Source organism: Domibacillus antri, from assembly GCF_001936625.1.
Taxonomy (GTDB): Bacteria; Bacillota; Bacilli; order Bacillales; family Domibacillaceae; genus Domibacillus; species Domibacillus antri.
Genome location: NZ_MSDU01000011.1, coordinates 1 through 57,671 on the forward strand (window position 1 = coordinate 1; position 57,671 = coordinate 57,671).

The 57,671-nt window shown below is 45.6% G+C and carries 53 protein-coding genes and 2 riboswitches (1 of these 55 running past the window's edge); of the genes, 7 read left to right on the forward strand and 46 right to left on the reverse strand.

What is annotated here, in order from left to right:
- Nucleotides 1-3: 3 nt before the first annotated feature.
- Entirely contained in the window at nucleotides 4-1,365 is a 1,362-nt protein-coding gene (gene rlmD / locus BTO30_RS06720) for a 23S rRNA (uracil(1939)-C(5))-methyltransferase RlmD (RefSeq protein ID WP_245796367.1), read from the reverse strand.
- Nucleotides 1,366-1,562: 197 nt separating this feature from the next.
- Between rlmD and BTO30_RS06725 the strand changes: the two genes are divergently transcribed.
- On the forward strand, nucleotides 1,563-2,333 hold the full coding sequence (locus BTO30_RS06725; RefSeq protein ID WP_075397958.1) for a TSUP family transporter: 771 nt from the start codon (nucleotides 1,563-1,565) through the stop codon (nucleotides 2,331-2,333).
- Here BTO30_RS06725 and BTO30_RS06730 read toward each other — a convergent pair.
- Nucleotides 2,319-2,648 (reverse strand): DUF2085 domain-containing protein, encoded by a 330-nt coding sequence (locus tag BTO30_RS06730; protein WP_245796369.1) that lies wholly within the window; start codon nucleotides 2,646-2,648, stop codon nucleotides 2,319-2,321. The two genes, BTO30_RS06725 and BTO30_RS06730, sit on opposite strands and share 15 nt — an antisense overlap.
- A gap of 398 nt (nucleotides 2,649-3,046) precedes the next feature.
- Between BTO30_RS06730 and BTO30_RS06740 the strand changes: the two genes are divergently transcribed.
- Nucleotides 3,047-3,466: a pyridoxamine 5'-phosphate oxidase family protein gene (locus BTO30_RS06740; RefSeq protein WP_075397961.1), complete on the forward strand. Its 420-nt coding sequence runs from the start codon at nucleotides 3,047-3,049 to the stop codon at nucleotides 3,464-3,466.
- A 195-nt stretch (nucleotides 3,467-3,661) separates the two neighbouring features.
- On the opposite strand, the gene BTO30_RS06745 is transcribed toward BTO30_RS06740, so the two are convergent.
- The 6 genes from BTO30_RS06745 to BTO30_RS06770 form a co-directional block, all read right to left on the reverse strand.
- Nucleotides 3,662-5,398, reverse strand: a complete 1,737-nt coding sequence (locus BTO30_RS06745) for an ABC transporter ATP-binding protein (RefSeq protein WP_083632328.1) — start codon at nucleotides 5,396-5,398, stop codon at nucleotides 3,662-3,664.
- A complete protein-coding gene (locus BTO30_RS06750; RefSeq protein WP_075397963.1) occupies nucleotides 5,379-7,109 on the reverse strand; it encodes an ABC transporter ATP-binding protein in 1,731 nt (576 codons plus the stop codon). Before BTO30_RS06750 ends, BTO30_RS06745 begins: the two co-directional genes overlap by 20 nt.
- A gap of 63 nt (nucleotides 7,110-7,172) precedes the next feature.
- Entirely contained in the window at nucleotides 7,173-8,360 is a 1,188-nt protein-coding gene (locus BTO30_RS06755) for an MFS transporter (protein WP_075397964.1), read from the reverse strand.
- A complete protein-coding gene (locus tag BTO30_RS06760) occupies nucleotides 8,353-8,781 on the reverse strand; it encodes a MarR family winged helix-turn-helix transcriptional regulator (protein ID WP_075397965.1) in 429 nt (142 codons plus the stop codon). Before BTO30_RS06760 ends, BTO30_RS06755 begins: the two co-directional genes overlap by 8 nt.
- A 107-nt stretch (nucleotides 8,782-8,888) precedes the next feature.
- Nucleotides 8,889-9,806 carry a diacylglycerol kinase gene (locus tag BTO30_RS06765; protein WP_075398009.1) on the reverse strand — a complete coding sequence of 306 codons (918 nt, stop codon included), beginning with the start codon at nucleotides 9,804-9,806 and terminating at the stop codon, nucleotides 8,889-8,891.
- A 22-nt stretch (nucleotides 9,807-9,828) separates the two neighbouring features.
- Complete coding sequence (locus BTO30_RS06770) at nucleotides 9,829-10,392, reverse strand: thioredoxin family protein (protein WP_075397966.1); 564 nt, start codon at nucleotides 10,390-10,392, stop codon at nucleotides 9,829-9,831.
- A gap of 167 nt (nucleotides 10,393-10,559) precedes the next feature.
- Here BTO30_RS06770 and argC point away from each other — a divergent pair, with 167 nt between their 5' ends.
- The 3 genes from argC to BTO30_RS06785 are packed head-to-tail and all read left to right on the forward strand — an operon-like array spanning nucleotide 10,560 to nucleotide 13,519.
- Entirely contained in the window at nucleotides 10,560-11,597 is a 1,038-nt protein-coding gene (gene argC / locus BTO30_RS06775; RefSeq protein WP_075397967.1) for an N-acetyl-gamma-glutamyl-phosphate reductase, read from the forward strand.
- Between the two features lie 12 nt (nucleotides 11,598-11,609).
- Nucleotides 11,610-12,377, forward strand: a complete 768-nt coding sequence (gene argB, locus BTO30_RS06780) for an acetylglutamate kinase (protein ID WP_075397968.1) — start codon at nucleotides 11,610-11,612, stop codon at nucleotides 12,375-12,377.
- Complete coding sequence (locus BTO30_RS06785) at nucleotides 12,374-13,519, forward strand: acetylornithine transaminase (protein ID WP_075397969.1); 1,146 nt, start codon at nucleotides 12,374-12,376, stop codon at nucleotides 13,517-13,519. The genes argB and BTO30_RS06785 overlap by 4 nt, the downstream gene beginning before the upstream one ends.
- 285 nt (nucleotides 13,520-13,804) lie before the next feature.
- Here BTO30_RS06785 and BTO30_RS06790 read toward each other — a convergent pair whose 3' ends face one another.
- The 36 genes from BTO30_RS06790 to BTO30_RS06965 form a co-directional block, all read right to left on the reverse strand.
- Nucleotides 13,805-14,566, reverse strand: a complete 762-nt coding sequence (locus BTO30_RS06790) for an alpha/beta hydrolase (RefSeq protein ID WP_075397970.1) — start codon at nucleotides 14,564-14,566, stop codon at nucleotides 13,805-13,807.
- Between the two features lie 137 nt (nucleotides 14,567-14,703).
- Nucleotides 14,704-15,126 (reverse strand): coiled-coil domain-containing protein, encoded by a 423-nt coding sequence (locus BTO30_RS06795; RefSeq protein ID WP_075397971.1) that lies wholly within the window; start codon nucleotides 15,124-15,126, stop codon nucleotides 14,704-14,706.
- A gap of 153 nt (nucleotides 15,127-15,279) precedes the next feature.
- Nucleotides 15,280-16,707 (reverse strand): Asp-tRNA(Asn)/Glu-tRNA(Gln) amidotransferase subunit GatB, encoded by a 1,428-nt coding sequence (gene gatB / locus BTO30_RS06800; protein WP_075397972.1) that lies wholly within the window; start codon nucleotides 16,705-16,707, stop codon nucleotides 15,280-15,282.
- 14 nt (nucleotides 16,708-16,721) lie between these two features.
- The gene (gatA, locus tag BTO30_RS06805; RefSeq protein WP_075397973.1) at nucleotides 16,722-18,167 is read right to left on the reverse strand and encodes an Asp-tRNA(Asn)/Glu-tRNA(Gln) amidotransferase subunit GatA; all 1,446 of its coding nucleotides are present in this window, start codon (nucleotides 18,165-18,167) and stop codon (nucleotides 16,722-16,724) included.
- Nucleotides 18,168-18,179: 12 nt separating this feature from the next.
- The gene (gene gatC / locus BTO30_RS06810) at nucleotides 18,180-18,470 is read right to left on the reverse strand and encodes an Asp-tRNA(Asn)/Glu-tRNA(Gln) amidotransferase subunit GatC (protein WP_075397974.1); all 291 of its coding nucleotides are present in this window, start codon (nucleotides 18,468-18,470) and stop codon (nucleotides 18,180-18,182) included.
- Between the two features lie 182 nt (nucleotides 18,471-18,652).
- Nucleotides 18,653-19,942: an isocitrate lyase gene (aceA, locus tag BTO30_RS06815; RefSeq protein WP_075397975.1), complete on the reverse strand. Its 1,290-nt coding sequence runs from the start codon at nucleotides 19,940-19,942 to the stop codon at nucleotides 18,653-18,655.
- Between the two features lie 149 nt (nucleotides 19,943-20,091).
- Entirely contained in the window at nucleotides 20,092-20,901 is an 810-nt protein-coding gene (gene zupT, locus BTO30_RS06820) for a zinc transporter ZupT (protein WP_075397976.1), read from the reverse strand.
- Nucleotides 20,902-21,021: 120 nt separating this feature from the next.
- Complete coding sequence (locus BTO30_RS06825) at nucleotides 21,022-22,191, reverse strand: CamS family sex pheromone protein (RefSeq protein ID WP_245796365.1); 1,170 nt, start codon at nucleotides 22,189-22,191, stop codon at nucleotides 21,022-21,024.
- Between the two features lie 13 nt (nucleotides 22,192-22,204).
- The gene (gene ligA / locus BTO30_RS06830) at nucleotides 22,205-24,214 is read right to left on the reverse strand and encodes an NAD-dependent DNA ligase LigA (RefSeq protein WP_075397978.1); all 2,010 of its coding nucleotides are present in this window, start codon (nucleotides 24,212-24,214) and stop codon (nucleotides 22,205-22,207) included.
- A 17-nt stretch (nucleotides 24,215-24,231) separates the two neighbouring features.
- Entirely contained in the window at nucleotides 24,232-26,421 is a 2,190-nt protein-coding gene (pcrA, locus tag BTO30_RS06835; RefSeq protein ID WP_075397979.1) for a DNA helicase PcrA, read from the reverse strand.
- Between the two features lie 32 nt (nucleotides 26,422-26,453).
- Entirely contained in the window at nucleotides 26,454-27,152 is a 699-nt protein-coding gene (gene pcrB, locus BTO30_RS06840; protein ID WP_075397980.1) for a heptaprenylglyceryl phosphate synthase, read from the reverse strand.
- Between the two features lie 268 nt (nucleotides 27,153-27,420).
- Nucleotides 27,421-27,723, reverse strand: coding sequence for a YerC/YecD family TrpR-related protein (locus BTO30_RS06845; protein ID WP_075397981.1), 303 nt, complete (start codon nucleotides 27,721-27,723; stop codon nucleotides 27,421-27,423).
- Nucleotides 27,724-27,725: 2 nt separating this feature from the next.
- Nucleotides 27,726-28,700 carry a DUF3048 domain-containing protein gene (locus BTO30_RS06850; RefSeq protein WP_075397982.1) on the reverse strand — a complete coding sequence of 325 codons (975 nt, stop codon included), beginning with the start codon at nucleotides 28,698-28,700 and terminating at the stop codon, nucleotides 27,726-27,728.
- A gap of 35 nt (nucleotides 28,701-28,735) precedes the next feature.
- Nucleotides 28,736-30,472, reverse strand: a complete 1,737-nt coding sequence (locus BTO30_RS06855) for an adenine deaminase C-terminal domain-containing protein (protein ID WP_075398010.1) — start codon at nucleotides 30,470-30,472, stop codon at nucleotides 28,736-28,738.
- A gap of 233 nt (nucleotides 30,473-30,705) precedes the next feature.
- On the reverse strand, nucleotides 30,706-31,974 hold the full coding sequence (gene purD, locus BTO30_RS06860) for a phosphoribosylamine--glycine ligase (RefSeq protein ID WP_075397983.1): 1,269 nt from the start codon (nucleotides 31,972-31,974) through the stop codon (nucleotides 30,706-30,708).
- Nucleotides 31,975-31,990: 16 nt separating this feature from the next.
- Nucleotides 31,991-33,526 carry a bifunctional phosphoribosylaminoimidazolecarboxamide formyltransferase/IMP cyclohydrolase gene (purH, locus tag BTO30_RS06865; RefSeq protein ID WP_075397984.1) on the reverse strand — a complete coding sequence of 512 codons (1,536 nt, stop codon included), beginning with the start codon at nucleotides 33,524-33,526 and terminating at the stop codon, nucleotides 31,991-31,993.
- Nucleotides 33,526-34,110, reverse strand: coding sequence for a phosphoribosylglycinamide formyltransferase (gene purN, locus BTO30_RS06870; protein ID WP_075397985.1), 585 nt, complete (start codon nucleotides 34,108-34,110; stop codon nucleotides 33,526-33,528). Before purN ends, purH begins: the two co-directional genes overlap by 1 nt.
- The gene (gene purM / locus BTO30_RS06875) at nucleotides 34,107-35,132 is read right to left on the reverse strand and encodes a phosphoribosylformylglycinamidine cyclo-ligase (protein ID WP_075397986.1); all 1,026 of its coding nucleotides are present in this window, start codon (nucleotides 35,130-35,132) and stop codon (nucleotides 34,107-34,109) included. Before purM ends, purN begins: the two co-directional genes overlap by 4 nt.
- Nucleotides 35,133-35,150: 18 nt before the next feature.
- Nucleotides 35,151-36,584 (reverse strand): amidophosphoribosyltransferase, encoded by a 1,434-nt coding sequence (gene purF, locus BTO30_RS06880; RefSeq protein WP_075397987.1) that lies wholly within the window; start codon nucleotides 36,582-36,584, stop codon nucleotides 35,151-35,153.
- Nucleotides 36,560-38,788: a phosphoribosylformylglycinamidine synthase subunit PurL gene (gene purL, locus BTO30_RS06885; RefSeq protein ID WP_075397988.1), complete on the reverse strand. Its 2,229-nt coding sequence runs from the start codon at nucleotides 38,786-38,788 to the stop codon at nucleotides 36,560-36,562. The genes purF and purL overlap by 25 nt, the downstream gene beginning before the upstream one ends.
- Nucleotides 38,772-39,455 carry a phosphoribosylformylglycinamidine synthase subunit PurQ gene (gene purQ, locus BTO30_RS06890; protein WP_075397989.1) on the reverse strand — a complete coding sequence of 228 codons (684 nt, stop codon included), beginning with the start codon at nucleotides 39,453-39,455 and terminating at the stop codon, nucleotides 38,772-38,774. Before purQ ends, purL begins: the two co-directional genes overlap by 17 nt.
- Nucleotides 39,452-39,706, reverse strand: a complete 255-nt coding sequence (purS, locus tag BTO30_RS06895) for a phosphoribosylformylglycinamidine synthase subunit PurS (protein ID WP_018395498.1) — start codon at nucleotides 39,704-39,706, stop codon at nucleotides 39,452-39,454. The genes purQ and purS overlap by 4 nt, the downstream gene beginning before the upstream one ends.
- A complete protein-coding gene (gene purC / locus BTO30_RS06900) occupies nucleotides 39,706-40,419 on the reverse strand; it encodes a phosphoribosylaminoimidazolesuccinocarboxamide synthase (RefSeq protein WP_075397990.1) in 714 nt (237 codons plus the stop codon). The genes purS and purC overlap by 1 nt, the downstream gene beginning before the upstream one ends.
- Before the next feature lie 32 nt (nucleotides 40,420-40,451).
- Nucleotides 40,452-41,747: an adenylosuccinate lyase gene (gene purB, locus BTO30_RS06905; protein ID WP_075397991.1), complete on the reverse strand. Its 1,296-nt coding sequence runs from the start codon at nucleotides 41,745-41,747 to the stop codon at nucleotides 40,452-40,454.
- A gap of 27 nt (nucleotides 41,748-41,774) precedes the next feature.
- Nucleotides 41,775-42,902 (reverse strand): 5-(carboxyamino)imidazole ribonucleotide synthase, encoded by a 1,128-nt coding sequence (gene purK, locus BTO30_RS06910; protein ID WP_075397992.1) that lies wholly within the window; start codon nucleotides 42,900-42,902, stop codon nucleotides 41,775-41,777.
- The gene (gene purE / locus BTO30_RS06915) at nucleotides 42,895-43,383 is read right to left on the reverse strand and encodes a 5-(carboxyamino)imidazole ribonucleotide mutase (protein WP_075397993.1); all 489 of its coding nucleotides are present in this window, start codon (nucleotides 43,381-43,383) and stop codon (nucleotides 42,895-42,897) included. The genes purK and purE overlap by 8 nt, the downstream gene beginning before the upstream one ends.
- A gap of 94 nt (nucleotides 43,384-43,477) precedes the next feature.
- A riboswitch (purine riboswitch) is annotated at nucleotides 43,478-43,577 on the reverse strand.
- A 76-nt stretch (nucleotides 43,578-43,653) separates the two neighbouring features.
- On the reverse strand, nucleotides 43,654-43,848 hold the full coding sequence (locus tag BTO30_RS06920) for an NETI motif-containing protein (protein ID WP_075397994.1): 195 nt from the start codon (nucleotides 43,846-43,848) through the stop codon (nucleotides 43,654-43,656).
- Nucleotides 43,845-44,387 (reverse strand): DUF2179 domain-containing protein, encoded by a 543-nt coding sequence (locus BTO30_RS06925; protein ID WP_075397995.1) that lies wholly within the window; start codon nucleotides 44,385-44,387, stop codon nucleotides 43,845-43,847. Before BTO30_RS06925 ends, BTO30_RS06920 begins: the two co-directional genes overlap by 4 nt.
- Before the next feature lie 89 nt (nucleotides 44,388-44,476).
- On the reverse strand, nucleotides 44,477-46,540 hold the full coding sequence (ptsG, locus tag BTO30_RS06930) for a glucose-specific PTS transporter subunit IIBC (protein ID WP_075397996.1): 2,064 nt from the start codon (nucleotides 46,538-46,540) through the stop codon (nucleotides 44,477-44,479).
- A 182-nt stretch (nucleotides 46,541-46,722) separates the two neighbouring features.
- A complete protein-coding gene (glcT, locus tag BTO30_RS06935) occupies nucleotides 46,723-47,565 on the reverse strand; it encodes a glucose PTS transporter transcription antiterminator GlcT (protein WP_075397997.1) in 843 nt (280 codons plus the stop codon).
- Nucleotides 47,566-47,653: 88 nt separating this feature from the next.
- Complete coding sequence (locus BTO30_RS06940; protein ID WP_075397998.1) at nucleotides 47,654-48,991, reverse strand: NCS2 family permease; 1,338 nt, start codon at nucleotides 48,989-48,991, stop codon at nucleotides 47,654-47,656.
- A 99-nt stretch (nucleotides 48,992-49,090) separates the two neighbouring features.
- A riboswitch (purine riboswitch) is annotated at nucleotides 49,091-49,192 on the reverse strand.
- Between the two features lie 88 nt (nucleotides 49,193-49,280).
- Nucleotides 49,281-50,834 (reverse strand): glutamine-hydrolyzing GMP synthase, encoded by a 1,554-nt coding sequence (guaA, locus tag BTO30_RS06945; protein ID WP_075397999.1) that lies wholly within the window; start codon nucleotides 50,832-50,834, stop codon nucleotides 49,281-49,283.
- A gap of 171 nt (nucleotides 50,835-51,005) precedes the next feature.
- Complete coding sequence (gene nadE / locus BTO30_RS06950) at nucleotides 51,006-51,833, reverse strand: ammonia-dependent NAD(+) synthetase (RefSeq protein ID WP_075398011.1); 828 nt, start codon at nucleotides 51,831-51,833, stop codon at nucleotides 51,006-51,008.
- Between the two features lie 147 nt (nucleotides 51,834-51,980).
- Nucleotides 51,981-52,295: a hypothetical protein gene (locus BTO30_RS06955; RefSeq protein ID WP_075398000.1), complete on the reverse strand. Its 315-nt coding sequence runs from the start codon at nucleotides 52,293-52,295 to the stop codon at nucleotides 51,981-51,983.
- Between the two features lie 83 nt (nucleotides 52,296-52,378).
- A complete protein-coding gene (locus BTO30_RS06960) occupies nucleotides 52,379-52,681 on the reverse strand; it encodes a hypothetical protein (RefSeq protein WP_143331923.1) in 303 nt (100 codons plus the stop codon).
- Nucleotides 52,682-52,715: 34 nt separating this feature from the next.
- Nucleotides 52,716-53,042 (reverse strand): hypothetical protein, encoded by a 327-nt coding sequence (locus BTO30_RS06965; protein WP_075398002.1) that lies wholly within the window; start codon nucleotides 53,040-53,042, stop codon nucleotides 52,716-52,718.
- A gap of 303 nt (nucleotides 53,043-53,345) precedes the next feature.
- Between BTO30_RS06965 and BTO30_RS06970 the strand changes: the two genes are divergently transcribed.
- On the forward strand, nucleotides 53,346-53,792 hold the full coding sequence (locus tag BTO30_RS06970) for an OsmC family protein (protein ID WP_342743385.1): 447 nt from the start codon (nucleotides 53,346-53,348) through the stop codon (nucleotides 53,790-53,792).
- Between the two features lie 191 nt (nucleotides 53,793-53,983).
- Nucleotides 53,984-54,775: a DUF2935 domain-containing protein gene (locus BTO30_RS06975; RefSeq protein ID WP_075398003.1), complete on the forward strand. Its 792-nt coding sequence runs from the start codon at nucleotides 53,984-53,986 to the stop codon at nucleotides 54,773-54,775.
- Nucleotides 54,776-54,962: 187 nt separating this feature from the next.
- On the opposite strand, the gene gcvPB is transcribed toward BTO30_RS06975, so the two are convergent.
- Together gcvPB and gcvPA are read right to left on the reverse strand one after the other, a co-directional pair.
- The gene (gene gcvPB / locus BTO30_RS06980) at nucleotides 54,963-56,438 is read right to left on the reverse strand and encodes an aminomethyl-transferring glycine dehydrogenase subunit GcvPB (protein ID WP_075398004.1); all 1,476 of its coding nucleotides are present in this window, start codon (nucleotides 56,436-56,438) and stop codon (nucleotides 54,963-54,965) included.
- Nucleotides 56,431-57,671, reverse strand: the 3' portion of a protein-coding gene (gene gcvPA / locus BTO30_RS06985; RefSeq protein ID WP_075398005.1) for an aminomethyl-transferring glycine dehydrogenase subunit GcvPA. 112 nt of this gene lie beyond the right edge of the window; the window shows 1,241 of its 1,353 coding nt (coding positions 113-1,353); its start codon lies off the right edge, out of view; it ends in the stop codon at nucleotides 56,431-56,433. The genes gcvPB and gcvPA overlap by 8 nt, the downstream gene beginning before the upstream one ends.

Below are 57,671 nucleotides of genomic sequence, written 5' to 3' on the forward strand. Positions count from 1 at the left end.
GGTTTATTTTGGGGTTACATATGTCAACGTTAACACTGCCACAGCCTCTACATGCACTGTCTGCGGAAACATATCGACTGGCTGCACTTCACATGTGGTGTACCCGCCGTCTTCGAGTGTTCGCAAGTCACGGGCAAGTGTGCCGGGGTTGCAGGAAACATAAACGACTTTTTTCGGCTTCATGTCCAAGATCGTTTGTAGCAATGCTTCGTCGCAGCCTTTGCGCGGCGGATCGACGACGATGACGTCCGGACGGATGCCTTGCTTATGCCATGCGGGAATGACTTCTTCCGCTTTGCCTGCTTCGAAATGAGCGTTTGTGATGCCGTTCAGCTCCGCATTTTTCTTTGCGTCTTCAATAGCCTGCGGGACGATTTCAACGCCGTATACTTTCTTGGCTTTTTTCGCAAGAAACAGGGAAATGCTTCCGATGCCGCAATACGCATCAATGACGGTTTCATTGCCGGACAATTCCGCATAGTCAAGTGCTTTTCCATACATCACTTCTGTCTGCACCGGATTGACCTGATAAAACGAGCGGGCGGAAATCGCAAATTTCACATCGCCGATCGTATCGTAAATCACGTCTTCTCCCCATAATGTCCGCGTTTGATTCCCGAAAATGACATTCGTTTTATCGGGGTTTACATTTTGCACAATTGATGTGATGCCTGGCACCGCGTCCTGAATCCCTTTAATAATCGCTTCTTTGTTCGGCAACTCGGCTGTTCTTGTAATCAATACCGCCATTTTTTCACCGGTCTGCCAGCCGATCCGCGCCATAACGTGACGAAGTACGCCTTTGTGCCGTTTTTCATCATACGGCATCACACCATTCGCGGCGCAAATATCTTTCACTTTTTGAATGATGTCATCGCTCTCTTCGTGCTGGATCAAGCACTCGTTCATATCAATGATGTCGTGGCTCCGTTTTTTGTAAAAACCGGCGACAATGCGTCCGCCGGAGAGTCCGACCGGCACCTGCGCTTTGTTCCGGTAGCGCCACGGCTCTTCCATGCCGAGAACCGGATGAACCGGCACGTCCGGCAGCTTTGCAATCCGGTCCATTACGTTGCGCACCTGATTATATTTCATTTTCAGCTGGCCTTCGTACGTCATGTGCTGAAGCTGGCAGCCGCCGCATTCCTCATATACCGGGCACGGCGGGTCCTGACGTTCGGGCACTGTCTTATTTAATCGGATCAGTTTCGCAAATCCGTAGCCTTTATTCAATTTCGTTACTTCAATTTCGCCCGTTTCATCCGGCAGCGCTCCTTCGACAAACAGCGGATAGCCGTCCACTTTCGCCACCGCTTTTCCTTCATGCGTTAAATCGGTAAACGTGACGTTTAAAACATCCTTCATTTTTACCGGAGCTTGAATCTTTGCCACAATTACATCTCCTCTTTCTAAATTAAAAAGTTCATCGTATTCTTTGGAAACCCGCGTTTCCATCTTATTTTCTTTCCCGAGCCGATTAACAAGTATACCATAATATGTTTACACGGTGGAAAATAATAGTTAACATTTAAGTAATAACTATTATGAAGAAGGTGTCTATCATGGAAGAATTAAATGGCTTGCTGCTTTTGTATTTAGTCTTTTTCGGCTTTTTAGCTGCTTTTATTGATTCCGTAGTCGGCGGCGGCGGATTAATTTCCATTCCGGCACTGATGTCGGCCGGCCTTCCACCTTCTGCCGCCATCGCTACCAATAAGCTGGCCAGCTCAATGGGATCACTGACGAGTACAATCGCCTTTATCCGCGCGGGAAAAGTAGATTTTCGACTGACCGGCAAATTATTTCCGCTCGTTTTTTTCGGATCGCTGCTCGGTGCCATCACCGTTTATTTTGTATCGTCTGAAATCTTAAAGCCTCTCGTTCTTGTGCTGCTCGTTGTGGTCTTAGTCTATACGATTTTCAAAAAAGACTGGGGCAGCAAATCGACCTACAAACAGCTTCAATGGAAAAACGCCGCATTGTTTGCAGCAGCCATCTTTATAATCGGCTTTTATGACGGCTTTTTAGGTCCGGGCACCGGATCGTTTATTTTATTTGCGTTTTTACTTATTGGTTTTGATTTCATTCAGTCTGCCGGCAACGCCAAATTCCTGAACTTCGGCAGTAATATCGCTTCGATGATCATGTTTTTATTTCTCGATATGATTCACATTGGATACGGACTGACAATGGGCGCTGCCATGATTCTCGGCGCAATCGCTGGCTCCAGATTCGCGATCAGACACGGCGCTGCTTACGTCCGGCTTCTTTTTATTATCGTGACCATTGTACTCATCGGAAAAAATATATACGATTACTTAAAAGCAATGTAAGATCAGTTCCGCTCCTGTATTGGCAACACGAACAGTAAATTGCGCAAGTCCAAATCCTGCTAAAAAGCCCGTGATGATTCGAAGCGGGTTACTGCTTACACGCAGCTGCTTCTTTTTTGTAAATCCATCCAGTAACATTGGAATATTTAATGCCACTCCTGCTAATAATGACGGGATAAATGATAGAATTGGCGAAAAAAATGCCATTGGTACAGCAGAAAATAAGCCGATAAGTAAAAACATGCATCGATAGCAGAACGGAAACTGTTTGCCGAAAACAACAAGTGAACGCTCCCGGCGGCGGTGGCATGGCATGAATTGCAACGTCAAGAAATCTTTCATGATGAACAGTCCGGACCGCAGTTGCAGTCTCCATCTCGATCACAGTCGAATGTTTTTCTATTAATGGCTGGGGTCGGACAGTCCACGTATAAACAATCTGTACAATTGTCTTCTTTCCCTTGTTTTCGCCTTTTGTTGTACCAGTAAATCGTATAGACAAATAACATTACTCCGAAAAGAAACCAGATAATCAAGATGATCTGTTCGTTTTCTGTAGGGTTTGATGTTAAGCCGATAACACTTCCTATGATGCAAATTAGCGCTGCAAAAAAACTAATAAAAATCATCTCTTACCACCTTTTTGGTTCATCATATCATGTTTAAAAAATCCATTAAAAGGAATAGTAAGTAGCACAAGGAGATGAATCATAATGAGTCAACTTAAAGATGAGATTTTAACGATATTGAAAGAAAACCGGGTTGGAACGATGGCGACAGTTCACGACAATAAGCCGCGTTCACGATATATGACCTTTTTTAACGATGATTTGACACTTTACACTGTAACGAGCAAAGACACACATAAAACGGAAGACATCGAACAAAATCCATATACACATATTTTGCTTGGATATGAAGGAGATGGCGTCGGCGATACGTACGTGGAAATCGAAGGGAAAATCAGCGAATCTGATGATGGAAGCTTGCGGGAAAAAGTATGGAATGAGCATCTCGAGCCATGGTTTGACGGCCCGCAGGATCCAAAGATGCTCATTTTGCAAATTACCCCGGAGCAAATTCGGTTAATGAATAAAACAAATAAACCGCCGCAAACGCTGGAACTTTCATAAATAAGAGGGAGATGCAGCAAAAGTTCATTGAGACATCTCCCTCTTATTTCGTTGGCCGGATTTTCGATTTTGGGCCGGAATACTTGCAGCAAAAGCCGGATTTTTAATAATCCGGCCTTTAAACGGATATATCGGCCTAAATGGTGCATAATCCGGCTTTCGCGCGGCACTTCCGGGACAACTTTTTCCATTAAATCACTCCGCTATTTCCACACCGACCACTTCCGTATATGTGCCAATGGCTTCAATTTTCCCATCGCGCAAAGCAATCACCTGATCGGCCCGGCTGATAGTGTTCAGACGATGGGCAATCACAAAGCTTGTACGGCCTTCCATCAACCGGCCGAGCGCTTCCTGAATGTGCAGTTCGGTAATCGTATCAATGCTGCTCGTCGCCTCGTCTAAAACTAATATAACCGGATCTGCTAAAATAGCACGGGCAATCGCGATCAACTGCCGCTGTCCCTGACTGATGCCAGAACCGTCCTGACTCAATTTTGCCGCATATCCAGCCGGCATTTTCATAATAAAAGAATGGGCATTGGCAAGCCGGGCCGCTTCAATCACTTCCTCATCTGTTGCTTCAAGGCGTCCATAGCGAATGTTTTCCATGACGGTCTCTTCAAACAGCACGGTATCCTGCAGGACAAATCCCATCTGCCTTCTCAGACTTGCACCTGAAATCTCACGGCTGTCGACGCCGTCAAATAAAATCGCTCCACTGTCCGGCTCATAAAAACGTGCCAGTAAATTCATAATCGTTGTTTTCCCCGATCCGGTCGGTCCGATCAGCGCGATCATATCCCCTTTTGATACACTAAATGAAACACCGGAAAGCGTCTCTTTTCCTTTTTCATACGAGAACGAAACGCTTTGAAAAGCAACTTCCCCCAAAAGATCATGGTGCGTACCTGACTGACCATCGACCGATTCATCCGTATCCATAATATCAAATACACGCTCTGCCCCCGCTACAGCGGACAAAAGGGTATTATACTGGTTCGCTAGGTCGTTCAGCGGCCTTGTAAACTGGCGGGCGTATTCCGTGAAAATAACAATCGTCCCAACCGATGCATGGCCGTTCAGTGCAAGAACACCTCCGGCAAGGGCGATCATCGCAAAACTCGTGTTGTTCAGCACGTTCATCAATTTGGGAATGAAACCGGAATAGGCTTGCGCCAAGTACCCCGCTTCTCTTAACCGTTCATTTTTCTCCATAAATTCGCCGATCATTTCGTCTTCACGGGAAAACATTTTCACGATATGACGGCTCGAAATCGCTTCTTCAATGAAGCCATTTAAATCGCCAAGATGGCGCTGCTGCTCTTTAAATTTTGGTCCCGTCCTGCTTGTGATCCATTTCATTCCTCCGAACATAAGCGGAATAATTAACAATGTGACCAACGTTAAAATCGGACTTAAATACAGCATGACTGCAATGGACCCGATAAGCGTCAGCACTCCTGACGCAACTTGAATAATCGTGCTGTTCAGTGTACTGCTGATGTTGTCAATATCATTCGTCACGCGGCTCATCAGTTCTCCGTGCCGCCGCTTATCAAAAAAGGCGACCGGCAGTCTGTGAAAATGGCGGAACAGGTCATCACGCAGCTCATAGACCGTTTTCTGTGCAATGTCGGCCATCCAGTAGTTTTGCAAAAACATAACGGCTGAATAACTCACATAAACGAGCGCAAGGCCGCCGAGCAGCCATAAAAGACCTCGTCCATCTCCGGTCGATATATAGTCATCAATAGCAATACCCGTCAGTAACGGCCCTGCCAGCGCTAAAACCGAACTGAGCGCAACCATAACAAGTGTTAGGATCAGCTTTCCTTTTCGTTTCAACAAATAAGCGGCGATTCGTTTCAATGTTCCGGACATATTGGCAATTTTCGGCTTCGGTTTCGGATTAGCGCCGTGTCTGTTCATACGTCTCTTCCTTTCTTCCCTGCGACTCCATGAGGTGTTGATATAATCCATTTTCAGCAGCCAGCTGCTCATGTGTGCCCGAAGCCGCCACTTTCCCGTCTTCAATCATAAAAATGTGATCCGCCAGCTCCGCCGTTATAATTTTTTGTGTGACAATAAAAACGGTGCATTTTTCTGCTGTAATCGCATCAATTAAAGCCGCTTCTGTTTTCACATCAAGTGCGCTCGTACTATCATCCAGCAGCAAAATATCCGGCTTGCGAATAAGTGCCCGCGCGATGGACAATCGCTGTTTTTGTCCACCCGATAACGTGACACCCTTCTGACCAATCACTGTTTTGTATCCTTCTGGAAGCGACGTGATTGTATCGTGAATCTGCGCTTTCCGTGCTGCTTCCACCACTTCCTCCTCCGTCGCCTCCTTTTTGCCCCAGCGAATATTTTCTAAAATGGAGCCGGTAAAGAGATGAGACTCCTGCGGCACAAAACCAATTTTACGCCGGAGCGAATCCATGTCCATTCCGCTGATTTCACGCCCGCCAATGGACAAAACACCGGAATCCGGTTCATATAACCGCGGAATAAGTGACAACAGCGCCGACTTTCCCGCCCCTGTCTCACCAAGAATAGCCGCTATTTCACCACGCTTCACGGTCATTGACAGCCTGTTTAAAACAGGTGCCGTGCCGCCCGGATACGTGAATGTGACATTTTCAAAGACAATATCCCCATTTTCCGGATATGTTTCCGTCATCGGCTTCAGCTTTTCCTCTTCCATCTGCAGTACTTCATCAATCCGCCCGGCTGACGCTTTTCCGCGTGCAAATGCAATCGTAATGAAGGTGAGAATCGACAAGGAGATAATGATTCGGGCCGCATAGTTAATAATCGCAACAATTTCGCCGGTTGTCGCATTTCCACTTTGCATTTCAACAAACCCGAACCATAGAATGAAGAGAAGGCTTCCATTCATAACCAGCAGCAAAATAGGGACAATGCTTTCAAAGGTGCGGATCACCCGAATCGTTTCATCCATTAGTGCCATTCCTGCTTGTTGAAACCGTGCTTTTTCATGATCGTGCCGGACAAATGCTTTAATTAAACGGATGCCGGTTAAATTTTCGCGCATGACACTATTGACTTTGTCGAGTTTCTTTTGCACTTGCTGAAACATGCCTGCCCCCCGCCTCATCATGAACAGCATAAACACCGTCATGATCGGCACCGTGACAAGTAAAACAAGCGACAAGCCGAAATGAACGTAAACGGCCATTGCTGTTCCAAAAATAATCAAAAGCGGTGCGCGCATCATAATCCGCAAGCTCATAAAAACGGCATTTTGCAGCTGCGTCACGTCGTTGGTCATACGGGTAATAAGTGTAGACGTGTCAAAATGGCCGTATTGGGCAAAAGAAAAAGACTGTACTTTTTCAATTAATTTTTTCCGTATATCGAACCCGTAGTTTTGGCCGATCCGGGCCGCAATAAACGAGTTTGTGATGCCGGCCGCAAATGCAAAAAGCGAAAGGGCGATCATCACTGCTCCACATCGGATAACCGCGTCAAGGTCCCCCGCCACGATTCCGTCATCAATCATTTTCGCCATCAAAATAGGCAGGATCAATTCGACCGCAAGCTCCAGCAGCATGAGCCCCCACGCTGCCGCCATTTTCAACCGATACGGCTTTAATAATGAAAGCACTCCATTCATTTGTATTCCTTCTTCCAGTTTTTCTTATTTACAGTGTAGCAAATAAAGAAAAAGTTCGCCTGTCTAAAGAGGCGAACTTTCCGGTTGTTTTCCAGTTTTCTGTACAAAATAATAAACAATGATACCAGCCAGGACATATACAGCACACACAGCGTACAATGTCTTAAAGCCAAGCCCTGCTGCCGCAGCACCGACTACAAACGAACCAAATCCAATCCCGAAATCGAAAAGGGATAAAAACGTAGCGGTCGCCAATGCTTTTTTCTCCGGACGCGCTCTCGAAATTGCAATGGTCTGAAAGCCGGGAAAGAGCGTGCCCCATCCGAGTCCGATGACGCCAGCCGCGATTAAATAAAGCGCGGCTCCTCCTGCCTCGCTGAGAACAAGCAAGCCGGCTGCAAAAAGCGCAATCGATGGATAGATGATGACATTCGCCCCGTATTGATCAAACCAGCGCCCCGTAAATGGACGTGACAGCACGATGACAATGGCATATACGACGAAAAAATAGCCGGCGGCTGATCCCAGATGCAGCTCTTCTGCATAAACGGAAACGAACGATAAAATCGCTGAATACACAATCGCAAAAAAGAGCCCCGTTAACGCAATCGGGAGGGCCGATTTTTCAATTAAATGACCGGGGCTTACATTCAATTTGAATCGTTCACCTGATGGCGGCTGAATGACTTCGTCTTTTTTCAAAGAAAGGCCGATCAATAAGGAAACGGCTGCGATCATGATACAGACGAGAAATCCTGTTTTGATGCCCCATTCGTTCATGATCGCCAGACCGGCAAATGGTCCGATGGCCATGGCGAGATTCATCGACATAACATAGTAACCCATTCCTTCTCCGCGGCGTGAATTCAGGATTATATTCGCGACGACTGCACCTGCCGCGGTTGTCGCCATACCAAATCCAATGCCGTGAAAAAAGCGAAGAATGAGCAATGCAGCCAGCCCGTTCATAAACGGATACAATGTGGAGGCCGCAAGAAAAAGAACAAGTGAAGCAATAAGTACTCTTTTTTGTCCGAAATGTTCGACCCACTGTCCGGAAACAAATCGAATAAGAATCGCTGAAATTAAAAAGACCGTTGTCGCCAGTCCCGCTTCTGTTTCTGAACCGTTCAGTTCATTTAAAACATACACCGGCAGTGTAACGAGTAAAAAATAAAACGTCATAAATAAGAAAAAATTCGTTAAGGCAATTCCAATAAAATCTTTTGTCCATAAAGCTGGTTTACTCATGTGAAACTCCTTTCAATGTGACAAGCCATGATGCAAGCATGGTCTTCATCACCATGCGCTGTTCATCCGGCACGCCGGCAAGCAGCCGTTCATTCATTGAAAGCACTGCCTGCTCCCATTCCGGATATGCTTTTTTTGCTTTTTCGGTCAATTCGATCATTTTTACACGTTTATCAGCGCCCGGCTTCTGCTGCACGTAGTCTTGCTTCATGAGCCGCTGAATCGTCCGTGTCATCGGCGGGGCTTCCACCGCCAAATATTCACATAAATCGGACTGTGGCATGCTTCCTTTTTCCTTTAAAACAAATAAAACAGCCCATTGTGCGCTGTAAAGTCCGAACGACTGAAGTGTTTGGTTCGTCTGTTTCGTCAGTTCACGAGACAATTGGTAAATGGTATGAAACAGCTCATGCGTCGCCATAAATGCCTCCTATTAGTTACTTAGGTAACTATTCTATCATACTTTTCGAAATACGAAAGACTTTTCCGCATCAAAAAAGCTGCCTCGTCATCCGAGACAGCTCCCCGTTAATAAATCCGGTCCTGCGGGCGCAGTTTTTCAATTGGTGCAAAAACATCCAGATGGCGGTATAAATTTTCAAAGTCCGCCGGGATCTCTCCGCCAAGCTCACCGTCCAGATTGATAAGCATTTGATGATTGGAAGACACTTTAATCCGCTTTGCTTTTGTATAAATAACGTGCGGATCGTTTAAATGCTCGCCCCGCAGCGCCAGTCCGGCAATGCGGATAAATTCAGCCAGATTTGTTTTTTTCAAAATGATGAGCGTAAACAATCCGTCATTGACGGATGAATCAGGTGCAAGCTTTTCAAAGCCCCCGACAGAATTCGTCAGACCGATTAAAAAAAGAAGGGACTCTCCTTCAAATAAATGACCATCATACTCAATCGTCACATCGGTTGGTTTAATGGACGGCAGCATTTCAATGCCTTTTAAATAATAGGCAAGCTGGCCAAGCATCGTTTTCAGTTTGCTTGGCACTTCATATGTCAGCTCCGTCAAGCGGCCCCCGCCTGCGATATTGATAAAATAACGGTCATTCATCCGGCCGACATCAACCGGGATCGTCTCTCCTGCTGTAATCACGTCGACTGCTCCCTGTATATCGCGGGGGATGTGCAGCGCACGCGCAAAATCATTCGTCGTCCCCATCGGAATAACGCCAAATTTCGGGCGGTGTGCATGGCCCGCCAGACCGTTCACCACTTCATTTAACGTGCCGTCGCCTCCAGCCGCAATCACCACATCAAACCCGCGTTCTACGGCGATTCGTGCTGCATTGGTTGCATCACCCTCACCGGTTGTCGCATGTGCGGACGTTTCATAGCCGGCCCGCTCCAATTTTTCCAGCGCTTCCGGCAAATGTTTGCGGAAAAGCTCGCGGCCCGATGTTGGATTGTAAATAATTCGTGCTCTTTTCGTCATCATTATCCCAGTCTTTCTTCTATTAATATAATCGTTCCGCAATCGTTGTTTTCAAACTGCGGTACACTTCCTGCCAAAGCGTCTCATCTGTCCGGTACGTTTCTGTCAGCCTGGTAATCATCTCACGGCTTTTTTCATCAAAGTCAGCGTGATCACGCGGCGGCAAAGACGAACGATAATTTGTGACCATTTCCTGTACTGCCGGCGCACGCGGTCCCCAAACAGCCTGCTCTTCGCCTTCTTCATTCATGAAAATAAAAATGGGAATCGCTCGTGAAGTACCGTTTGTTAAGTATTGATCCATCAATTCCAGATTGTCATCACGGTGAAGCAGACGAACGTCCATATCCGCCGCTTTTGCGAGCGTGAGCAAAAGCGGCACATTCATCATCGCGTCGCTGCACCAGTCTTCCGTAATAACCATGACACGCCAATTCGCTTCCCTCAATTTATTCACAAGTGAAACTTCTTCGCCCGACAAGTGAAACGTTTTCAACACATGAAGCAAGTTTTCTTTATGATCCGTCATCTTTTCTATATATTGATCAGGCGTCAGCCCTTTTTCATACCATTCATGCAACTCCATCTTTTTTCCTCCGTCGCGGATTTTCTAAACATTCCCTGTCTCCATTATGCACAAAAACAACACATTTGACAAAATCGGTTGATTTAAAGAGGAAGCAATTTTATAATGAAAAGACATACTTAAATAATTATAAATAAATATAAATAAAAATACAAAGGAGTTTTTATATGAAAGCATCCGTTATCGGTGCTTCCGGATACGGCGGCATTGAACTTATACGTCTTTTATCCAATCACCCTGACTTTGAATTGCACGCTGTCTATTCTTCCAGTAAAGACGGTGTTCCGGTCACAGAAGAATATCCGCACCTTGCAGAAATTTGTCCGCTCCCGCTCACAAAAATTGATGCGGAAGAGATCAAAAGTACATCCGATGTTGTTTTTTTAGCAGTCCCATCCGGCGCTGCCGCTTCACTTGCGCCGCAACTCGCTGGCGGACATGCGAAAGTCGTCGATTTATCCGGGGATCTTCGTTTAAAAGAAACAGAGGATTACAAAAAATGGTACAAAAAAGAACCGGCAGATAAAGCCTTTGTTTCAGATGCTGTATACGGATTGACCGAATGGAACCGCGAAAATGTGAAGACGGCGAAAGTGCTGTCCAATCCGGGGTGCTATCCGACAGCCGCTCTTTTAGGCCTTGCTCCGGCAGTGAAAAATAAGATCATTGATGTAAAAAATATTATTATTGATGCAAAATCCGGTGTATCCGGTGCCGGCCGCGGTCTATCACCGATTGTTCACTTTGCGGAAATGAATGATAACTTCCGTATTTATAAAGTAAACGAACATCAGCACATTCCAGAGATTGAACAGCAATTAACGTGGTGGAATGATGAAACGGCACCCATTACTTTTTCGACACACCTTCTTCCTGTATCACGCGGAATCATGGCGACGATGTATGCGCCGCTGGCAAAAGAGATGACAACAGATGATGTCCATGCTCTATACACCGAAACGTATAAAAACGATCCATTCGTCCGTGTTCGTCCATCAAAACAGTTCCCCGGCATTAAAGAAGTCGCCGGCTCGAACTATTGTGATATTTCGGTTGATGTCGATACTCGCACAAACCGCCTCGTGATTGTGTCCGTGATCGATAACCTCGTTAAAGGTGCGGCGGGACAAGCCATTCAAAATGCGAATATTATGTTTGGATTTGACGAAACATCGGGACTCAAAGGCTTCCCGATGTACCCATAAGGAGTTGTTGATATGAAAACAGTAGTCGTAAAATGCGGCGGAAGCGTGCTGAAAGAGCTGTCGGAAAGCTTTTTTGACAGCATGAAAGCATTGCTCGCAGATGGATATAAGATCGTCTTTGTTCACGGCGGCGGTCCGGAAATTAACGCCATGCTGGAAAAAATGAACGTGCAAAGCGAGTTTAAAAACGGATTGCGTGTGACCTCAAAGGAAGTGCTGGAAGCGGCGGAGCTTGTCTTATCCGGCAGCATGAACCGGAAGCTCGTCCGCCTTCTTGAAGCGCATGGCATTGCGGCTATCGGCCTTCAGTCAAGCGATCAAGGCATTCTCGAAGCAGATTTTATCAACGAGGAAGAACTCGGTTATGTCGGCGATGTCACATCTGTGAATAAATCCGTTTTGGAAACGATTTTACAAACAGGCCTACTTCCCGTTTTAACCCCGATTGCCAAAGGGCCGAACGGAACCGTATTAAATGTTAATGCCGATCATGCGGCAGGCGCGGCAGCTTATTCACTTGCGGCTGACCATTTACTAATGGTGACGGATGTTGATGGCGTACTAAACGATGGAAAACTTGTTACGGTTTTAACCGGTGCGGAGACAGAGAGGTTAATTGAAACAGGCGTCATTAGCGGCGGCATGATTCCAAAAGTGAACACCGCCCTAAAAGCTCTTGAAAGCTGCGGACATGTACACATTGTATCCGGTAAAAAGCCTTTTTATGAAGACGGCAAGTGGTACGGAACGCAATTTAATAAAGAGGAGGCAGCAAAGTGAGTCATTTATTCCCTACATACGCGCGCTGGGATGTAACGCCGGTGAAAGCGAAAGGTGCGTATCTTACGGCAAAAGACGGTAAAGAATACCTTGATTTCACATCGGGCATCAGCGTGTGCAACCTCGGACACGCGCCGGGAAACGTAAAAAAAGCGGTTGAAGACCAGCTCGAAAAATTTTGGCATACATCTAATTTATTCCAAATCGAATTACAGGAAGAAGTGGCCAAACAGCTGACAGATGCATCAGGTCTCGATCTTGTCTTTTTTGGAAACAGCGGCGCTGAAGCCAATGAAGCGGCGATTAAACTGGCACGTAAATCAACAGGCCGCACAAAAGTCATTACATTTATCGATTCCTTCCACGGCCGCACATTTGCGACAATGGCAGCCACCGGGCAGGACAAAATTAAAACAGGCTTTGGCCCAATGCTTGAAACGTTCGAATATGTAAAATTGAACGATCTGGATGGATTGAAAGCAGCGCTCGATGAAAATACGGCTGCGGTGATGTTTGAAGTCATTCAAGGTGAAGGCGGCATCAATGAAGGCAGTGCGGACTTTTTGAAGGAAGTTGAACAATTAGCACACGATAATGGCTCTCTTGTTATTATTGATGAAATCCAGACAGGGATCGGCCGGACAGGCAAACCATTTGCCTTCCAGCATATCGGACTTGATCCGGATATTATTTCTGTTGCAAAAGGGATTGCCAACGGCTTCCCGCTCGGTGCGATTGTCGGAAAAGCGGCTTTATCAGAAGCCTTTTCAGCCGGTTCACACGGCTCGACATTCGGTGGAAATCCAGTTGCGCTGGCAGCGGCAAAAGAAACATTAAATACGATTTTCGATGAAGCATTCCTTGCAGCTGTCACCGCAAAAGGTGAAAAATTGCACACTTTGTTATCAGAAGCTCTTGACGGCATTGATTCTGTAAAGCAGTTAAAAGGAAAAGGCTTAATGACCGGGATCGAGCTGACAGAAGAAGCCGGACCATTTGTCACAAAAGCACGTGAACACGACCTGCTCATTTTAACAGCCGGCACACACGTCATCCGCCTGCTTCCTCCTTTAAATGTTACAGATGATGAACTGGAAAAAGCCGTTCAAATTATTGCGGCTGTATTAAAAGAAAAAGCATAATCACATAAAAACCGCCTGAAAACTCTTTTTCATGGCGGTTTTTGTTTTATTCAATTCTTACTATTTAACATTTACAATTCCTGTCCACAAGTATGGAGGAAAGCCGGATTGTGAGCCGTTTAGGCAGATTCATCGAGATGAAAGCCGGATTCGGAGTCGTGAAGGCCGAATTAACGGGAATTCGGACCGGATTACTGGAAATAATCCTAATATCAGGAAACACAGCCATACAAATAAAAAGGGGGGCTTGTCTTATTTAAATTTTTAAGACATCCCCTTTTCACGTTAAACGGCTGCTTTTGAACGAATTTGATCCAGGACGAAATCAGCCGCTGCGCTGACAATGGTGTGCTGATCGTGGTCCATTGTAGCCACATGATACGAGTTCGGCAATGTCACCATTTGTTTATGCCGTGATGAAATAGACTGATAAATGAACGATGTATTTTCAGGCGGCACAACATGATCAACGGCTGATTTGATGCATAAAGCCGGCACATGAATACGATGTAAAAGGGCCGGTACCTGCTTCATCAGCTTTTGCAGCTCCCGAATGGATTGAACCGGTGCTTTTTCATACGTAATTTCATAAACATGTTCTTTTTTAATATCCGGCGCGCCTTCTTCAATGAAACGCGGTGCCGGATCGTTTTGCAAATATTCGAGTGATTGAAGCGTCAATGCAGCATTGATCGTGATAATGCCTTCAATATTGGGATGCTCAGCGGCAAATTTCAGCGTCAATGTACCGCCCATTGACTGACCCATTAAGAAAATACGCTTGTTTCGTTTTTTCAGAAAACGATAAGCGCGCGAGTAGCTTTCATACCAGTCTTCATGCGTGCAGCGTTCCATATCTTCCGGATGAGTCCCGTGCCCTTTTAAGCGCGGCGCAATAACAGAAAAACCTCGTGCATGCAGCGCTTCTGCCACGTCGCGGACACTTTGCGGCGTACCGATAAATCCGTGTGAAAGCACGATTCCAATATCGTTTCCTTCAAGATAAAATGACTCCGCTCCCGGCATAACTGCATACTCTTCTCTCATGATCATATCCTCCATCTTTGTTTAATTCCGATTATTTTTATAGGTTATATTCAATTTAATATATCTTTTCCGATAAGTCAAGTTGGAATTAACCATAAAAAAGGACTGCCTGATAATCTGGCAGCTTCATTTTTTATTTATGCCCATTTTAATTTCGCTTCGTGCTCCATCGTCCGGATGGACAAAAGATCGATCATTTTTTGCTGATGAAGAAGCTGCTCGTTATGCTGCTGGCGTGATTCTTTCAATTCCGCCAAATCCTCCTGCAACACCATCACTTTTTCATCAATTTCTCCCGCAAGCTCACGTGTTTCCATAATCGCCTGCTGCATCGCCGGGATTAATTCTGTCTGCTTTTCTATCGCTGTTACCCGTCGGTTCAGATTAGCGACGTCTTCTTTTAACACTGCTACATCCTGTTTCAACTCTGCTACATCCTGTTTAAGGCCAGTAACTTCCTGTTTAAGGCCAGTAACTTCCTGTTTGAGCCCGGTAATGTCCTGCTGCATTCCATCCATTTTTGACAAAATTTCACGAAGCAGTCTTTCCTGCACGTCCATTTTTTCACGTCCTTTGTGGATACTCAACATCATTATAACATGGTTTCCAGAGGAAAATAGCAATCAAATGTTCTATACTCATTATAGAACATTTATTCTACAAATACAACCAAAAAGGACTGCTTCATTTCTGAAACAGCCCCTATTCTTATCTTATCGTTTTTGAATTTCTTCCAAAAGCAGCTTGTTGATTGCCTGCGGATTTGCCTGACCTTTTGATGCTTTCATAATCTGGCCGACGAGGAAGCCGATTGCTTTTTTCTTGCCATCTTTAAAATCTGCGATCGACTGCGGATTCGCATCGAGTGCATCATTGACGAACTTTAAAAGAGCCGATTCATCCGAAATTTGGACAAGTCCTTTTTCTTTCACAATCGCTTCGGCATCACCGCCGTTTTCAATAATTTCTTTGAATACGGTTTTCGCGATTTTCGAAGAGATTATCCCTTTTCCGAGAAGGGAAATCATTCCAGCTAAATTTTCAGGCGTCAACTTTGTCTCAGAAAGCTCTTTGCCTTCTGCGTTTAAATAAGCTGGCACTTCCCCCATTAACCAGTTCGATGCTTGTTTTGCTCCAGCGCCTGCTGCGACAGTCGCTTCGAAAAAGTCTGCAATTTCTTTTGACATGGTTAAAATTTTCGCATCATGCGCGGGCAGTCCAAGCTCTTCCATGTAGCGTTTTTTCCGGGCATCCGGAAGCTCTGGAATGGATGCGCGCACGCGCTCTTTCCATTCGTCATCAATAATAACAGAAAGAAGATCCGGTTCCGGGAAGTAGCGGTAATCATCCGATCCTTCTTTCACACGCATCAATAACGTTTTGCCTGTTGCTTCATCAAAGCGGCGGGTTTCCTGATCAATTGTTCCGCCGGAAGACAAAATTTCCGCCTGTCGTTTTTCTTCATACTCAAGCCCTTTGCGGACAAAATTAAATGAGTTTAAATTTTTCAACTCTGTTTTCGTACCGAATTCTTTCTGTCCGTATGGCCGGAGGGAAATGTTCGCGTCACAGCGAAGCGAGCCTTCTTCCATTTTGCAGTCCGATACTTCTGTGTATTGAATAATTGCTTTTAATTTTTCCAAAAATGCATACGCTTCTTCCGGCGTGCGAATGTCCGGTTCAGACACGATCTCCACAAGCGGTGTACCTTGGCGGTTATAGTCGCATAATGAATGTTTGCCAGCGTGCGTCAATTTCCCGGCATCCTCTTCTAAATGAAGACGGGTGATACCGATTCGTTTCGTTTCGCCGTTCACTTCAATTTCAACCCAGCCGTGCTCTCCGACCGGCTTGTCGTACTGAGAAATTTGGTACGCTTTCGGGTTGTCCGGATAAAAATAGTTTTTCCGGTCCCACTTTGTTTCTTCAGCGATTTCACAGTTGATCGCCATCGCCGCTTTCATGGCAAATTCAACGGCTTTTTCATTCATTACCGGCAGCACACCCGGGTAACCGAGATCGATGACGGTTGTATTTGTATTCGGTTCTGCACCAAAATGCGCCGGTGCGGATGAAAAGATTTTTGAATTTGTTTTTAATTCAACATGGACTTCAAGTCCGATGACTGTTTCGAATTCCACCTGTATGCCCTCCTTTACAGCGCTGGTTTTTCTTTATGAAAATCGGTTGCCTGCTCGTACGCATGTGCAACACGGTAAACGGTTTTCTCATCAAAATGACGGCCGATAATTTGCAGGCCAAGCGGCATTCCGCCGGAGAATCCACATGGTACAGAAATACCCGGCACGCCCGCTAAATTGACCGGAATTGTCAAAATATCGTTTGCGTACATTGTCAGTGGGTCGTCAATAATTTCACCGATTTTAAATGCAGGCGTCGGCGTAGTCGGTCCGATGATGACGTCATAGCTTTCAAAAACATCTTCAAAATCTTTTTTTATGAGTGTACGCACTTGCTGCGCTTTTTTGTAATACGCATCATAATAGCCGGAGCTTAGCGCAAATGTACCAAGCATAATACGGCGTTTTACTTCGTCGCCAAAGCCTTCAGCGCGTGTTTTTTTGTATAGGTCGATTAAATTCTCCGCATTTTCCGCACGGTAGCCGTAACGGATGCCGTCAAAACGCGCAAGGTTCGATGACGCTTCTGATGATGCTAGAAGGTAGTAAGTCGCAACGCCATATTTGGAATGCGGCAATGACACTTCTTCCCATGTCGCTCCAAGTCCTTCGAGTACTTTAAGCGCAGCTAAAACAGACTGCTTGACTTCTTCCGAAACTCCTTCTCCGAGGTATTCTTTCGGTACGGCGATGCGAAGACCTTTCACATCACCTGTTAAGTTCGCCGCAAACGTTTCGCCCGGCACGTTTGCAGACGTTGAATCGTACGGGTCCACACCGACAATCGCTTCAAGCAAGTGCGCGTTATCTTCTACATTGCGCGTAATCGGACCGATCTGGTCAAGTGATGAGGCAAACGCGATCAAGCCGAAGCGCGATACGCGGCCGTAAGTTGGCTTCATGCCGACAACACCGCAGAATGATGCAGGCTGACGAATCGAGCCGCCTGTATCGGAACCGAGTGAGAATGGCACCTCTCCCGCTGCAACGGATGCGGCAGAACCGCCAGATGATCCGCCTGGTACATGGTCTAAATTCCATGGATTGCGTGTTTTTTGGAAACTTGAGTTTTCTGTTGAAGACCCCATCGCAAATTCATCCATGTTTAATTTGCCGACAGTGATGGTTCCGGCTTCGCGCAGTTTATTAACAACTGTTGCATCGTAAATCGGGTCGAAATTGTGAAGAATCCTGCTGGCCGCTGTTGTGCGGATTCCCTTTGTCACAATGTTGTCTTTCACGCCGATCGGTACACCGTTTAAAATACCGGTTTTGCCTGATTCCTGTAATTCCTCTGCCTGTTTGCGGGCGTTTTCTTCATCAAGTGCTAAAAATGCTTTCACATCGCCGTCCACTGCTGCGATTCGTTTAAATGATTCGTCAACAAGGTCCGGGATTGTGATTTCTTTTTTATGTAACATGGACTGAATCTCGCTCAGTTTATGATCAAATAATGACACACTCTCTCCTCCTTACTCAATAATAGACGGTACACGGATTTGTCCGTCCTGATGGTCTGGTGCATTTTTCAATACTTCTTCCCGGTCTAATCCCGGTGCCGATTTGTCCTCGCGCAGCACATTTTTCATATCTAATACGTGTGAAGTCGGTTTCACGTTTGATGTATCAAGTTCATTCAGCTGCTCGGCAAATGTAATAATCGCATCGAGCTGTTCTGTAAATTTATGCACTTCTTCATCCGTGACAGCAAGACGTGCCAAATGGGCAACATGCCGTACTTGCTCTTCAGAAATTCGTGTCAATGGAATCCACCTCCGTAAAAATTTTGGCATTCTTTTAATTGCACAAAGTTTATTTTACCACGATTTACGCCTTCGTGAACAATAAGAAACAATAAGAAAGACCGTCCTCAAAAATGAAGACGGTCTCAAGCATCTATTTTACATCCCCCAATGTAATACAGACCCCTTTGTTCGTATGAAAATCAGTTTGTTTGGAACTGTGCTTCTTCAGTTGATCCTTTTAACGCTGTCGTAGAAGAGTCACCGCCTGTCACAACCATTGAAACAGCATCAAAGTAGCCAGTACCTACTTCACGCTGATGGCGCGTTGCAGTGTAGCCATCTTTTTCAGCCGCAAATTCTGCCTGCTGCAATTCGGAATATGCACCCATACCGCGGTCTTTGTATCCGTTTGCAAGCTGGAACATGCTGTAATTCAACGTATGGAAGCCGGCAAGTGTAACAAATTGGAATTTGTAACCCATCTTTCCAAGTTCCACTTGGTATTTCTCGATTGTTTCATCATCGAGTTTTGCTTTCCAGTTAAACGATGGCGAGCAGTTGTAAGCAAGTAATTTGCCCGGGAATTTTTCATGAATCGCATCTGCAAAACGCTGTGCGTCTTCCAAATTCGGCTCAGATGTTTCGCACCAGATCATATCCGCATACGGAGCATACGCCAGACCGCGTGCAATCGCCTGGTCAAGACCCGCTTTTGTCCGGAAAAAGCCCTCTGACGTGCGTTCACCTGTAATGAACGGGGCATCAGTCGGATCGATATCGCTTGTAATCAAGTCTGCTGCATCCGCATCTGTACGTGCAATTAGGACTGTTGGTGTTCCCATAACATCTGCTGCAAGACGCGCTGCAATCAAATTGCGAACGGCTGTCTGTGTCGGAAGCAATACTTTCCCGCCAAGATGTCCGCATTTTTTCTCAGAAGACAGCTGATCTTCAAAGTGAACGCCGGAAGCACCGGCTTCAATCATGCCTTTCATCAATTCGAATACATTCAGCTGTCCCCCAAATCCAGCTTCTGCATCCGCAACGATCGGTGCGAAATAATCGATGGAATCGTCGCCTTCCATATGGGCAATCTGATCCGCACGCTGAAGCGCCTGATTAATACGCTTAACAACGTTCGGTACGCTGTTTGCCGGATATAAGCTTTGGTCCGGATACATGTTGCCGGAAAGGTTTGCATCGGCTGCTACTTGCCAGCCGCTCAAATAAATCGCTTTCAATCCTGCTTTGACTTGCTGAACGGCCTGGTTTCCGGTCAAGGCGCCGAGTGCGTTAATGAAATCTTCTGTGTTAACGAAGTTCCACAATTTTTCAGCACCACGTTTTGCGAGTGTGTGTTCAATGTCAATGGAACCGCGAAGCTTGATTACTTCTTCTGCTGTATAAGGACGCTTGATCCCTTTCCACCGTGATTCATTTGCCCACTCCTGCTTCAGTTGCTGTACCCGTTGTTGTGTTGTATTCCCCATTTTAAACATCCCCCTTGTTATAAAACAGATTGTTTTCTACAATTTGTATTATATAACAGAAAGAAATGTTTGCCAACCCCTTTTTTCAAAAAAAATCTAAATATAAAAAAAACACCAAAAACCATCACGGTTTTTGATGCAAAATCCGATTAAATTAACAACAATAAACTAAGTGCCATGATGATCATTCCTGAGACGACTCCGTAAATCGCGAGATGCGTCTGATCATATTTTTGTGCTGCCGGCAGCAATTCATCAAGTGAAATGAACACCATAATTCCGGCTACACCGGCGAAGATCATTCCAAACATGGTATCTGTCATATACGGCATTAAGATGAGCCAGGCAACGAGAGCTCCGACCGGTTCAGAAAGTCCCGACAAAAAGGACCATTTAAACGCTTTTTTCCGGTCGCCTGTTGCAAAGTAAAGTGGAACAGCCACCGCAATGCCTTCTGGTATATTATGAATCGCCACTGCAATCGCAATCGCAATGCCGAGACTAGGGTCTTGTATCGCGGAAGCAAATGTGGCAATCCCTTCCGGAAAGTTATGAATGGCAATCGCAAGTGCGGTGAAAATTCCCATCTTTTTTAAACGGGCATATTCATCATGTGATGGTTTCCCGTGAAATTCTTCCACTGTTTTAATTTCATGTGGATTTCCGGATGAGGGAATAAATTTATCGATAAGCGCAATAATCGCCATCCCGGCAAAAAAACCAATCACCGTCAGCCAATAGCCGGTTGAATCACCGTGTTCGCTGACGAGCGAATCCTTCGCTTTCACAAAAATTTCAATCATCGATACATAAATCATCACACCGGCTGAAAATCCGAGTGACCAAGCGAGAAATTTCGTATTTGTCCGCGATGTAAAAAATGCAAGTGCGCTGCCAATGCCCGTCGCCAATCCGGCAAACAATGTTAAGCCCAGTGCCAGCAAGACATTTCCGTCCATGCACACCATCCTTTGTGATTTTTTTATTATTGTATGCTATCTTTTGCCCAAATGCAACTTTTTTTGTTGAGGTAAATAAAAAGGCCGATTTGATGTTCATCATCAAATCGGACCATTCTTTTATTCATAAATGTGAACGTACGGTTCTTCAGCATTAGCTTCTTTTACAATGAGCGCTTCCGGTCCGCCTGTTGATGTAATCGATACTTCAATCGGCACATACGCAGGGAAATGGTCCATCACAAGACCCGTTACAAACTGCGTAAAACCGATGGCTTCCGCTTTTCCGTAAAACTGAATAGGTATTTCAATTTTCAAACTGGATAACTCGCCGCCGCTGTATAACGCCCGGCCGATTACACCATTAAAATTATTAAAATACTCTTCAACGTCCTGCTTGAAGTTTAAGAAATAGGTGGCGTCTTCCCGGTGTGCTTCTTCTGCTGCAACCGATGGGAAGAGGACATATTCTTCATCAATATTTTTCCAGTCATTCACTTCTTTATCACCCGCATCAAGATGTGTGTAGGCAATAAAGTTCCCCGCTACAACCGCATTTTGCGGTGCCTGTTGAAATAAAGCAATGGTAATAGGTACGTTTTTGGTTTTATCCATTGCCCGGAGACGCGACGCAACCTGTGCTGCAATTTTTTTACCTTCTTCTTCAATCTTTTCATCTGGAATCGTAAATTCATACTGCGCGCCGTATTGCTCCCGCTGATAATAGTGAACCGAATTAAGGGCAAGTCCAATGACAACACCGTCGAGCTGTAAGGAGTTGTCGTCTTTTTTTGTTAAGTAATTATGCTCCATGATATGGGCAAGGTAAATCGGCGATCGCTCATTTCGTTCATCAATAGAACCTTCACCATTATCAACCGGATTCAGCCCAAGATTTTCTTCTTCTGTCATTTCACTTTCTTTCAGCTGTGCATCTGTATATTTGCGGCGCAGCCATGAACGGACTACGTCTTCTTCAAGCACCTGTCCTTCTTGAAAAAAATGATTGTCAGGTGAAAAATGTTCCTGGGCAATTCTCATTAGTCCTGTTTCAAATTCAATGATGTCATAACGTGTATTCAAATTAGACACGACCATGCCGCGTGCTTTTCCCGGTTCAAATGGAACAATTGTCCGGTAAAAGTTTTCAGAAATTTGATAGCTTGGAATAATCGCAGTCTGCTCTTCGCCGTTCTCATGCGTAACTTCATCATCATTTTGCAAAGCAGGTGCACAGCCTGTCATGAGCAGCGCAACAGATGCCGCCATCAGAAACCATTTTTTCTTCAAAAAAAGCCACCTCTTATTTTGTAAGTTCATCCATTAGTCGTTGTTCATCCCATACTTCCACACCGAATTTCTCTGCTTTTTCAAGCTTGGAACCGGCTTCGGCACCAGCGATGACAAGGTCCGTTTTTTTACTGACACTTCCGGTCACATTCCCGCCGAGCGCTTCAATCCGCTCTTTTGCTTCATTCCGCGTCAGCTGTTCCAATTTACCGGTCAGCACAATGGTTTTGCCCGCAAACGGGGAATCGCCTGCTGCCGTCTGTGCACGAACAGGTCCATCATACGTCATATTCACGCCTGCTGCCTTCAGTTTACCGATCAGTTCCAACACTTCCGGCTGTTCGAAATATTGAACAACGGCATCAGCCATTTTACTGCCAATTTCATGAATCGCTGTCAGCTCTTGTGCGGACGCTTCTTTTAAACGGTCCATTGTCCCAAATTCCATTGCAAGTGTCTTCGCGGCTTTGGCACCGACGTGACGAATGCCAAGACCGAATAACAGCCGCTCAAGTGAATTTTGTTTCGATGATTCAATCGCGGCCAATAAATTATCGGCTGATTTCTCCCCCATCCGCTCCAGCTGAATTAAGTCTTCTTTTTGGAGCGAATATAAATCGGCAACATCTTTAATTAGTTTTTCACGGTACAGCTGGGCCACCACTTTTTCGCCAAGCCCGTCAATATTCATCGCATTGCGTGAGACAAAATGGTTCATTCCTTCGCGAATTTGTGCCGGGCATTGCGGATTCAGGCAGCGAAGCGCGACTTCTTCTTCCAGACGGACAAGCTCACTGCTGCATTCCGGACATTCAGACGGCATATGAAATTCCACTTCTTCTCCTGTCCGGCGGTCCGTCAAGACGCTGACGACTTCCGGAATGATATCGCCTGCTTTTTTAACGACAACCATATCTCCGATCCGAATGTCCTTTTCGCGGATTAAATCTTCATTATGAAGTGATGCGCGTCCCACTGTCGTACCGGCTACACGAACCGGCTGCAGCACGGCAGTCGGCGTCACGACACCTGTTCTGCCGACACTTAAAACAATGTCCAAAAGTTTTGTGACCACTTCTTCAGCCGGAAATTTATAGGCCGTCGCCCATCGCGGACTTTTCGCCGTAAAGCCAAGCTCATCCTGCTGGCTGAGGGAATCCACTTTAATCACAATGCCATCTATTTCATACGGCAGCATTGCCCGCTTTTCCGATTGATCATGAACATACAGAATCACAGCTTCAATCGTTTGGCACACGCGCCGCTCCTTATTCGTTTTAAACCCGAGCGAATCAAGTAAATCGAGCCCTTCGCTATGCGATTCTACACCGATCGATTCCGGATTCGCAATGCCGTACAAGAAAATATCAAGATTGCGGGATGCCGCAATGCGCGGGTCAAGCTGGCGCAGCGACCCGGCGGCCGCATTACGCGGATTCGCAAATGGCTCTTCACCGCGCTCATCCCGGATGGCATTCAGTGCAATAAACGACTGCTTCGGCATAAATGCTTCACCGCGCACTTCCATCGTAAGGGGCTTTTTCAGCCGGAGTGGGATTGAGTGAATCGTTTTTAAATTGGCGGTAATGTCTTCACCTGTTGTTCCGTCGCCGCGTGTCGCCCCCTGGACAAATAACCCATTTTCATATTTTAGTGATACGGCAAGGCCATCAATTTTCAATTCACATACATAGGTATAAGCATCACTGCCGATCAGCTGGCGGACACGACGGTCAAAATCGCGCAGTCCCGCTTCGTCAAATGCATTTCCGAGACTTAACATCGGGACATCATGCCGCACCTTTTGAAATGCATCCAGTACCGCGCCGCCCACTCGCTGCGTCGGTGAATCCGGTGTCTGAAGCTGCGGAAATGCCGCTTCAATATCTGAAAGCTCTTTTAAAAGCCGGTCATATTCCGAGTCCGGAACAGACGGCTGATCGATCACATAATACTCATAACTGTACTTATTTAAAATATCGTGCAGCTCTTGCACCCGTTGTTCCGCAGCGGTTAACTCCATCTTTGTCGTCCTTTCTGTCAGGCTTTTTCAATTGGCGCAAATTGTGCTAATAGTCGTTTTATGCCGGTTGGGCTTGGAAAGGCAATATCAAGTTCTGTGCTGTCCCCGCTTCCTTTTACCGCGACAACTGTGCCTGTGCCCCATTTTTTATGTGCCGCTTTATCGCCGACTTTCCAATTCAGCTGTGCCGCCGCATTTGTTTGCGAACGTACAACAGGACGGCTCTTCTGTCCGAACGAATTCGGCTTTTTCGTCTGGCGGCTGGCATTTTCCGATTCAAGCAGATCTTCAGGAATTTCACTGATAAAACGGGACACCGGATTCATATTCGTTCTGCCGTATAAAGTGCGCATTTCCGCATTTGTAAGATACAGTTCATTCTCTGCCCGCGTAATCCCTACATAGGCAAGACGACGCTCTTCTTCCATTTCCTCATCATCCATAAGGGATCGGCTGTGCGGGAAGACCCCTTCTTCCATTCCAATCAAAAAGACAACCGGAAATTCAAGGCCTTTCGCGGAATGAAGCGTCATCAGTACGACGGATTCAGCCGGCTTTTCTTCTTTTCCAAGCTGGTCAATGTCCGCGACAAGAGCGAGATCGGTCAAAAAGGCGATCAATGTTTTATCTTCACTCGATTCTTCAAACGCTTTTGTAACAGATAAAAATTCTTCAATGTTTTCAATTCTCGTCTGTGATTCAATCGTTTTTTCCGCTGCCAGTATGTCGACATAGCCAGTCCGGTCAATGACCTCTTCGACCAATTCAGAAACCGATAAATATTCCTGCTGCTGTGTATAAATATTAATGATGTTACGGAAATCAGCCGCCGCATTCGCCGCTTTTCCGCTTAATCCGATAAAATCAACTTCTGCCAATGCATTAAACATCGAGATATCATGTTCCTGTGCATAGCGGGCAATTTTATCAAGTGAAGTGGACCCAAGACCGCGCTTCGGTACATTAATGACGCGCGCCAGGCTGATATCATCATCCGGGTTCGCAATCAGACGCAAATACGCCAGCAAGTCTTTAATCTCTTTCCGGTCGTAGAACTTAATCCCGCCGACGATCGTATAGTCAATGTTTGACTTCATGAGCGTTTCCTCAATAAGACGGGACTGCGCATTCGTCCGGTACAACACGGCAAACTCGGACATTTTTCGTCCTGCAGCTGATAATTCTTTTATTTTCCCCGCAACAAACTCCGCTTCCGTCCGCTCGCTGTCCGCACGGAAATACGCTATTTTCTTGCCGTCCGCATTTTCGGTCCAAAGCTTTTTCGGCTTTCTGTTTGAGTTGTTTTCAATCACTTCATTGGCTGCCTGCAAAATTCGTTTCGTTGACCGGTAATTTTGTTCAAGGAAGATCGCTTTTGCATGCGGATAGTCTTTTTCAAACGATAAAATATTGGCGATATCCGCCCCGCGCCATCGATAAATGGATTGGTCACTATCACCGACGACGCACAAATTCTGAAATCGGCTTGCCAGTAATTTTACGAGGGTGTACTGGGATTTATTTGTATCCTGATACTCATCCACATGAATGTATTGAAACTTGCGCTGATAAAATTCCAGCACTTCCGGCACCCGTTCAAATAACCGGATGGTCAGCATGATCAAATCGTCAAAATCGAGCGCCTGGTTTTTTTTCAAACGCTTTTCATATTCCGTATACACGTCAGATGTCACTTTATCCTGATAACCGCCCTGACGCTTCGCAAATGTTTCCGCATCTACGAGAACGTTTTTCGACGAACTGATGGCCCCAAGCAATGCACGCGGATCAAATTTTTTCGGGTCAATGTTGAGGTCTTTTAATATACTTTTTAATACAGACAGCTGATCGGCTGTATCTAAAATCGTAAAATTGCGGCTGTAGCCGATCCGGTCAATATCCCGGCGCAAAATACGCACACACATCGAGTGGAACGTCGACATCCAAATCTCTTCCGCCGCACCGCCGAGCAGTGCGCCGATCCGGTCTTTCATTTCGCGCGCGGCCTTATTGGTAAACGTCAGCGCAAGAATATTATATGGATTTACTTCTTTTTCAACAATTAAATACGCAATCCTATGCGTCAGGACGCGCGTCTTACCGGAACCGGCACCCGCCATAATTAAAAGCGGTCCTTCTGTCGTTTTGACCGCTTCCTGCTGCTCAGGATTGAGGCCGTTTAATAATCGATCTGTTAAAAATTGCATACTGCCACCGCCTTAGGAACGTTTGTTCTTTATTATACACGATTTTTGACCGCCGCAACGGTTTTTAACCCTTCTTCCGGAAAATCATAAATAGCATTGCCCACGACAATCACGTCCGCATAGTCTCCCATTTCTTTTGCCTGTTCGGCTGTGCGGATACCGCCGCCATATATAAATACCGTATTTGTGTTCCGCAAAATGTCCGCCGCTTTTTGAGCAGCAGCAACATCTCCATATGCGCCGCTGTATTCAAGATAAAAAACAGGCAGTTTGAACAAGTGGCCTGCCATACGGGCATACGCGGCAATGTCTTCCGCATCCGGCGCTTTACGAACTTGCGTTAATTTGGCTGCTTTGCAATCGGGATTCGCAATACAGTAGCCCTCGATAATCAATTCATCCGGGTTCATCAGTTCCCCGTATTCTTTCATCGCTTCAAAATGAAGCCCGGTAATCCAGTTTGAATCCGTACTGTTCAATACAGTCGGAATAAAATATAAGTCAAAGCCCGGCGTCACCATTTCTACAGTAGACACTTCCAGCACACAAGGCACTGGATAACGGCGTATACGAACCATTAAATCAAGCACATTTTCAAGTGTCACACCATCGGATCCACCGACCACAACCGCATCAGTTCCCGATTCGCACACACGCTCCAGCAGCTCATCATCTATTTCTTTATTCGGGTCCAATTTAAACACATGCCGCCATTCACAAACATCATACATGCGTAGAAACCTCCAATCATTCAGTTACAACTCCCTATTATAACATGAAAAACGAAGTTCGCCTTCTAAGGGAAACAAGGAGCTATTTTCGTGACAAAACCCTATTTTGCGCAGCTATTTTCTTCTTTATGTGGCAATTCCCCATTGAGCGTGGCCATTCACTTTCTTCCGTGACCATTTCCCTTTAAGCGTGGCCATCTGCTTTCTTCCTGTGACAAAAAACCATTTTTCCCCACGAAAAAGCCGTCTCGTAATTTGAGACGGCTTTTCATCCTTCTTCTTTTTCATAAACGCGTTTTAGCACAAACTCATATCCATCGTTCCCATAATTCAAACAGCGCTTCACACGAGAAATGGTTGCCGTAGAAGCACCGGTTTCCGTTTCAATTTTATGATAGGTCTTTCCTTCCTGCAGCATGCGTGCCACTTCTAAACGCTGCGCAAGTGACTGAATTTCGTTAACCGTGCATAAATCGTCAAAAAAACGATAACATTCTTCCATATCCCGGAGTGAAAGAACCGCTTGAAACAATTGGTCCAGCTCTTTTCCCCGCAGTTTATCTATCTGCATGATCAGCTTCCATTCCCTTCACCCTCATTTTCTACATCGACCGCTTTATTCAGCCCTCTTGAAGCAGGTACAACGTGAATCCACGTTCTTCCCGGTGCCAATGCAGCACTTTTCTCTGTGTAAGGGATAATCCGGCCGTTTCGGTTTTGCCATTTTACCATATTCATAACGCCCTTTTGAATTAAAAAAGCATCGCCGCCGGACGTCAAGTTAATATCGAGCCGTCCTTTTGCGTCCACAACACGGTGATCCGCTTCAACGACAAAAATATTATCAACTGTCATATCAGCACCATCGATTGAACGAATATACGATTCGCCGTTATACTCATACACCGCGTCAAATGACTCGTTTTTCGATGAACGGACAACGACGTTTGAAGCAGGATCTCCATTCACGGATTTTGCTTCCTCCTTCGTCAAAAAAGACAATTTGGAAGGGGAAGAACCCACATCATATTCATTTTTTTCCGCTGTTTCCATTACTTCATCAAAATATACATATGAATTATGGGGCGCTTGTCTCGCAGAATCGCGCTTAAAAAGATCCCCTTCGTGCTGAATGCCGTTCAGGTGATCCACTTCGCCGCTAAAAAGCATTTCTTTCGCTTCGGGACTGTAGCCATGTGCTAAAAACAGCGCATCATATCCAGACGCGAGCTCGACAAAATAGTCACGCGCACTGCGGACAGGACCTGCCAATTCCGGATATTCACTTTGATATATAGCAAGAAACCGGGTAATGTTCCCCTCTGTCAGCACTTCATACACAATATCCGCTTCTTCCAGCGCCGTTTGTGGTCGGGCGGCCGGGTGGTTGCTGATCACAACGGCCACCGCACGCTGATCCAAATCGGCCGCTTCCATGCCCGTTAACGGACTTAATACGTTTTGTTCACTCTTATCGACGGGCTGAGAACTCGCACAGCCGCCAAGGAATAAGGCTGCAATTGTGATTGCCATCCAATTATTTTTCATATCGACTCTCCGAAAACTGTTTTCACTTTACTATTTTAACGCATTATCGTCGGAAAGAGTACCGTTTTCTTCATGACATCATACATACCCTGCGAAGTAATGCGGATGTACGGAAGATGCGTCGACGTTAAAAAGAGCAGAGAATAAATCGGATCATCAAATGGATAGCCTCTTTCGGCCAGCAATTCTTTTAATTTCAGTTCCTGTTCAATCACCGTCTCAAACGGCTGATCGGACATAATGCCGGACAGCGGGAGTGGAATCTCATGGACAATTTGACCTTTTTCGGCAAGTACAATTCCGCCGCCAAGTTCCTTCATTCGTTCAAATGCGCGTTTCATCTCTTCTTTAGAAGATCCGATCAACACAATATCTTCAGTGCTTGAAAAGGAAGATGCAAATCCTTCCACTTTATTGGCAAAACCTTTAATGGTCGTATTCACTCGCCACTTCCCTTCATAGTCCAGCAGCACCAGGTAGTTTTGATCTTCATTCATATAAAAATGTTCGCCCGCAACATCTTTAATGACATTGCATGGCTTTGTAATGACGTTGTTCACCATTTCAATTCCAAACGGCATCGAAAACTGCAAATCATCTTCATTTAATTCCCAGTCAAAGCTCATTTTTTTATGACCAAAGCGCTGCCACTGTACATTTGGAAATGGAGATGTATCCAGTCCGCTTTTTTTGATCCAGATTCCGTTGGATAAAACTGCTTCCGGATTCGGATGAAATTCATTGGTTAATATATTCAGACTTGCCAGTCTCCCTGGTGCAATCATGCCATGCAAATGCTCCATCCGGTAATAACGCGCCGCATTGTAAGAAGCCATATGATACGCATCAATCGGCGGCACACCGTGATCAATGGCAATCTTAATCAATTTATCTGTAAGGCCATCCGCACAAAATGATGGAGACGGTCCATCGGTTGTAAACATCATCATATCGTATTGATCGAGATCCAATTCTTTCATTTCTGTCAGCAGTTTTTCCAAATCCGGACGAATGGATGAATGGCGAAGTGTCACCATCATGCCGTTCATAAGGCGTTTTAAAACATCTTCTCCGCTCATCGACTCATGATCTCCGTCCGCACCGAAAAGGGTCATTTTTGTCAGCGTTTTTTCGGAAGCACCCGGGAAATGACCTTCAATCCGCTTTTTCATCGCTCTTGTTTCCTGCATCCAGTACAACATCATGTCATCGCCGTCTAACAGTTTCGGCCACCCTGTCAGCTCGCCGCCTTGAATAACATTTTCATGCTCCAGCCAAGAGTTAATGGTGCCGTTCGCAAAAATATCACCTTCATTATCCAATTCCGTCTGCGCATCATACCGGCACCACCAATACATCGACACCGGCTGCCGGTTCAGTTCTTCCATTAAAGAAAACGCTTTCTTTTTTTCAAGCGCCAGCAGCTGCATTAAGTTATCATTGACGAGTGTTGTTGTTCCACGCTTTGCGGCATATTCCGCGAACGTCTTCGGATTGTACAGCAAAAAAGGATGTACATGCGGTTCAATATAACCCGGCACAACCGTTTTGCCCGTACAATCATAAATTTCATCGGCTGAAGCGGGCATCGCATCACCAATGTACACAATTCGGTCTTCATACATCCAAATGTTTCCTGTTAACCAGCGCTTCATAGCCGAGTGTAAGTAACGGGCATTTTGAAGCACTAGTGTCGGTGCCTTTTTATGATCAATGACTGCGACCTGTTCGCGCAGCTGTTTATTTTTCCATCTATGCTTTAAATCCGGCATCGCAATCATTCCCTTCAAAATGATATCGCTTTCAAATTGTGAGGTTGCCATCATCTTACCATATTTCGCGTAGTAACGCACTAAAGAATAAACGAATTTGTGAAAAAAGTCCGAACTTTTGGCAAGAAACTTGCATATATCTGTTTTTTAGGAAAAATTAGGGCTCTTTCAAACCATTTCAGTTCCATTTTACGCAGAAAAAATCCCGCCATAAAACGGCGGGATTGTCATTCTTATAAACCTGCTTTTGAAATGGCACGGCTGCCAATATCATGGCGGTAGAAGAAGTTTTCTGTATCGATATTCTTGATTTTTTCATATGCTTTTTTCTGTGCTTCTGTCGGATTGGAGCCACTGCCTGTTACAAGCAGGACACGGCCTCCGTTTGCACGAATGACACCGTCTCCTTCCGCATATGTGCCGGCATGAATAACGGAACCGGAATCGATCTTGTCGAGACCTTTTAGTTCATTCCCTTTTTCATATGCTTCAGGATAGCCTTTTGCGGCTAATACAACGCCTAAAACCGATTCCTCTTTCCATGTCAGGTCCGGATCTTTATTATCCAGTACATCAAGCATGACTTGGACAAGATCATTTTCGAGGCGAGGCAGGACAACCTGCGTTTCTGGATCACCGAAACGCGCGTTAAATTCGATTGTTTTCGGGCCTTCTTCAGTCAGCATAAGTCCGGCAAAAATAATGCCTGTAAACGGACGGCCTTCTGCCACCATCCCTTTGGCAATCGGGCGGATGATTTCCTCAACTGATTGATCATTCACCGCCTGCGAAATATGCGGTACTGGTGAGTATGCTCCCATGCCGCCTGTGTTCGGGCCTTCATCGTTATCGAATGCGCGCTTATGATCCTGTGCCGCTTCCATCGGATAAACGTTTTCACCGTGTACAAAAGCCATAAGTGAATATTCTTCACCCTGCAAATATTGTTCTACAACAACGCGTGCAGATGCATCTCCGAACTTTTTATCAAGCATCATATCATCCAGAGCAGCAAGCGCATCTTCCAGCGTCATGGCAACGGTCACACCTTTACCGGCAGCTAAACCGTCCGCTTTTAATACGATTGGCGCGCCTTCTTTTTCAATATAAACCTTCGCCGATTCATAGTCTTCAAACGATTGATAACGGGCTGTTGGAATGTTATACTTTTCCATCATCATTTTAGAGAAAGACTTGCTTCCTTCCAAAATGGCCGCATTTTGATTAGGGCCGAATACTTTCAATCCCTCTTTGATCAAATAATCGGTAATCCCTGCAGACAGCGGATTTTCCGGTCCTACAATCACAAGACCGACTTGCTGTTCTTTTGCAAAAGACGCCATGTCTTCAAAATTCATTTCATCAATTTCGACAATGTGGGCATCACGGCTGATTCCGGCATTTCCCGGTGCGCAAAATACATTTTCAACGAGCGGGCTTTCCGCCACTTTTTTGCAAATGGCATGTTCTCTGCCACCGCGTCCAACTACAAGTATATTCATGTGGATAGACCCCCTATTAATGTTTAAAATGTCTGATGCCTGTCAAGACCATCGCAATGCCGTATTCGTCCGCTTTTTTAATAGAATCTTCATCTTTAATGGAGCCGCCTGGCTGAATAATCGCCGTAATCCCGGCTTTGGCTGCCGCTTCGACTGTATCATCCATCGGGAAGAACGCATCTGATGCAAGAGCTGCACCTTTCGCTTTTTCTCCCGCCTGTTCAAGGGCGATTTTCGCGGCACCGACGCGGTTCATTTGTCCAGCTCCTACGCCAAGTGTCATTTTATCGTCTGTTACCACAATGGCATTTGACTTCACGTGTTTGACGACTTTCCAGCCAAGTTTGAGAGCTGTCCACTCTTCTTCCGTCGGCTCGCGTTTCGTCGCGACTTTTATCTCTGCATCTGCAAGAGACAATTCGTCAAGATCCTGTGCAAGAAGACCGCCTTCAACAGACGTTAATACTTTCTCGCCTTTTTTGCCGTTCGCAAAATCGAGTGTCAACAAACGGATATTTTTCTTTTTCGAAAGGATTTCAATTGCTTCTTCATCAAATGAAGGAGCTACGATAATTTCAAGGAAAATTTCATGCAATTTTTCGGCAAGCTCTTTGGAAACAGGGCGATTCAATGCCACAATACCGCCGAAAATAGACGTAGGGTCGGCTGCATACGCACGCGCATACGCTTCTTCAATCGTCGCACCTGCCCCAACGCCGCACGGATTCATATGTTTTACAGCAACCGCTGCCGGCTCGTCAAATTCTTTTACGATTTGAAGCGCTGCATCTGTGTCGCGAATGTTGTTGTATGACAGTTCTTTGCCGTGAAGCTGCTCTGCACGGGCAACAGAGAAAGAAGAACCAAGCGGCTGTGAATAAAACGCCGCTTTTTGATGCGGGTTTTCACCGTAACGAAGCGATTGCTTTAATTCATATGTGACGGTTAATTTTTCCGGGTTTTCTTCTCCGGAAAGATCCGTCATAAAGCCCGCGATCATCGCATCATACGCTGCTGTGTGGCGAAACACTTTTGCTGCGAGCTTGCGGCGTGTTTCAAGTGTCGTTTTGCCTTCGCCTTTCAGCTCGGATAGCACTTGATCATAATCGCTTGAATCGACGATAACCGTTACATATTCGTGGTTTTTCGCTGACGCGCGAAGCATCGCCGGGCCGCCGATGTCGATGTTTTCAATGGCATCTTCTGTTGTCACGTCCGGTTTTGCGATTGTTTGCTGAAATGGGTACAGATTGACGCAGACGATATCAATCGGCTGGATGTTATGCTCTTCCAGCTGCTTTTGATGATCCGGCTCGCCGTGTTTTGCAAGCAGACCGCCATGAATGTAAGGATTAAGTGTTTTTACACGACCTTCCAATATTTCAGGAAAACCTGTTACATCTGTTACACCTTTTACCGGTACCCCTGCTTCTGCAAGCATTTTTTTCGTTCCGCCTGTTGAGACGATTTCGTAGCCAAGCGCTGCGATCTCTCTCGCAAATTCAGTCACGCCGCTTTTGTCTGATACGCTGATTAATGCGCGTTTAGTCATCAGTTCTGTTCCTCCCTGTTTCCGTTCAAAAGATTTTTTATGACGTTCGGGTAAAGAGTGTGCTCTATTTTTTGAATGGCTGTTTGAACATCATCCCGTGTCATGCCGGAATGAATCCGCACGCATTCCTGGTCAATAATCGGACCTGTGTCCATCCCTTCATCGACAAAATGGACGGTAACGCCCGAAATTTTCACACCCGCTTCAAAGGCCTGTCCAATGGCATCTTTTCCTGGAAATGCCGGCAGTAAAGACGGATGAATGTTCACAATCCGATTGCGGTATGCGTTGAGTAGTGTCGGACCGATCAGCCGCATATAACCGGCCAGAAACACATACTCCGCCCCCGCAGCGCGGAGACGGGACACGATGTCTGTTTCAAATGCTTCTTTTGATTCGTATTCTTTCGGCTTAAAAGCGAATGTGGGAATGCCCAGCTTTTCAGCGCGTTCCAGCACGTAGGCATCCGGTTTATCGCAGACGAGTAAGACGATTTCAGCGGGCACTGTACCCGCTTCAACCGCCTCCGCAATTGCCTGCACGTTGCTGCCGCTTCCGGAAGCAAATAAGGCAATTTTCGTCATTGAACTGTAACTCCTTCGCCTTTCACAACACGTCCGATTGTATAGGCTGTCTCGCCTGCTTTTTCAAGCGATGCTTTCACGTTTGCTTCTTCTTCCTGCGGTACGATTAATACGAAACCGATGCCCATGTTAAAGATATTGTACATTTCCTGACGATCAAGCTCGCCGTACGTTTCAAGAACATTAAAAATGTCCGGTACCGGCCATGAACCTGCTTCAATTGCCGCCCCAAGTCCATCCGGCAGTGCGCGTGGAATATTTTCAACGAAACCGCCGCCCGTAATATGGGCCATCCCGTTCACTTTCGCTTCTTTCAATACGGAAAGAACAGGTTTGACGTAAATACGAGTCGGTTCAATTAATGCTTCACCAAGCGGAACAGACAAGCCGTCCACTTTTGCATCAACGGACAAGTTATGTTTTTCAAAGAAAATTTTACGTACGAGTGAATAGCCGTTGCTGTGAATGCCGCTTGATGCAAGACCGATCAAAACATCGCCTTCTTTTACATCATCGCCTGTTACAACGGCACTCTTTTCAGCCGCACCAACGGTAAAGCCGGCCATATCGTATTCTTCTTCGTCATAAAGACCCGGCATTTCCGCAGTTTCTCCGCCGATGAGGGCACAGCCGGCCTGCTCGCAGCCGTCTGCCACTCCTTTGACAATCTGCTCGATTTTTTCCGGTACCGCTTTGCCGCACGCGATGTAATCAAGGAAGAAAAGCGGTTCGGCGCCTTGTACCACAACATCGTTCACGCACATTGCCACGCAGTCCACGCCGATTGTGTCATGTTTATCCATCATGAAAGCAAGCTTCAATTTTGTGCCGACGCCATCCGTTCCCGAAACGAGAACCGGCTCTTTTAAGTTTAAAGAGGACAGGTCAAACATGCCGCCAAAACTGCCAAGCGCCCCCATGACACCGGCCCGTTTCGTGCGTTCTACATGTTTTTTCATCCGTTCAACCGCTTCGTAGCCAGCTTCAATATTTACACCGGCTGCTTCATACGACTTTGCCATTGTTTCTCCTCCTTAAAATTAGCACATAATTTCTTTATCATGTGGATGCTGTGTATCCGGGAAAATTTCCGTCGGGTAATTTCCTGTAAAGCAGGCCATGCACTGACCGCATTCACCGAGTACATTTTTACGGTGACCGATCGCTTCAATCGTGCCTTCCACGCTTAAATAGGTTAATGAATCGGCGCCGATCAATTTGCGCAATTCTTCATTTGTATGATGCGCTGCAATCAGTTCCCCTTTTTCAGACGTATCAATTCCATAAAAGCATGGATGCTTAATCGCCGGAGAACTAATGACAACGTGGACTTCTTTCGCTCCTGCTTCTTTCAGCATGGTCACGATCCGTCTGCTTGTTGTGCCTCGTACAATCGAGTCATCTACCATAACCACTTTTTTTCCTTCAATCACACCTCGTACAGGGGATAGTTTCATTTTTACCCCTTGTTCACGAAGCGACTGAGACGGCTGAATAAACGTTCGGCCGACGTAGCGGTTTTTAATTAATCCTAATTCGTATGGAATGCCTGTTGCTTCTGCAAAACCGATCGCAGCGGAAATACTTGAATCCGGCACACCCGTTACGACGTCCGCATCGAGTACGGCTTGATCGACTTCTTTCGCAAGCATTTTGCCGAGACGCTTGCGGGCGCTGTGAACATTAATGCCATGAATGTCACTGTCCGGACGGGAAAAATAGACGTATTCCATCGTACACATTGCATCGCTGACAGAAGCCGCAAATTGCTCTGAATGAAGACCGTCTTCCTTAATCGTGATCAGTTCGCCCGGCTCAACATCGCGTAAAAATTCTGCGCCGATAATGTCAAACGCGCACGTTTCAGATGCAACGACATAGGCATTGCCGAGTTTGCCGATCGACAGCGGACGAAGCCCTTGCGGATCAAGCGCCACATGCATTTCTTTTTCCGTCATAACAAGAAATGCATAGGCACCTTTTAACATCGACAGCGCTGTTTTTAAGCGGTCTTTCATGGAGCCGTAGCTGCTGCGGCGAATTAAATGCGCAAGCACTTCTGTGTCAGAAGTCGTCTGAAAAATACTTCCCTGCGCTTCCAGTTCATGTTTCAACGAAGTTGCATTTACAAGGTTGCCGTTATGCGCAAGCGCGAGGCTGCCTGTTTGAAAGTGAAAAAGGAGCGGCTGTACGTTCTGGTAACCGCCGCCTCCTGCTGTCTGGTAACGCACGTGGCCAATCGCTGCTGATCCTGTCAGTCCATTGATAATATCCTGGTTGAAAATTTCTGTGACAAGACCTTCGCCTTTATGACCGCGGAGGCGCTCTCCGTCACTCATGACGACGCCTGCTCCTTCCTGTCCGCGGTGCTGTAAGCTTTGAAGGCCATAGTACGTGATTTGTGATGCATTTTCGTGACCGAAGACACCGAAAACGCCGCACTCTTCATTTAAGCCTCTGAGTTCAGCAAGCATGGAATAGCTCCTTTCCAGGCATCCTCCAGTTCGTTGACCGGTGCCTGTACCACTTCTTCTCCGTTAACTTGAATAGATACAACTGGTTCTGCTGTCACTTCACCGATTTGTTTAGCATCCTGTACAGCTGCTTCAAATGCTTCTTTATTTTCTGCTTTCACTGTTACGATAAAGCGGGACTGTGTTTCCGCAAATAGAGCCACTGTTGCTTCACCTTCAAGTGATACGTCAGCGCCTAGTCCTGTACCGAATAATTTTTCAACAAGCGCAACCGCAAAGCCGCCTTCTGAAATATCATGCGCCGACTGAACAACACCATTTTGAATCGCTGCAAGCAGCGCATCTTGACGTGCTTTTTCCACTGTTAAATCAATGGCAGGTGATTTTCCGAAAATCTCGCCGCCATTCGTCATTTTTTGCAATTCGCTTCCGCCAAATTCATTTTCGGCCTCGCCAATCACATAGACAAGATCGCCTGCCTGTTTAGCAGCCTGCGTTGTAATATGTGCGATATCTTCGATTAGACCGACCATACCGATAATTGGTGTCGGGTAAATGGCTGTGCCATTTGTTTCATTGTATAAAGAGACGTTGCCGCCGATAACCGGTGACTGAAGCGCAAGACATGCTTCACTGATGCCGTCAGCTGATTCTTCCAGCTGCCAGAACACACCCGGATTTTCAGGGCTTCCGTAGTTTAAGCCGTCTGTAATGGCAAGAGGGCGTGCACCCGAGCAAATAATGTTACGAGCTGCTTCTGCCACCGCAATTTTACCGCCCGTTTTCGGGTCAAGGTAAATGTAGCGGGAGTTACAGTCTGTTGTCATCGCAAGTGCTTTATTCGTGCCGCGCAGGCGGATAACCGCTGCGTCAGAACCCGGTGCGACAACTGTGTTTGTTCTTACTTGATAGTCGTATTGGTCGTATACCCATTCTTTGCTTGAAATCGTCGGCTGCTGCAGCAATTTCACGAGTGTTTCTTTATAGTCTGCAACCTCTGGCGCTTTTGGCTCCATTGCCTGGAAGTCACGGAAATATTGAGGTTCTGCGGATGGTTTATGGTAAACCGGTGCATCTTCAGCAAGAGCGTCAACCGGCACTTCTGCCGCCACTTCGCCTTTATGAAGAAGACGGAGCATTTTGTCATCTGTTACCACGCCGACAGATGCCGCTTCAAGACCGTACTTGGCAAATAAGTCTTCAATTTCTTTTTCGCGTCCTTTTTTCACAACAATCAGCATACGTTCCTGTGATTCAGACAACATCATTTCATACGGTGTCATCCCTGTTTCACGCTGTGGAATTAAATCAAGGTTCATTTCCATACCGGAACCGGATTTAGATGCCATTTCAGCAGATGAACTTGTCAGACCCGCTGCACCCATATCTTGAATGCCGATAAGGGCATCATTATGAATAAGCTCAAGGCATGCTTCAAGAAGGAGTTTTTCCATGAACGGATCGCCTACTTGCACAGCCGGGCGTTTTTCTTCAGAACTTTCGCTTAGTTCTTCCGATGCGAATGTGGCACCGTGAATGCCGTCGCGTCCTGTTTTTGCGCCCACATACATAACGGTGTTGCCAACGCCTTTTGCCTGTCCTTTTTGAATGTCTTTATGGTCAATTAAACCGACACACATTGCGTTTACAAGCGGGTTGCCGTCATATGATGGATCAAATTGAATTTCCCCGCCGACTGTCGGAATACCGATGCAGTTTCCATAACCGGCAATACCGGCAACAACTTCTTCAAACAAATATTTCACACGGGATGTTTCCAGCTCACCGAAACGAAGCGAGTTTAAAATCGCCACCGGACGCGCACCCATGGAGAAAACGTCACGGATGATACCGCCGACGCCCGTCGCAGCGCCTTGATACGGCTCAATGGCAGATGGATGGTTATGGCTCTCAATTTTAAATACAACCGCCTGTCCATCACCAATATCGACAATGCCGGCGCCTTCGCCCGGTCCCTGCAAAACGTGCTCGCCCTCTGTCGGGAATTTACGAAGAACAGGTTTTGAGTTTTTATAACTGCAGTGCTCTGACCACATAACGGAGAAAAGACCAGTTTCCGCATAGTTTGGCAGGCGTCCGAGAATTTCCTCTACTTTGCCGAATTCTTCGTCCGTCAAACCCATTGTACGGTAAAGCTTTTCTTCTTTAATTTGCTGTGGATTTGGTTCAAGCGTTAACGACATGAGAGTCCCTCCAGTGTTTCACAATTGATTGGAAAAGTTTAAGTCCGTCTGCGCTGCCTAAAAGATCATCAACAGCCCGCTCCGGATGCGGCATCATGCCAAGTACATTGCCTTTTTCGTTTGTAATACCGGCAATATCAGAAAGACTTCCATTTACATCGCTCGCATATGTGAAGGCGATTTGATTGTTTTCTTTTAATTTTGCAAGTGTTTCATCATCGCAGTAATAGTTGCCTTCACCGTGTGCAACTGGAATGCTGATTTTCTCGCCTTTTTCGTATAGAGACGTAAACATTGTTTCATTATTTTCAACCGTCAATTCCACTGTACGGCAAATGAATTTCAGGTTTTTGTTGCGAAGCATGGCGCCTGGAAGCAGACCGGACTCAAGAAGGATTTGGAAGCCATTGCAGACACCAAGAACCGGCTTGCCTGCTTCCGCTGCTTTTTTAACAGCCGCCATTACATTCGACATGTGAGCGATCGCGCCTGAACGGAGATAGTCGCCATATGAGAAGCCGCCTGGAAGCAAAATCCCGTCATATTGGTCAAGGTTGTCGACGTCGTGCCAAACTAGATCAACTTGTTCGCCGAGTTCGTCTTTTACTGCATGGTACATGTCCACATCACAGTTGGACCCTGGAAATACGATGACTGCAAATTTCACTGTTTCGCACTCTCCTCGATTTCATATCGGTAATCTTCAATAACCGGGTTAGACAAAAGCTTTTCACACACTTCTTTCACAGTACCCTCTACGTCCGTTACTGTATCGTCAAATTGAAGCTCCATGTATTTGCCGATGCGCACATCTTCTACACCGTTGTAGCCAAGGCTTGATAATGACTGCTGAACAGCTTTCCCCTGTGGATCAAGTACGCTTTCGCGAAGTGTGACGTAAACTTTAACTTTATACATTATAGAGTTCCTCCCAATCGGTTATAAATTTCCGTATATGCTTCTGTTAACCCGCCAAGGTCGCGGCGGAAAAGATCTTTATCCAGCTTGCGGTTCGTGCCTTTTTCCCAAAGACGGCAAGTATCCGGAGAAATCTCATCCGCCAGTAAAATATGGCCGTTTTTATCTTTGCCAAGCTCGATTTTAAAGTCAATTAAGTCAATTCCCATATCCGTAAAAAGAGGGATAAGAACTTCATTGACACGGAGCGCTTCTTTTTTCAGAAATTGCAGTTCCTCCGGTGTCGCGATGTCCAGGATTTTAATATGGTCTTCTGTTAAAAGCGGATCGCCAAGCTCATCGTTCTTATAGTAAAACTCAACGACCGGCTCTTTAAACGGCGTACCTTCTTCAAACCCGAGACGCTTCGCAATGCTGCCTGCCGCTACATTTCGGACAACGACTTCAAGCGGAATAATGGTCACGTGTTTGACAAGCTGCTCGTTTTCAGAAATTTGCTCAACGAAGTGTGACTCGATGCCTTTTTCCGCAAGTTTCTTAAAAAGAAGACCTGTAATTAAGTTATTTAAACGGCCTTTCCCATCAATTTCCGCTTTCTTTTCACCGTTGAAGGCTGTTGCGGAGTTTTTATATTCAATCCAGACGATATCTTCCTGGTCCGTAGCATAAATGCGTTTTGCTTTTCCTTCATAAAGCTGTTTGCCTTTGTTCATGTCCGGTTCCTCCCGATATTTAGGAATAAGCCTTACTTCAGACCAATGCGGTCAAAAATCGTGTCAACGTGCTTCAAATGATAGTTGTAATCAAAGCAGTCGGCAATTTCTTCCGGCGTTAATTTTGATGTAATCGTTTCGTCTGCTTCCACAAGTGAACGGAATTGCACTTGCTTGTCCCACGCTTCCATCGCACGCGGCTGTACCGTATCATATGCTGCTTCACGTGCCATTCCTTTATCGATTAAAGCAAGAAGAACGCGCTGTGAGTAAATTAAGCCAAGTGTGCGGTCCATGTTGCGCTTCATGTTGTCCGGGAAGACCGTCAAGTTTTTCACAATGTTGCCGAAACGGTTCAACATGTAGTTAAGTGCAATTGTCGCATCCGGCAAAATGACACGCTCTGCGGATGAATGGGAAATATCGCGTTCGTGCCAAAGTGAAACATTTTCATACGCCGTTACCATGTGGCCACGGATTACACGAGCAAGACCCACCATGTTTTCCGATCCGATCGGGTTGCGTTTATGAGGCATAGCCGACGATCCTTTTTGGCCTTTTGCGAAAAATTCTTCCACTTCGCGCGTTTCTGACTTTTGCAATCCGCGCACTTCCGTCGCAAACTTTTCAATGGATGCCGCAACGAGTGCAAGTGTGGCCATGTAATGAGCATGACGGTCACGCTGCAATGTCTGTGTAGATACAGGAGCCGGCTTCGTGCCAAGTTTTCCGCAAACATATTCTTCAACGAATGGGTCGATGTTCGCATATGTGCCGACAGCGCCTGAAATTTTTCCATACTGAACGCCTTCAGCCGCGTCATTGAAACGCTTAAGATTACGCTTCATTTCTTCATACCAGAGCGCCATTTTCAAACCGAATGTTGTCGGTTCCGCGTGAACGCCATGTGTACGCCCCATCATGACCGTATGCTTATGCTCAATCGCTTTATTACGGAGGATTTCGATAAAGTTCTCAATATCTTTGCGCAAAATGTCATTCGCCTGCTTTAACAAGTAAGACAACGCTGTGTCAACAACATCTGTTGATGTTAAGCCGTAATGAACCCATTTTCGCTCTTCACCAAGTGTTTCGGATACGGCACGTGTAAATGCCACAACGTCATGGCGTGTTTCGAGTTCGATTTCATTAATGCGGTCAATGTCAAAACTTGCATTTTCGCGTAGTTTTTTCACATCTTCTTTCGGAATTTCGCCAAGCTCTGACCATGCCTCACAGGCTAGAATTTCTACTTCAAGCCATGCTTTAAATTTGTTCTCTTCTGTCCAGATGGCGCCCATTTCCGGCCGCGTATAACGTTCGATCATTTTGTCTTCCTCCGATTTTTATACGTATTAGTTGGTCCAAATTCGACTTTCATCTATATCTTGCAGCGCTTCTTCAACCGTATCGGCTAAAATGGTCACATGTCCCATCTTGCGCTTTTCTTTCGCTTCATCTTTTCCATATAAATGGATGGACCATTCCGGCTTGTCCGGGATGCCTTGAATAAGGCCTTCTACATGTTCACCGAGAACATTCACCATAACAGCCGGCTTTAACAGCTCTGTGCTTTTAAGCGGCCAGTTGCAAATGGCGCGAATGTGCTGTCCAAATTGGGAAATGCCGCATGCTTCAATCGTATAATGCCCCGAATTGTGCGGACGCGGCGCCAATTCATTAATGTAGATTTCCCCGCCTTTGCCAACGAACATTTCGACAGCAAGTGTACCGACAAGTGACAACGCCGATGCAATTTTTCCGGCTGCTTCGAGTGCTGCCTGCTCCGTTTCATTTGAGATCCGGGCCGGCACAATCGATTTATGTAAAATGTTGTCGACATGAATATTTTCAGCGGCTGGGAAATAGGCTGTTTCCCCTTCAGGACTGCGCGTAATAATCACCGAAATTTCCTTTTCAAACGGCACCCACTGTTCCAGGACGCATTCTCCGTGAGTTAAAAGAGCGGCCGCTTCTTTCGCCTGTCCCACTTCTTTGATCACGTATTGTCCTTTGCCGTCGTAGCCGCCCGTCGCCGTTTTTAAAACAGCGGGGAGTCCGAGATCGGCCATGCCCGCTTCCAAATCCTTCAAGGTCCGAATCACCCGATACGGTGCGACCGGAACACCGGCGTTCGTTATGGCTTCTTTTTCAAAAACGCGGTTTTGCGTAATGCGGATCAGTTCCGCTCCTTGCGGGACATACGCTTCTTTCATTAATTCCTTCAAACCGCCGTAATCAATATTTTCAAATTCATACGTAATAACATCACTCACATCAGACAGGCGCTTTAATGCGTCCTGATCATCATATGGTGCTTGTATGACAATATCAGCCGTCTGCGTGCACGGCGCGCCTGCTGCCGGTTCCAGCACGGCGATTTTAAATCCTGCTTCTTTTGCCGCGAGCGCCATCATCCGGCCAAGCTGTCCGCCGCCGATGATACCGATCGTTTTACCCGGTTCGATAATTTTTCTAGCCAAGTTGATCACTGCTCCCGAGCACCGTTTTTTCTGTTTCTTTTCGTCGATTTTCTAATTTTTCAGCAACATCCGCATCGGCAATCGACAAAATTTGCGCCGCCAGCAGTCCTGCATTCGTTGCGCCTGCTTTCCCGATTGCTGTTGTGGCGACCGGTACACCCCCCGGCATTTGAACGATAGACAGCAATGAATCAAGTCCGTTCAGCGCTTTCGACTGCACGGGAACGCCAATAACCGGCAATGTCGTTTTTGCTGCTGTCATCCCAGGCAAATGCGCGGCGCCGCCAGCACCGGCAATAATCACTTTGATGCCTCTTTCACGGGCTGTTTCAGCATATTCAAACATTAAATCAGGTGTACGGTGCGCTGATACGACGCGTTTTTCGTATGATACTCCGAGTTCATCAAGCACGTCACATGCATGTTTCATCGTTTCCCAGTCAGATGTACTGCCCATAATAACGCCAACTTCAATCGTCATATTGATCCTCCAATGTGAGATTTTTTTACATTAAAAAACGGACAGACCACTTTCCCTTTTTAAGGAGAAAGCGATTCGTCCGCAGCCGATCGAGATTCCGAATGCTTTCCCCCATAGTCAGCTGTTTACGGCAGCTGGCAGAAACTCGCGGGCCATATCCCCGCTATTATATGAGGTGCTTTATTTGTCATCTACATATTAACAACGACCAAGAGTGGTTGTCAATAAAAAATCGAACGATATTTATCGCGTCTATTTTAATGTTCGTATTTACGTGACTATTTTTCCTTCAAACACAATTTCACGGCCAATCGGGACATGAATTGTCTCTCCATTCTGCTTCTTTTCTTCAAAAACAGGTTTTTCCATCCGACGGACTGGAACGTATCCTTCGTCTTTCATTCGGTTCAGACAGTCATCAATCGTTTCATGCTCTTCCACACGGAAGGTTTTCTTTTTACTCATTTCATCAACTTTCCTTTTCGTACCGCTTTGACCCAGAAGCCCCCATGTATGGTTTTCGGCTCATAAGCAATAATAAATGCTTTCGGATCAAGCTCTTTAATTTTATCGTACAGCTTTAATTCGTATTTTCGCGGCGTTAATATTTGCAGTGCCATCCGGTCTCCTTCCAAACCATTCGCTGCCCAGTTTGTGACACCGTATCCCTCTGCACGCAGCGCTTTAGGCAGATCTTTATCATATTCTTTTGTAATAACATTGACCGTTATATAGCCCAATGCCAATTTCTCTTCAATTTTCATCCCAACGATAACGCCGAGTCCATACCCGACTGCATACGCAATCAAGTTTTGAATTTCGTTTAAATTGTCGAGAACGAGACCCAAGCCGACAACATAGATAACCACTTCAATCGTACTGACAAATGCGGCGGTGTACCTGTAGCCTTTCAATGTTAAAATCATCCGGATGGTGAAAAATGACACGTACACAATGTTAATCAACAAAATGATTACGACCATAAAAATGGCGTTATCCATCATAAAACTACCACTCCTCTGTGACGGCAGTGTACCACACCCGCCCGAATTAAAAAAGCCTCAACCGATAAACGGCTGAGGCTAGTTGCTTCTTATTTAATAGTAATGACGTTCTCATCACCTGATTTTACAGCACCTGACTTTTCGATGACAACAGATTGACCTTCTGCAAGGTTTGTGAAAATAATCGGCGTGATCGTTGACGTTGCGTTGTTGGCAATGTAATCAAGATCTACTTTCAGAATAGGCTGGCCAGCTTTCACCGTGTCGCCTTCTCCAATAAGCGATTCAAACCCTTCACCGTTTAATTTCACTGTATCAATACCGAAGTGAATCAACACTTCACGGCCATCGTCCGCCAAGAGGCCAATCGCATGTTTTGTCGGGAAGACATTCACGATTTTACCATCAACCGGTGAAACAACTGTACCGTCTGCCGGCTTAATGGCAAATCCGTCACCCATCATTTTTCCGGCGAAAACAGGGTCCGGCACTTCCGTGATCGGCAGCAATTCACCTGTAATCGGCGCAGCGAAACGGCTGTTTACTTCATTACGAACAGCAGCCGGCTCCGCCTGTTCGATTTCTTTTTGCACCTCTTGATCCGGCTTCACAGCAGTCAGATGCGGGGCATTCCCTTTCATAATATCCGCCATTTGATGACGAAGACTATCAGAACGAGGACCGAAAATGGCTTGAATATTATTGCCCACTTCAAGAACGCCGGCCGCGCCAAGCTGTTTCAAACGTTTTTTATCCACATCCGCAATGTCATTGACGGATACACGAAGACGCGTAATACATGCATCAAGGTTCGCGATGTTTTTTTTGCCGCCCATTGCTTCTAAAATTTCATACGGAAGGTCTCCGGCAACAACATCCGGCGCGTCTTCCGCATCTGCATCTTCCGGTTCACGGCCTGGTGTAGCCAGGTTGAACTTGCGAATCGCAAAACGGAAACCGAAGTAATAAATAACCGCAAAGACAAGACCAACCGGAATAACAAGCCATGCATTCGTTTGCGGATTCAATGCGCCAAATAGAAGGTAATCGATCAATCCGCCTGAGAATGTCATTCCGATTTTCACATCAAGAAGGTTCATTGTCATAAAGGAAAGACCGGCAAAAATCGTATGAACCGCGAACAATACCGGAGCTACGAACAAGAATGAGAACTCCAGCGGCTCTGTAATACCTGTTAAGAAAGACGTTAATGCCGCAGAACCCATGATACCCGCTACCACTTTTTTACGTTCCGGACGCGCTTCATGATAAATGGCAAGCGCGGCAGCCGGAAGGCCGAACATCATAAAAGGATATTTACCCGTCATAAATGTACCGGCAGTCAGTTCTTGTACACCGTCTTTAATTTGCGACATAAAGATGGTCTGGTCACCACGGACAACCTCTCCTGCCAAATTCGTGTACTGGCCGAATTCAAACCAGAATGGTGAATAGAAAATGTGATGCAAACCAAATGGAATTAAAGCACGTTCAATGACACCAAATACGAACGCCGAACCGGCAAGATTCCAGTTTAAGACGAAATGAGAGAACGTATTCAAACCGTGCTGAACCGGAGGCCAGATGACGATCATCAAAAGACCAAGAATAACGGCTGATGCTGCTGTTGCAATTGGAACGAAACGCTTACCTGCGAAGAATCCCAGATAAGAAGGCAATTCAATATTAAAGAATTTATTATACATATACGCTGCAATCACACCGACGATAATCCCGCCGAATACACCTGTCTGCAGGGATGGAATGCCCATAATAAGGGCATATGCCGGATCTCCGGCCTGCAATACTTCCAGGCGGTCAAGATTAAGCGCGGTACCCATTGTCGCATTCATAATTAAATAACCAACGAGCGCCGCAAGACCGGCAACACCGTCTCCTCCCGCCAGACCAATGGCTACACCAAGAGCAAATAATATCGGCAAGTTACCAAATACGATATCCCCGGAGTTTTCCATAACTTCCGCCACGTTCACAACCCAATCTGCTGTAAGAAACGGTGCAAGATCGGTAAGTGTCGGATTTTGAAGCGCATTACCGAACGCAAGAAGCAACCCGGCAGCCGGCAAAATGGCTACAGGGAGCATAAGTGCTTTACCGATTTTTTGCAAAACACCAAAAAGTTTTTTAAACATAAGTTTTTCCTCCTTCATGAAGTATTATTATGTGCATTTCAAAGACGAAACAGACAGACGAGAACGAAAAAAAGGCATGAGAAAAGAAGACAACAGAAAACAGAAGTGGCTGCACCCCTATTTTCTCTGTATCTCCTTCACTCATGCCTGATCGTATCAGTAACACGTAAAGAACAAATCAATTATTTCATTTTTGTCTGAATCCGCTGCAGATGCATCGTTAAATAAACCGCTTCCGCATCATAAACTGGATTTTTCAATGTCTGCTGCATCACTTTGATCAGCTTCCACGACAAATTATAGCATACCGGATATTCCGTTTTCAATAGGTTTGCGATTTTTTCCGGTTCATCAACTTTTTCCCCGCGCACCACGCGCTCGATCGTATAACGGATATGACGGACAAGGCGCATGTAATCAATACTTTCTTTATCCAATTCGACATCGAGCTGCGTTTCGATCATTTGAATAAGCTTGGCAATCAATTCAGAATGACGGCTTAAATCACGCACATCTTTATTCGCGATTGCGCTATGAATGTGCAAAGCAATAAAACCTGTCTCCCCTTCAGGCAGGCTTACCGTAAGCTTGCTGTTTATCAGCTTTGTCACATCTGCCGCGATTTCATATTCAAACGGATAGAGCGCTTTCGTTTCCAGCAAAAACGGATTGCGGATGCCCATCCCCCGCATCATCCGATTAACGGCAAATAAAAGATGATCCGTCAGCCCGACGTGAATGTGCTCATTCAGCGTTTCGCCAACCCGCTCACGAATTAATTCGACAGCTGCAATAATGACCTTGAGCGTTTCATCGTCCAGGTGCGGCAGCAATTTTTTATATTGTTCCTGTTCATTGCGGTCAGTCAAGACGAACAGCTTTTCAACCGATTCTCGTACAATGCTGTCCCCCTGCTGGCGCCCGAAGCCGATTCCCCGTCCAATGAGCACGACCTCAACACCGTCTTCACCCGATGCGATGAGGACATTGTTGTTTAATACCTTTTTCACCAAAAATTTTTCCATGGCAGCATCTCCGTTGTTATTTGTTTTTTACAGTATACATGATGACCTGAACAAAAAACACCTTCTCGTTGCGAGAAGGTGTAATGAATCACTTTTCAAGAAAAATAAAGTATAAAACAAAGACGACAAACAATCCATACATGATTGGATGTATTTCTTTTGCACGTCCTTTAACGATCATCGTAATCGGATAAAAAATGAATCCAATTGCAATACCAGTCGCAATGCTGTAAGAAAGCGGCATAGCAATAACCGTTAGGAACGCAGGCACTGCTATTTCAAATCTTGTCCATTCAATTTTCCCTAAGGCTGACACCATTAGAGCTCCAACAATAATCAATGCCGGTGCAGTTACCGGCGCTGTGATCACCTGAAGAAGAGGGAAAAAGAAAAGCGATAATAAGAAAAATCCACCTGTCACGACAGCAGCAAGACCGGAACGGGCTCCTGCGGCCACACCAGCGGAAGATTCGATATAGGAAGTCGTAGTGGATGTACCAAGAACGGCACCTACTACTGTCCCGCATGAATCGGCAAGCAAAGCTTTTCCTGCACGCGGCAATTTATCATTTTTCATTAATCCCGCCTGATTTGCAACAGCTAGCAGCGTGCCGGCTGTGTCAAAGAAATCAGCGAATAAAAATGTCAAGACAACGACAAGCATTTGAAGTGTAAATACTTCCGCCGGAGATTGAAAAATATTCTCCACCGCCACACCGAAAGTCGGCGCCAAACTTGGCACAGCATCAACGATATGCGTTGGGGGACTAATCAATCCAACAATCATTCCAACAACTGATGTGATGACCATACCATAAAAAATTCCGCCATTAATGCCTTTTGCCATCATAATGACCGTAATGAAAATACCAAACACAGCCAACAGCGTGTTTCCTGACGATAAATCACCCAGTTCTACGAGGACGGCGTCATTGTTGACAATAATTCCCGCATTTTGAAATCCTACAAACGTGATAAACAAACCGATACCGGCTCCAACAGCATATTTTAATTCAGCAGGAATCGCGTTAATAATTTTTTCCCGAAGTCCGGAAGCTGTCAGGATAATAAAGATCAAACCAGAAAATAAAACACCCGTTAATGCCGTTTCCCATGGAATGCCGTACGTTAAAACAACCGTGTAAGCGAAAAATGCGTTTAATCCCATTCCCGGTGCCAACGCAATCGGGTATTTCGCAAAAATCCCCATTATAATGGAACCAAGTGCAGCCGCAAGTGCAGTTGCCGTAAACACAGCCCCATAATCCATCCGCATAGTGTCCGGCAAATCCGGCACCGACTGCAGCGACAATGTAATCGGATTAACGATCAAAATGTACGCCATTGATAAAAAGGTCGTTAAGCCACCAATAAACTCACGGCGATATGTCGTCCCCAATTCTTCCAATTGGAAAAATTTCTTCATAATTATGTTGTTCTCCTTCCGATCTTATATACGAACGAAAAAATGCCCGGAACAATCTCTGCTCCGGGCACGACTAAGAAAAGAATACAGAAAGAGAGCATTCTCTTTCCATCCATTCGTAGTCGGGCCATTTACGGCAGCCCGGTAGAAACTGTCAAGCCATATTCTCGACGATATACGATGCAATGTGAAAAATAATGTAGTTCTCTTTCATTTTACTCATATAGTAATTGTTCGTCAATAGAAACACGAACAAAATTATTATTATTTGAATATTCGTTCGTCTTTTTTATTCCCATTCAATCGTTGCAGGCGGTTTACTCGTAATATCATACACAACGCGGTTCACGTGTGCCACTTCATTGACAATGCGGGTTGAGATTACTTCCAGGACATCCCAAGGAATACGGGCCCAGTCAGATGTCATGCCGTCGATGGACGTTACCGCACGAATACCGATTGTATAATCATACGTCCGCGCATCTCCCATTACCCCGACGCTCCGAATATCAGGAAGAACCGTAAAGTACTGCCAAATTTCACGCTCAAGTCCATGGTTGCGCACTTCTTCACGCAAAATCGCATCTGATTCACGAACAATTTCCAATTTCTCTTCCGTAATTTCACCGAGAACACGAATACCAAGACCTGGACCCGGGAACGGCTGGCGCCACACAATATGATCCGGAATACCGAGCTCTGAACCGAGCGCGCGTACTTCATCTTTAAATAATGTATTAAGCGGTTCAATCAGCTTGAACTGCATGTCTTCCGGCAGTCCGCCAACGTTATGATGCGATTTGATCGTTTGCGCTGTTGCTGTTCCGCTTTCGATAATATCCGTATAAAGCGTTCCTTGTGCCAGGAACTCAATGCCTTCAAGCTTTGATGCTTCATCATCAAATACGTAAATAAACTCGTTGCCGATGATTTTGCGTTTTTGCTCCGGATCGGAAACGCCCGCAAGCTTTTCCATGAAACGGTCTTTCGCGTCCACTTTAATGATGTTAATGTTAAATCCGTTCGCAAACGTATCCATAACCTGATCCGCTTCTCCTTTACGAAGAAGACCGTGGTCAACGAAAATACATGTTAATTGGTCGCCGATCGCTTTATGAATAAGAACCGCCACAACAGATGAATCAACGCCGCCTGACATCGCGCAAAGCACTTTTTTATCGCCGACTGTTTGACGAATTTTTTCGACTTCCACTTCAATATAATTTTCCATAGACCAGTCGCCTGTGCACTCGCAGATGCCAAATACGAAGTTTTTCAAAATGTCGTTTCCATATACAGAGTGTTTGACTTCCGGATGGAACTGAACAGCGTATAAGTTTTGCTCTTTATTGCTCATGGATGCAATTGGGCATGATGGGCTGACTGCGTCAATTGTAAACCCTGCAGGTGCTTCTGTCACAAGATCGCTATGGCTCATCCAAACAACCTGTTCTTTCGGAAGATCCGCAAAAAGAGCGGATTCCGTCTGCACGTTAATCGCCGCTTTTCCATATTCGCGGTGAGAAGCTGATTCCACTTTTCCGCCAAAATGCTTCGTCATCAGCTGCATACCATAGCAAATCCCGAAGATTGGAACATTCAAGTCAAAAATGCGCTCGTCACAGCTAAACGCATCATCCGCGTAAACGCTGTTCGGACCGCCCGAGAAAATGATCCCTTTTGGATTGATTTCTTTAATTTCTTCTGCTGTAATGGTGTGTGGATGAAGCTCGCTGTATACACCAAATTCACGAATTCGTCTTGTAATCAACTGATTGTACTGACTGCCAAAATCAAGTACAAGAATCATTTCCTGGTTTTGCAATTCTGATTTCCCTGTCATGGTTCCACTCTCTTCCCTTCAATTCCGTATTATCGGAAACATTCATCTATTTTTGTTCGTATTCACACATTTTGACCTCATTTTATATGGTTCAAGTGGCACGGTCAAGGCGTTGTTGCGTTTATTGAAAATTCAGACTCAAAAAAGCTTTCCGGTCAAGGCCGGAAAGCGTTATTTTTTCCAAAAATCATCAAATATAGTAATAGGCAGGTGGCGTTTATGCGCTGATTTTTTAAACAGCTCTTCAATTCGTTCTGCCGCCGCTTCCGGAACTTCTTTTCCTTCGAGATAATCATCAATCTGTTCGTATGTGACACCGAGCGCCACTTCATCCGGCAGCTGCGGACGATCTTCTTCCAGATCGGCAGTAGGCACTTTTTTGTATAAATGCGCCGGTGCATCCAACGCTTTCAGCATTTCACGCCCCTGCCGTTTATTCAAACGGAACAAAGGCACAACATCCGCACCTCCGTCACCGTATTTCGTGTAAAAACCGGTAACCGCTTCCGCCGCATGATCGGTCCCGATAACGACGGCATTTTTCATCCCCGCAATGCTGTACTGCACTTTCATTCGTTCACGCGCTTTTTCATTTCCTTTGGCAAAATCCGTTAAGTCGATGCCGATCGCCTTAAGCGCCGCTTCACTCGCCTGAACCGCTTCTTTAATGTTCACCGCATAGCGTACATCCGGCTGAATGAAATTAAGCGCATCCTGGCAATCATCTTCATCTTTTTGAACGCCATATGGAAGGCGCACCGCATAAAATGCATACTCCCCGCCTGTTTCTTCCCGGAGCTCTTCAACAGCCATTTGTGCCAGCTTTCCTGCAAGCGTTGAGTCCTGACCGCCGGAAATACCCAGTACATATCCTTTTAAAAAGGAATGGTGACGCAAATAGTCTTTCAGAAAATCAATGCTCCGGCGAATCTCTTCCTGCGGATCAATCCGAGGTTTCACTTGCAGTTCTTCAATAATTACTTTTTGCATCTCGCGCATCATGTAAGAGGGCCCCTTCCATCTAGTAACCTTTTGGTTTTATCATACCACTTTTAGACGAAATTCAACCATCAAAAAAAGCGTGGTATCTCCTCTTGAGAACCCGCCTATTTCTATAACATCATGCCGCCGGTTTTACATTATTCTTTATTTTCTAAACCGTTTCTTTTCAAAAATCTTCACGTTAGATAATTCATTGTCGCTGAAGAAAACTTTGTTCGTTTGCTGCCCGGTTAATTTCTCCAGCCTTTCGACTGCCCGTTCAAAATCTTCATCAGATAATTGCTTAGATGACCATAAAGAACACAGCATGGCAAAAGCAATAGGCATTGTATCCACTTTCACCACAACGTTCACATCGACATCAGAGTTTCCACTCTCTCCAATAGATAATTTATTTGCCAGTTTATCCCGCGAAGAAAGTCTGTCGAAATTTGAGAACGACGACTGTTTAGAAGCCATTGTATCCCCTCCTTTCAATTAAATTAAAAAATGGGATATCAGGATATCCCATTTTTTCCTTGCGCAGCTGCTCTTTCTGAAAACTATCTGCGTCTGTTGTTGCTTTCTTGTTCCTGATCTTGTTCTTGGTCAGCGTCTGCATCTGAACGGACACGAGTATTGGAGTCTGAATCAACATCTACATCGACTCTGGAATTCCCGCTATTCACAATCCGCGCGATATTTGTGTTACGGTCTACGTTTCTTACATCATTGTCGTTATCCACATCAACATCACTTCTTACATCCAGGTCGTTCTCAAAATCAACATCCGCATTTGAACGGGAATTAGACCGGCCTCTGCTAACCGATTGGTTATTGTTTCTTCTAATTGATTTTCTTCTCATTTCGGATATATATACCCTCCTCTCTTTTTTCATGCTAACCTGCAAAGTTCACATCCTGCTTCTTTGATGGAATGTTTCTCAAGCTTAATTCCTGATCTGCATCTGCACGGGAACGAACCCGTGCTGTTGAATCAGAATCGACATTTATAGTAAGTCTAGTGTTCCCGCTATTAACGAGCCTTGCAATATTCGTATTGCGGTCTACGTTAGTCACGTCATTCTCATTGTCGGTATCGACGTCGCTTCTGAAATCGACATCACTCTCAAAGTCAACATCTGCATTTGAGCGAGAATTCGCTTGAGCGCGGCTGACTTGTTTCTCGTTTCCTTCTGCATCAAAGTTTCTCCACCCGCTTCTCATCTTTTTTCCTCCTTCCTTTACAAATAAGATATTCATAAATGCAGGACACGAACTTTATAAAAATCCTACTGTCCCGAACAAAATTTTCAGTTTAAAAGAACGAAAAACCATTCCTTTACATTTGATATATTCCATCATCGCATAATACCTCTGTGGTACACTTGTGGGCTGTTCTCTGCCTTCCCCTTGTTCAGCAGGATTTAAAAACCCTCTTACCGTTTCCCCGCCGAATCATAGAGCGTTTAATTTTTCATCACTGCGGCAAGCTATAGATGCAGCAAGCATGAACAGGAGGCTATATAGATGAATTTGAAGGATAAAATGACGTTTCACGTTACAGGCATAACGGAAGACATGAAAACAACTGTAAAAGCAAAGCAGCATGAAATTATTATCGATGAACCGCCTGTTTTGGGCGGAAAGGATGGAGGACCGGATCCTCTTTCTTACCTTTTGGCTTCTTTGGCAGGATGTGAAAATATCATCGCCAATATGGTGGCACAGGAAATGAATTTCGACCTGCAGTCCATGAACATTGATGTAAAAGGCCGGCTTGATCCGCGGGGAATGCGGGGCGAAGCAGGGGCACAAGTCTTTTTTGAAAAAGTCTGGTTTAAAGCAAGTGTCGTAACAAGTGAGCCGCCGGAACGGATCGCAGAACTGAAAGAAAAAACAGATGCCCGCTGCCCCGTTATGACCATGATGAAAGCGGCCGGCATCGAATTAGAAACGGAATGGGTTAAAGGGTAACTATTTACAAAAGCAATCCCATTCATTAAACATCGTCCTGACTTTTAAGTATGATTAAAAGTCAGGATGTTTCGCTTTCACTTTATAAAGATAAGTGATCCTCACTCCCATTGTAAGCCTGCACATGTTTAAGGCAATGGCTGAATATGTTTAAAGTGAAGCTTATTTATCCTTTCAAGGGGGAGCGAATGATGGCGGATCTGTTTGTGAAGCAGTCTTTAGACGAGATTCGGTTCTGGTCAAGAATCATGAAAGAGCATGCTTTATTTTTAAGCCTGGGGTTTACTCATGAAGACAAAAGTCTTATTGAGGAAGCACAACAGTTTATTGGCGTTTTTGAAAAAATTGAACAGCAGCTGAGCACGTATACCGTTCACACTGATCCCCAACTCCTGAAACAGTTTAACAGCCAGGTATATCAAGCGGCCACATCTATTTGGGCATATAAACGGAAAGTACTGGGGTTAATTTTACGATGTAAAATAAGAACCAATAACTTTGCCTTATTAGTGGATCATATAAGCCGCGAAGCAGCTTATTTTGCCAACCGATTAAAAGAACTGAATGAGGGGAAATTAAAACCTTTACCGGAGGCCATTATTAAGGAAAATGTCTTTTTCCTTAAAATTATGGCGGATCATGCCAAATTTATCGGTCATCTTCTTGATCCTTCCGAAAGAAAATTAGTGGAACAGGCACGTGAGTTCAGTTATGATTTTGACCAATTGCTTTACCAGACCATTGATTTGGATTCCATGAGGCCGCATTCTGAAACAAGGCCCATCTTAAACCAGTTCCTTGATGAGAATCGGGTTTCCGTGGTTTCTTTGCGGAATTTCAAGAAAACGGCAAAAGATTTAATAGAAGAATGCAAAATTAAAAGCAACATTCATCCCCTGCTGGCCGATCATGTTTTCAGAGAAGCCGAACGATTCTTGCATATCATTGATATGTTTGAAGCCAGCTTGAAAAAAGCAAAATAACTCCCCCCTGTGTCTTTAACGGGTGAAAGGCCGGATTCATGGACAATCCGGCCAAAAGAGCAGGGTAACCGGCCCAAAATCAGAAAATCCGGCTATCGAAATGAAAAAGGGGTTGTCTCCATGAGCTTTGGCCGGGCTTCCGCTACACGGGCGTGATGTCCGTGCAGCTCCATTCGTTCATTTCTTTTTATAACGCTGATCTTTCAGTTTCTTCTTTTACATAGCGCAATATCGGCTGTCTGGCTGCCTGTACTTCATCCAGCCGGCCAATGATCGTCGTGTGAGGCGCTTCCAATACCATATCCGGGTTTTCTTCCACTTCTTTTGCAATTTGAATCATAACCTCCGCAAAAGCATCGATTGTTTCTTTCGATTCGGTTTCGGTCGGTTCAATCATTAAACATTCCTCCACATTTAAAGGGAAATAAATGGTTGGAGGATGGTAACCGAAATCCAGGAGACGTTTGGCGATATCGAGTGTCCGTACACCTAATTTTTTCTGTCTGGATCCGGACAAAACAAACTCATGTTTGCACACTTGCGAATAAGACGATTCGAAATAAGGCTCCAGCTTTTTACGAAGATAATTCGCGTGCAGGACCGCGCTTTCCGAGACCTTGCGTAATCCGGCCGGTCCCATCGTCCGAATGTACGTGTAGGCACGGACAAGAATGCCGAAATTTCCGTAGTATCCTTTTACACGTCCAATGGACAAAGGCTCATCTATATTCAAGACAAATTGATCTTCTTTTTTCTCAATGCGCGGCACCGGCAAAAACGGAATCAATTTCTTGTTCACTCCGACGGGTCCGGCACCTGGTCCCCCGCCGCCATGAGGAGTTGTAAAGGTTTTGTGTAAATTTAAATGAACAATATCAAAGCCCATTTTTCCAGGTGTGGTTTTTCCCAAAATGGCATTGGCATTAGCTCCGTCATAATACAGCAAGCCACCCGATTCATGAACCACTCCGGCAATTTCAACAATGTCTTTTTCAAACAGACCGAGAGTGTTCGGATTGGTCAGCATTAAGGCCGCCGTATCATTATCCATATGTTTTTTCAATTCTTCCACATCCACAAGTCCGTCTGAATTGGATGAAATGGTTACCGTTCTGAATCCGGCAACCGCCGCGCTCGCCGGATTGGTGCCATGCGCAGAGTCTGGAACAAGCACTTTTGTTCTTTTTTCCCCTTTATGTTCATGATACGCTTTCACCATCATTAATCCGGTCCATTCACCTTGTGCACCAGCGGAAGGCTGAAGCGTCACTGCGTCCATTCCGGTAATCTCAGCTAAATCCTCTTGCAACTCATATAAAAGTGCGAGTGCACCCTGAACCGTTTCTGCCGGCTGATAAGGATGAATGCGGCTAAAGCCTTCAAACCGCGCCACATCTTCGTTTACTTTTGGGTTGTACTTCATCGTGCAGGAACCAAGTGGATAAAAGCCGTTGTCAATGCCATGGTTTTTATTGGATAAAGCGGTATAATGACGGACAAGCTGAAGCTCTGATACTTCTGGAAGCTCAGTTGCCTCTTCACGTATTAAATGAGAAGGCACTTTATCTTGTAAATCGACTGGATCGACATCCCTTTTTGGAAGGCTTGATCCGGTACGCCCTGGCCGGCTGATTTCAAAAATAAGATCATTATAATCAATCATTGATAATCTCCTCCATCACCGCGATAAATTGATCGATCTCTTCTTTTGTCCGCTGCTCTGTTACCGCAATAAGCATATGTTGATTCATTCCGTAATCCATTCCAAGATCGAATCCCCCGATCATTCCCTGCTCGAGTAACGCTTTGTTCATTTCATGCACCGGCCGGGGAAGTTCTACAACAAACTCGTTGAAAAAAGGCGCCCCATTGGTGACGATAAAACCCTTTTTCTCAAGAGATTTTGCCATGTAATCGGCTTTTTCAATATTTAATTGGGCCATTTCACAAATGCCGTTTTTCCCAAGCGCGGTCATACAGACAGCAGAAGCCAGTGCATTTAACGCCTGATTCGAACAAATATTGGATGCCGCTTTTTCGCGGCGTATATGCTGTTCACGTGCCTGCAATGTTAAAACAAATCCTCGTTTTCCCGCATCATCGACTGTCTGGCCGACAATACGGCCGGGCACTTTGCGCATAAATTTTTTTGTGACAGCAAAGTAGCCGCAGTGCGGTCCGCCAAATGACATCGGAATGCCCAGCGGCTGCATATCCCCCACAACAATGTCCGCTCCAAGTTTCCCCGGCGGCTGCAAGACGGCCAGTGAGAGCGGATTGCTGCTGACAATAAACAGGGCTCCTTGTTCCTTTGTGATTCGGTTTAATTCCGCCAAATCCTCAATAGACCCGAAGAAATTCGGGTACTGCACAATGACAGCGGCTGTGTCCTGATCAATTTGCCGTTGAAGCTGCTGCACATCCGTGATACTTTCATTAAGACCGATTTCTTCCACCCCATACCCCGGACCGTTGGCAGCCGTCCGCAAGATCGCGCGCGATTCAGGATGCACCGCTTTTGACACGATCACTTTTGAGCGTTTTGTTGCGGAAACAGAGAGCGAAGCAGCTTCTGCCAAAGCGGTGAAGCCGTCATACATGGACGAGTTCGCAACGTCCATTCCGGTCAATTCACAGACCATCGTTTGAAATTCAAATATCGCCTGTAATTCCCCTTGGCTGATTTCCGGCTGATATGGTGTATACGCCGTATAAAATTCAGCGCGTGAAATCATATGATTCACGACACTTGGAATGTAGTGATCATACGTACCCGCACCAAGAAAAACAGGAAGCTGACTGGCATTTTTGTTTTGACTGGAAAGCTTCTGCATGTGTTTAATAAGAAGGGATTCCGGCAGCGCCTCCGGAATATTTAATTCCTTATTAAGCCGAA

What these genes read in the sequence shown, in the direction of transcription:
- argC (WP_075397967.1), top strand. Translation starts at nt 10,560, where the DNA reads ATGAAAGCATCCGTTATCGGTGCTTCCGGATACGGCGGCATTGAACTT.
- purL (WP_075397988.1), bottom strand. Translation starts at nt 38,788, where the DNA reads ATGTCGTTAACGCTTGAACCAAATCCACAGCAAATTAAAGAAGAAAAG.
- purN (WP_075397985.1), bottom strand. Translation starts at nt 34,110, where the DNA reads ATGACGAAAATTGCCTTATTTGCTTCCGGAAGCGGCAGCAACGTGCAG.
- argB (WP_075397968.1), top strand. Translation starts at nt 11,610, where the DNA reads ATGAAAACAGTAGTCGTAAAATGCGGCGGAAGCGTGCTGAAAGAGCTG.
- zupT (WP_075397976.1), bottom strand. Translation starts at nt 20,901, where the DNA reads ATGGACGGAAATGTCTTGCTGGCACTGGGCTTAACATTGTTTGCCGGA.
- BTO30_RS06940 (WP_075397998.1), bottom strand. Translation starts at nt 48,991, where the DNA reads ATGAAGAAATTTTTCCAATTGGAAGAATTGGGGACGACATATCGCCGT.
- ptsG (WP_075397996.1), bottom strand. Translation starts at nt 46,540, where the DNA reads ATGTTTAAAAAACTTTTTGGTGTTTTGCAAAAAATCGGTAAAGCACTT.
- BTO30_RS06755 (WP_075397964.1), bottom strand. Translation starts at nt 8,360, where the DNA reads ATGAGTAAACCAGCTTTATGGACAAAAGATTTTATTGGAATTGCCTTA.
- pcrB (WP_075397980.1), bottom strand. Translation starts at nt 27,152, where the DNA reads ATGTATGATGTTTGTGAATGGCGGCATGTGTTTAAATTGGACCCGAAT.
- BTO30_RS06955 (WP_075398000.1), bottom strand. Translation starts at nt 52,295, where the DNA reads ATGGCTTCTAAACAGTCGTCGTTCTCAAATTTCGACAGACTTTCTTCG.
- BTO30_RS06795 (WP_075397971.1), bottom strand. Translation starts at nt 15,126, where the DNA reads ATGGACGTGCAGGAAAGACTGCTTCGTGAAATTTTGTCAAAAATGGAT.
- purD (WP_075397983.1), bottom strand. Translation starts at nt 31,974, where the DNA reads ATGAATATACTTGTAGTTGGACGCGGTGGCAGAGAACATGCCATTTGC.
- nadE (WP_075398011.1), bottom strand. Translation starts at nt 51,833, where the DNA reads ATGCGCGAGATGCAAAAAGTAATTATTGAAGAACTGCAAGTGAAACCT.
- pcrA (WP_075397979.1), bottom strand. Translation starts at nt 26,421, where the DNA reads ATGCAATTTTTAACAGATCGATTATTAAACGGCCTCAATCCTGAGCAG.
- BTO30_RS06960 (WP_143331923.1), bottom strand. Translation starts at nt 52,681, where the DNA reads ATGAGAAGAAAATCAATTAGAAGAAACAATAACCAATCGGTTAGCAGA.
- BTO30_RS06845 (WP_075397981.1), bottom strand. Translation starts at nt 27,723, where the DNA reads ATGCAGATAGATAAACTGCGGGGAAAAGAGCTGGACCAATTGTTTCAA.
- purE (WP_075397993.1), bottom strand. Translation starts at nt 43,383, where the DNA reads ATGACGATTGAAGTTGGCGTTATTATGGGCAGTACATCTGACTGGGAA.
- BTO30_RS06760 (WP_075397965.1), bottom strand. Translation starts at nt 8,781, where the DNA reads ATGGCGACGCATGAGCTGTTTCATACCATTTACCAATTGTCTCGTGAA.
- purS (WP_018395498.1), bottom strand. Translation starts at nt 39,706, where the DNA reads ATGTATAAAGTTAAAGTTTACGTCACACTTCGCGAAAGCGTACTTGAT.
- BTO30_RS06970 (WP_342743385.1), top strand. Translation starts at nt 53,346, where the DNA reads ATGAATTTGAAGGATAAAATGACGTTTCACGTTACAGGCATAACGGAA.
- BTO30_RS06975 (WP_075398003.1), top strand. Translation starts at nt 53,984, where the DNA reads ATGGCGGATCTGTTTGTGAAGCAGTCTTTAGACGAGATTCGGTTCTGG.
- rlmD (WP_245796367.1), bottom strand. Translation starts at nt 1,365, where the DNA reads ATGAAGGATGTTTTAAACGTCACGTTTACCGATTTAACGCATGAAGGA.
- BTO30_RS06920 (WP_075397994.1), bottom strand. Translation starts at nt 43,848, where the DNA reads ATGAGTAAAAAGAAAACCTTCCGTGTGGAAGAGCATGAAACGATTGAT.
- gcvPB (WP_075398004.1), bottom strand. Translation starts at nt 56,438, where the DNA reads ATGATTGATTATAATGATCTTATTTTTGAAATCAGCCGGCCAGGGCGT.
- aceA (WP_075397975.1), bottom strand. Translation starts at nt 19,942, where the DNA reads ATGGGGAATACAACACAACAACGGGTACAGCAACTGAAGCAGGAGTGG.
- BTO30_RS06850 (WP_075397982.1), bottom strand. Translation starts at nt 28,700, where the DNA reads ATGAAAAATAATTGGATGGCAATCACAATTGCAGCCTTATTCCTTGGC.
- BTO30_RS06770 (WP_075397966.1), bottom strand. Translation starts at nt 10,392, where the DNA reads ATGGAGTTGCATGAATGGTATGAAAAAGGGCTGACGCCTGATCAATAT.
- BTO30_RS06725 (WP_075397958.1), top strand. Translation starts at nt 1,563, where the DNA reads ATGGAAGAATTAAATGGCTTGCTGCTTTTGTATTTAGTCTTTTTCGGC.
- BTO30_RS06730 (WP_245796369.1), bottom strand. Translation starts at nt 2,648, where the DNA reads ATGCCATGCCACCGCCGCCGGGAGCGTTCACTTGTTGTTTTCGGCAAA.
- BTO30_RS06750 (WP_075397963.1), bottom strand. Translation starts at nt 7,109, where the DNA reads ATGAATGGAGTGCTTTCATTATTAAAGCCGTATCGGTTGAAAATGGCG.
- BTO30_RS06765 (WP_075398009.1), bottom strand. Translation starts at nt 9,806, where the DNA reads ATGACGAAAAGAGCACGAATTATTTACAATCCAACATCGGGCCGCGAG.
- purM (WP_075397986.1), bottom strand. Translation starts at nt 35,132, where the DNA reads ATGGCAAAGTCGTATGAAGCAGCCGGTGTAAATATTGAAGCTGGCTAC.
- BTO30_RS06925 (WP_075397995.1), bottom strand. Translation starts at nt 44,387, where the DNA reads ATGATGGATAACGCCATTTTTATGGTCGTAATCATTTTGTTGATTAAC.
- glcT (WP_075397997.1), bottom strand. Translation starts at nt 47,565, where the DNA reads ATGGAAAAATTTTTGGTGAAAAAGGTATTAAACAACAATGTCCTCATC.
- purH (WP_075397984.1), bottom strand. Translation starts at nt 33,526, where the DNA reads ATGACTAAACGCGCATTAATCAGCGTATCAGACAAAAGCGGCGTGACT.
- BTO30_RS06740 (WP_075397961.1), top strand. Translation starts at nt 3,047, where the DNA reads ATGAGTCAACTTAAAGATGAGATTTTAACGATATTGAAAGAAAACCGG.
- purF (WP_075397987.1), bottom strand. Translation starts at nt 36,584, where the DNA reads ATGCTTGCTGAACTCAGAGGCTTAAATGAAGAGTGCGGCGTTTTCGGT.
- BTO30_RS06855 (WP_075398010.1), bottom strand. Translation starts at nt 30,472, where the DNA reads ATGCCGGATTTAAAGCATAGATGGAAAAATAAACAGCTGCGCGAACAG.
- purB (WP_075397991.1), bottom strand. Translation starts at nt 41,747, where the DNA reads ATGATCGAACGTTATACGCGGCCGGAAATGGGCGCCATCTGGACAGAA.
- BTO30_RS06745 (WP_083632328.1), bottom strand. Translation starts at nt 5,398, where the DNA reads ATGAACAGACACGGCGCTAATCCGAAACCGAAGCCGAAAATTGCCAAT.
- purC (WP_075397990.1), bottom strand. Translation starts at nt 40,419, where the DNA reads ATGAACAAAGGCAAACAGCTTTATGAAGGAAAAGCAAAACGCATTTAT.
- ligA (WP_075397978.1), bottom strand. Translation starts at nt 24,214, where the DNA reads ATGGAGTTAACCGCTGCGGAACAACGGGTGCAAGAGCTGCACGATATT.
- guaA (WP_075397999.1), bottom strand. Translation starts at nt 50,834, where the DNA reads ATGACAGGGAAATCAGAATTGCAAAACCAGGAAATGATTCTTGTACTT.
- BTO30_RS06790 (WP_075397970.1), bottom strand. Translation starts at nt 14,566, where the DNA reads ATGAGAGAAGAGTATGCAGTTATGCCGGGAGCGGAGTCATTTTATCTT.
- BTO30_RS06965 (WP_075398002.1), bottom strand. Translation starts at nt 53,042, where the DNA reads ATGAGAAGCGGGTGGAGAAACTTTGATGCAGAAGGAAACGAGAAACAA.